The 54,829-nt window shown below is 49.4% G+C and carries 30 protein-coding genes (2 of these 30 only partly in view); 29 read left to right on the plus strand and 1 reads right to left on the minus strand.

Annotated features, from left to right (window positions below):
• The 29 genes from NST83_RS00275 to NST83_RS00415 form a co-directional block, all read left to right on the plus strand.
• On the plus strand, positions 1-664 hold the 3' portion of the coding sequence (locus tag NST83_RS00275; RefSeq protein WP_342417842.1) for a serine/threonine protein kinase. The gene continues 278 nt to the left of window position 1, outside the view; the window shows 664 of its 942 coding nt (coding positions 279-942); the start codon falls outside the window, past its left edge; the stop codon is at positions 662-664.
• A gap of 65 nt (positions 665-729) precedes the next feature.
• Positions 730-2,178, plus strand: a complete 1,449-nt coding sequence (gene tilS / locus NST83_RS00280; RefSeq protein ID WP_342416156.1) for a tRNA lysidine(34) synthetase TilS — start codon at positions 730-732, stop codon at positions 2,176-2,178.
• A gap of 47 nt (positions 2,179-2,225) precedes the next feature.
• Complete coding sequence (gene hpt, locus NST83_RS00285) at positions 2,226-2,765, plus strand: hypoxanthine phosphoribosyltransferase (protein ID WP_137061106.1); 540 nt, start codon at positions 2,226-2,228, stop codon at positions 2,763-2,765.
• A 97-nt stretch (positions 2,766-2,862) separates the two neighbouring features.
• Complete coding sequence (ftsH, locus tag NST83_RS00290) at positions 2,863-4,902, plus strand: ATP-dependent zinc metalloprotease FtsH (RefSeq protein WP_137061107.1); 2,040 nt, start codon at positions 2,863-2,865, stop codon at positions 4,900-4,902.
• Between the two features lie 279 nt (positions 4,903-5,181).
• Complete coding sequence (gene nadB / locus NST83_RS00295; protein ID WP_342416157.1) at positions 5,182-6,795, plus strand: L-aspartate oxidase; 1,614 nt, start codon at positions 5,182-5,184, stop codon at positions 6,793-6,795.
• Positions 6,785-7,675, plus strand: coding sequence for a carboxylating nicotinate-nucleotide diphosphorylase (nadC, locus tag NST83_RS00300; RefSeq protein ID WP_342416158.1), 891 nt, complete (start codon positions 6,785-6,787; stop codon positions 7,673-7,675). Before nadB ends, nadC begins: the two co-directional genes overlap by 11 nt.
• A 6-nt stretch (positions 7,676-7,681) precedes the next feature.
• Positions 7,682-8,449, plus strand: a complete 768-nt coding sequence (locus NST83_RS00305) for a type III pantothenate kinase (protein ID WP_137061110.1) — start codon at positions 7,682-7,684, stop codon at positions 8,447-8,449.
• Positions 8,450-8,674: 225 nt separating this feature from the next.
• The gene (hslO, locus tag NST83_RS00310; RefSeq protein ID WP_342416159.1) at positions 8,675-9,559 is read left to right on the plus strand and encodes an Hsp33 family molecular chaperone HslO; all 885 of its coding nucleotides are present in this window, start codon (positions 8,675-8,677) and stop codon (positions 9,557-9,559) included.
• A 20-nt stretch (positions 9,560-9,579) separates the two neighbouring features.
• Complete coding sequence (locus NST83_RS00315; protein WP_342416160.1) at positions 9,580-10,524, plus strand: peptidyl-prolyl cis-trans isomerase; 945 nt, start codon at positions 9,580-9,582, stop codon at positions 10,522-10,524.
• A gap of 216 nt (positions 10,525-10,740) precedes the next feature.
• Positions 10,741-11,679 (plus strand): cysteine synthase A, encoded by a 939-nt coding sequence (gene cysK / locus NST83_RS00320; protein ID WP_342416161.1) that lies wholly within the window; start codon positions 10,741-10,743, stop codon positions 11,677-11,679.
• A gap of 133 nt (positions 11,680-11,812) precedes the next feature.
• A complete protein-coding gene (locus NST83_RS00325; RefSeq protein WP_342416162.1) occupies positions 11,813-13,435 on the plus strand; it encodes an anthranilate synthase component I family protein in 1,623 nt (540 codons plus the stop codon).
• 5 nt (positions 13,436-13,440) lie between these two features.
• Positions 13,441-14,016, plus strand: a complete 576-nt coding sequence (gene pabA / locus NST83_RS00330; RefSeq protein ID WP_342416163.1) for an aminodeoxychorismate/anthranilate synthase component II — start codon at positions 13,441-13,443, stop codon at positions 14,014-14,016.
• A 3-nt stretch (positions 14,017-14,019) separates the two neighbouring features.
• A complete protein-coding gene (locus tag NST83_RS00335; protein ID WP_342416164.1) occupies positions 14,020-14,916 on the plus strand; it encodes an aminotransferase class IV in 897 nt (298 codons plus the stop codon).
• Positions 14,913-15,779: a dihydropteroate synthase gene (folP, locus tag NST83_RS00340; RefSeq protein ID WP_342416165.1), complete on the plus strand. Its 867-nt coding sequence runs from the start codon at positions 14,913-14,915 to the stop codon at positions 15,777-15,779. The genes NST83_RS00335 and folP overlap by 4 nt, the downstream gene beginning before the upstream one ends.
• Before the next feature lie 150 nt (positions 15,780-15,929).
• Positions 15,930-16,292 carry a dihydroneopterin aldolase gene (gene folB / locus NST83_RS00345; RefSeq protein WP_137061117.1) on the plus strand — a complete coding sequence of 121 codons (363 nt, stop codon included), beginning with the start codon at positions 15,930-15,932 and terminating at the stop codon, positions 16,290-16,292.
• 9 nt (positions 16,293-16,301) lie between these two features.
• Positions 16,302-16,850: a 2-amino-4-hydroxy-6-hydroxymethyldihydropteridine diphosphokinase gene (folK, locus tag NST83_RS00350; RefSeq protein ID WP_137061118.1), complete on the plus strand. Its 549-nt coding sequence runs from the start codon at positions 16,302-16,304 to the stop codon at positions 16,848-16,850.
• Entirely contained in the window at positions 16,802-17,002 is a 201-nt protein-coding gene (locus NST83_RS00355; RefSeq protein WP_137061119.1) for a helix-turn-helix transcriptional regulator, read from the plus strand. The genes folK and NST83_RS00355 overlap by 49 nt, the downstream gene beginning before the upstream one ends.
• Positions 17,003-17,048: 46 nt before the next feature.
• On the plus strand, positions 17,049-18,077 hold the full coding sequence (gene dusB, locus NST83_RS00360; protein WP_342416167.1) for a tRNA dihydrouridine synthase DusB: 1,029 nt from the start codon (positions 17,049-17,051) through the stop codon (positions 18,075-18,077).
• A 214-nt stretch (positions 18,078-18,291) separates the two neighbouring features.
• Positions 18,292-18,768 (plus strand): transcription elongation factor GreA, encoded by a 477-nt coding sequence (greA, locus tag NST83_RS00365; protein ID WP_137061121.1) that lies wholly within the window; start codon positions 18,292-18,294, stop codon positions 18,766-18,768.
• A 110-nt stretch (positions 18,769-18,878) separates the two neighbouring features.
• Positions 18,879-20,405 carry a lysine--tRNA ligase gene (lysS, locus tag NST83_RS00370; RefSeq protein WP_342416168.1) on the plus strand — a complete coding sequence of 509 codons (1,527 nt, stop codon included), beginning with the start codon at positions 18,879-18,881 and terminating at the stop codon, positions 20,403-20,405.
• Positions 20,406-20,491: 86 nt separating this feature from the next.
• Positions 20,492-21,832 carry a TrkH family potassium uptake protein gene (locus tag NST83_RS00375; protein ID WP_342416169.1) on the plus strand — a complete coding sequence of 447 codons (1,341 nt, stop codon included), beginning with the start codon at positions 20,492-20,494 and terminating at the stop codon, positions 21,830-21,832.
• 296 nt (positions 21,833-22,128) lie between these two features.
• Positions 22,129-22,656 (plus strand): hypothetical protein, encoded by a 528-nt coding sequence (locus NST83_RS00380; protein ID WP_342416170.1) that lies wholly within the window; start codon positions 22,129-22,131, stop codon positions 22,654-22,656.
• Positions 22,657-23,212: 556 nt separating this feature from the next.
• Positions 23,213-23,983, plus strand: coding sequence for an enoyl-ACP reductase FabI (fabI, locus tag NST83_RS00385; RefSeq protein WP_342416171.1), 771 nt, complete (start codon positions 23,213-23,215; stop codon positions 23,981-23,983).
• A 12-nt stretch (positions 23,984-23,995) separates the two neighbouring features.
• Entirely contained in the window at positions 23,996-25,456 is a 1,461-nt protein-coding gene (locus NST83_RS00390; RefSeq protein WP_342416172.1) for a long-chain fatty acid--CoA ligase, read from the plus strand.
• Positions 25,457-25,554: 98 nt separating this feature from the next.
• The gene (locus NST83_RS00395) at positions 25,555-26,778 is read left to right on the plus strand and encodes an aldehyde dehydrogenase family protein (RefSeq protein WP_342416173.1); all 1,224 of its coding nucleotides are present in this window, start codon (positions 25,555-25,557) and stop codon (positions 26,776-26,778) included.
• Positions 26,775-28,475: a thiamine pyrophosphate-binding protein gene (locus NST83_RS00400; RefSeq protein WP_342416174.1), complete on the plus strand. Its 1,701-nt coding sequence runs from the start codon at positions 26,775-26,777 to the stop codon at positions 28,473-28,475. Before NST83_RS00395 ends, NST83_RS00400 begins: the two co-directional genes overlap by 4 nt.
• A gap of 23 nt (positions 28,476-28,498) precedes the next feature.
• Positions 28,499-29,740 carry a beta-ketoacyl-ACP synthase II gene (fabF, locus tag NST83_RS00405; RefSeq protein ID WP_342416175.1) on the plus strand — a complete coding sequence of 414 codons (1,242 nt, stop codon included), beginning with the start codon at positions 28,499-28,501 and terminating at the stop codon, positions 29,738-29,740.
• Positions 29,741-29,744: 4 nt separating this feature from the next.
• Positions 29,745-30,152, plus strand: coding sequence for a 3-hydroxyacyl-ACP dehydratase FabZ family protein (locus tag NST83_RS00410; protein WP_342416176.1), 408 nt, complete (start codon positions 29,745-29,747; stop codon positions 30,150-30,152).
• 93 nt (positions 30,153-30,245) lie between these two features.
• The gene (locus NST83_RS00415) at positions 30,246-53,969 is read left to right on the plus strand and encodes a non-ribosomal peptide synthase/polyketide synthase (RefSeq protein WP_342416177.1); all 23,724 of its coding nucleotides are present in this window, start codon (positions 30,246-30,248) and stop codon (positions 53,967-53,969) included.
• Positions 53,970-54,078: 109 nt separating this feature from the next.
• Here the strand turns inward: NST83_RS00415 and NST83_RS00420 are convergent, their stop codons facing one another.
• Positions 54,079-54,829, minus strand: partial view of an alpha/beta hydrolase gene (locus NST83_RS00420; RefSeq protein ID WP_342416178.1) — the 3' portion only. Its footprint extends 284 nt past the window's final position; only the last 751 of its 1,035 coding nucleotides appear in the window; its start codon lies beyond the right edge, outside the window; its stop codon occupies positions 54,079-54,081.

Below are 54,829 nucleotides of genomic sequence, written 5' to 3' on the forward strand. Positions count from 1 at the left end.
CGATGTATCCTTGCGTAGCGGTGGGGAAATACCCTTTTATGTCATGCGATACGTCAAGGGAGATCCGCTTCATCGTTTTGTGGCGCTCAAGGGAGCGGAATGGTATGGTGTGGCTGGAACGGGCATACTTAATCGTTTGGCTGATCTACATCAGGCAGGATGGGTATTTGGCGATTTGAAGCCTCAAAATATTTTGGTCAATGCCTATGGAGAAGCCGAGTTGATTGATTATGGCGGGGTGTCCCTTGCGGGACGGAGCGTCAAGCAATTTACAGAATGGTATGACAGGGGATTCTGGAATGCGGGCAGTCGAAATGCCGATTCCCAGTATGATCTGTTTGCCTTCGCCCTTCTAACTATACATATATTGGAGGGCGAATCGTTAAAAGTAGCGGCGGGCAGGTTGCCACAGCTGCGTAATACGGCGGAATTAACCATCATCATACGTCGTAGTCGTGTACTACGACCCTATGCCGGATGGCTGATGGGGGCAGTGCGTGGAGAATATCCCGATACCCGTGTGGCGGCTCGCTCCTGGTCGCGTCTGGCTGCTGCGCATGTCAGGCAATCGTCCGTGAAAAGAGGAACTCCGCGCTGGCTGGGATATGCTTTCACTCTCTCACTTTTGCTGCTTGCCGGAGCGCTCTGGATTGCGCTAAGGTAGCGGCAGGACTTACATAAGATAACAGATGATCATCATTTTTCGGTCGGCAGAAAAGAGGGTCGTGAATGGGAACAACAAAACCGACCGGTGTTGTACAGGAAGTGCTCGCCCTCGCGCGGGAACATTCGCTGTGGAGCCCCGGAGACCGCATTGTGGTTGCTGTATCCGGCGGGCCGGATTCGGTGGCCCTTTTGCACATTTTACATGAAATATCCGTTGTACATATGCCTTTGCAGTTGATCTGTGCTCACGTCCATCATGGCTTCAGGCCGGAGGAATCGGATGCGGAGGCGGAAGAGGTACGCCACATGGCCTGGAAACTTGAGGTTCCGTTTGAAATGATTCGCGTTGATGTGCCAGCTTATATGAGGGAGAACGGCAAGGGTCCGCAGGAAGCGGCTCGCGAGCTGCGCTACACCTTTTTGCATGATACGGCTGCAAAGTGGGCGGCACAGCAAATTGCGATGGCTCATCATGGGGATGATCAGGCTGAAACTGTTCTTCTGCACTTGCTGCGTGGTAGTGGCCCGACGGGTTTGGCAGGTATGCGGCTGACACGCAAGGAAAAAAATGTGCAACTCATTCGCCCGTTGCTTCGTATGTACAAGGCTGACCTGATCGAGTTCTGCAAGTATCATGACCTTTCCTATGTAACGGATAGCAGTAATTTATCATCGAAATACCGCCGCAACTCCATTCGTATGGATGTGCTTCCTCTTTTGGGGCAATATAATGAGCAACTGACACCTTCTCTAAATCGGCTGGCTGAAACCATGGCTGACGAAAATGATTTTATGGAGGCATCCACGCTGGCGGTATATGAGGAATTGGTGCACATAGATAACAGCAGGTATATGTTTTCCATCGCTTCCTATCGTAAGCTATCCGTTGCTTTACAACGGAGGTTGATTAAACTAATATTAAATTATCTGCCTTCGGACAGTGATAATTTAGATTTTCGTAAAATTGAGACCGTTCGACTGAGGCTTCTCCAGGAACGACCATCCACGTGGAGTCTGGACTTGGGTGGCGGTGCAACTGGAGTCCGCGAATATGACCAAGCGGTTTTGTTTGACCGTACGCAAGGCGTTATGGGCGAATGGTGCTATGGACTGGACGTATTGCCTATTTCCGGTGAGCTTGAATTGCCTGAGGCGGGGGGGATACTTCGGTGGCGAAGAGCTTCCTATTCGGCTGGACAAAATCCGGCGAATGAGGAGGAAGCGTGCTTCGACGCAGATGAATTGGTCCTGCCGTTGACAGTACGCTCGCGATTACCTGGAGATACCATGTATGTAATGGGATTAAACGGAAGAAAAAAGGTTAAAGATATTTTCATTGATGAAAAAATACCTCCTTCGCTGCGTCCCGTTATTCCCGTCGTCTGCGACCGTTCCGGGGCTATTCTCTGGATTCCGGGCGTGCGGCGTTCTGTACATGCCGCGGTGCGAAAGCACACCTCTTCGGTTATATACATGTCATGGCAAAAACAGGAGAGTCCAGAGCATCGGTAATTACGCAGGAACGGCTTTCATAGTATAAACTTAGGAGGTTTACACCGTTGCAAAATGATATTCAGGAAGTATTGATCAGCGAAGAAGAGCTTCAAAGTAAAATCAAGGAATTAGCAGCACAGCTCAGCGCAAAGTATGAAGGTAAGAATCCGTTAGTAATTTGTGTGCTGAAAGGTGCGTTTATCTTTATGGCGGATTTGGTTAAATCCATTACAGTACCGTTGGAGATTGATTTTATGGCTGTATCCAGTTATGGAGTATCCACCAAATCATCAGGCGTTGTGAAAATTATTAAGGATTTGGATGCTTCGGTTGAAGGGCGTGACGTTCTGATTGTCGAAGATATTATCGACAGCGGTCTGACACTGACTCATTTGATTGAATTGCTTAAGAATCGTAATGCCAATTCGGTATGTGTCGTAACCCTGTTTGACAAACCTGCCCGCCGGACGGTTAATCTTGAAGCTGATTATACCGGTTTTACTCTTCCGGATGCGTTTGTTGTGGGTTATGGTCTGGATTATGCCGAGCACTACCGGAACCTCCCATACATAGGGATTTTGAAGCCGGAAATCTACACCAGCTAATCTCAGCCTCCAGTCCTAGGACTAAATAGCGTCCTTTGTTGAGAAGGGCTTACAGGCTATGGTAAAATAACTTAAGTGTTTCGAGAGGAGGTAGGGGATGAATCGGTTCATCCGGAATTCTGGTTTTTATTTGATTCTTTTTTTAGTTGTGGTGGGTATCGTTCAATTTGTCAGCAACAGTAACGAAGCCTCCGATCTCCCTAGATATGACCAATTACGGCAAGAGGTTAAAGCTAATAATATCTCTAAAGTAACGGTCCAATTTGACGGTTACGCCTATCTTGTAACCGGTGCATATAAGAAGCAGCCGGCTAATGCCAAATCCACCAATTTTTCTGTATATGTTCCGCCAACGGACTCTGCATTAACCGAACTGGTTAATGCTAGTGAAACGAACGGATTTGAATACGTACAGAAGAAAATGGAAGGCGAGAGCATTTGGCTGACGTTCTTGACTTCTATTGTTCCTTTGGTGATCATGTTCCTGCTGTTCTTCTTCCTGTTTAATCAGGCACAGGGCGGTGGCGGCAAAGTTATGAACTTCGGCAAGAGCAAAGCCCGTCTTTATAACGAAGAGAAGAAGAAAGTTACCTTCGAAGACGTGGCAGGAGCCGACGAAGAGAAGCAAGAGCTTGTTGAAGTCGTAGAATTCTTGAAGGATCCGCGTAAGTTCGCAGCTGTGGGCGCCCGTATTCCAAAAGGTGTCCTGTTAGTGGGCCCTCCGGGTACTGGTAAAACACTCTTGGCGAGAGCTGTTGCAGGCGAAGCCGGAGTACCGTTTTTCAGCATTTCGGGTTCTGATTTCGTAGAAATGTTCGTCGGTGTCGGCGCTTCCCGTGTACGGGATTTGTTCGAAAACGCGAAAAAGAACGCACCATGTATCATTTTCATTGATGAAATTGATGCTGTCGGACGTCAACGTGGCGCCGGATTGGGTGGCGGACATGATGAACGTGAGCAGACGCTCAACCAATTGCTCGTTGAGATGGATGGATTCGGAGCGAACGAAGGTATTATCATCGTAGCCGCAACGAACCGTCCAGATATTCTGGATCCGGCATTGCTTCGTCCAGGACGTTTTGACCGTCAAATTACAGTTGATCGCCCAGACGTTAAAGGCCGCGAAGCGGTATTGTTTGTACATGCACGCAACAAGCCATTAACTAAAGATGTTAAAATGGATGTTATTGCGAAGCGTACAACAGGCTTTACAGGCGCTGATCTGGAAAACCTGTTGAACGAAGCTGCCTTGCTCGCAGCTCGTCGTAACCGCAAAGATATTTCGATGCGAGAAGTGGATGAAGCGATCGACCGTGTTATTGTAGGTACAGAAAAACGCAGCCGCGTAATCAGTGACCGCGAGAAACGGATTGTAGCTTATCACGAAGCAGGCCATACGATTATTGGCTTCTTCCTGGAAAATGCCGACATGGTTCACAAGGTAACGATTATTCCACGTGGACGCGCAGGCGGATATGTCATCATGCTTCCGAAGGAAGATCGCATGCTGACAACCAAGCAGGAATTACTGGACAAAATCACTGGTTTGCTGGGTGGACGCGTATCCGAGGAACTGTTTATTGGTGAAATCGGAACAGGTGCCTATAGTGACTTCCAACAAGCAACAAGCATCGCACGCAGCATGATCGTGGAATACGGTATGAGTGAGAAGCTCGGTCCAATGCAGTTCGGTACTTCGCAAGGCCAGGTATTCCTTGGACGGGATATCGGTCATGAGCAGAACTACAGTGATCAGATCGCTTATCAGATTGACCAGGAGATGAACCGTTTCATCACCGAGTCTTATGAGCGTGCCAGAGAACTCCTGACCAAATATTCCAAAGAGGTTCATTTGATCGCCCAAACCTTGCTGGTTGAAGAAACTCTGGAACTTGAGCAAATTAAACGTTTGATCGAGACAGGTTCTTTGGACGGCAGCACGAATGAGGGAGAAGGTACACCGGAAAATGGTGAGCCTGTGATCGACAACATCGGAGACGTTCGTGTACGTATTCAAGGCAAGGATGATGAGCCAAAGAATACAACGGATCAACCGAATGATATTCCTAATCTGCAAAAGCCAGAGGACGGTAATAATTCGGGCAACTCTGGTGGCACTCCACCGACAACAACCTAGCCATCGGGTTGATAGTTGAATAAGCGTATATGAAAGCTCCGGGGAACCAGTAACGATTGGTTTTCCGGAGCTTTTTAAATACTGGAGAAATAGCTGAGGCGATTTGACAGACGAAGGAACGTTGTGTACATTTATTGTTAAATAAACGGCTGTTCGTGTTCTTAGCTTATACAAGCTGTCAGCCGCTGTAATGGGCTTTCAATCTTTTTGAACATATACCATGAGCGCATACTGTACATTCTATGGTGTGCGCTATTCTTCTGTGAAACAGGTGAAGCCATGATTCCAAGATATCTGATTGATTTTGATGTAGCGGAATTACCCAAATTCGAAGCCGACGTGATGATTATCGGCTCCGGCATTGCGGGCTTATATACGGCCATTAAGGCTGCGGAGAATCGGCGGGTGTTGCTAATTACCAAGAAGGCATTGTTGGAAAGCAACACCAAGTATGCGCAAGGCGGTATCGCCGCTGTCACTTCGGATGAGGATGCACCAGCATATCATATTCAAGATACCCTGGTTGCAGGTGCAGGTCTGTGTGAGCCGGAAGCGGTCAGGGCACTTGTTCATGAGGGGCCAAGCGGTGTACAGGAATTAATACGTTTGGGGACGGCCTTTGACCAGGAAAATGGTGAGCTTGCGCTCACACAGGAAGGTGCACATAGCCATCGGCGCATCTTGCATGCAAATGGGGATGCCACTGGCGATGAAATTGTTCGTGCATTGTCAGAGAAGGTCACTGATCATCCCGCTATTGAGGTGTGGGACGAGCACATGGTCATCGATCTGCTGACTGAGCATGGCGAGTGCATCGGCGCACTGGTGCAAAAGCCGAATGACGAACGATTATATGTCACTGCGAATGCAACCGTTTTATGCTCCGGGGGCGGAGGACAATTATTTCGGTATACGACCAACCCGGATATCGCAACCGGGGACGGGGTTGCTATGGCATATCGCGCCGGGGCAGCTGTGCGGGATATGGAATTTATACAGTTTCACCCGACAGCGTTATGTCATCCGGGTGCTCCAAGATTTCTGATTTCCGAAGCCGTACGGGGTGAAGGGGCTGTGCTGCGCAATATTCAGGGAGAGCGATTTATGGAGCAGTATGATTCCCGACAGGAACTGGCACCAAGGGATATTGTAGCTCGTGCCATCGTTCATGAGATGGAACGTACGCAGGCTGCGTTTGTATATCTGGATATTACACATGAGCCTTCTGAACGGATCAAGCAACGGTTTCCAACCATTTATCGGACATGCCTTTCCTATGGACTGGATATAACGGCGGACTGGATTCCTATAGCGCCCGCTGCACATTATATGATGGGCGGCGTTCAGACCAATTTGCATGGAGAAAGCACCCTTGCACGCCTGTTCGCTTGTGGTGAGGTGTCTTCCACAGGTGTACACGGGGCTAATCGTTTGGCGAGTAATTCGTTATCTGAGGCGGTCGTATTTGGCAGCAGGATTGTCGAACGGTTACATTCTTTACCGCCGCTGGCCGGTCATACACTGATATCCTATAATGACAACCGCGTGGACTCTCTGGCTTCGTCTATCATAGAGCAGCAGCTCAAGCTGCAAGAAACAATGGTTCATTATGCTGGAGTGCGTCGGAATGGGGAGGGGCTGCAAGCAGCACTGGATCAGCTACGGAGGCAGATGTCCGTTTTCAGCGTTGTCCTGACCAGCCGGGAAGAGATTGAGTTTGCCAATTTGCTCACCTGTGGCTTGCTGGTCACGGATGGGGCGCTGATGCGCGAGGAAAGCAGGGGAGCACATTATCGTGACGATTTCCCTACAGCATACGATAGCGTATGGCGCAAGCATGTCCAGCAGCGACGTGAGCAAGGGATAACGGAGGAGTGCATTCATGACATCTAACAGCGAGCATTACGGTGAGTTTAGCGGGTATCAGGAAGAACTGACAGCACAAATTCGCAGCTGGCTGCGAGAAGATACAGGATCGGGTGATGTGACCACGCGCTGGACCATCGAGCCGAATCATCAATCCAAAGCGGTAATCCATGCCAAGGAATCCGGTGTTGCTGCGGGCTTGCCCGTGGCAGAACTCGTATTTCGGGTCGTAGACCCCACACTGTCCTTTACTCCACTCGTGACCGATGGGCAATGGATCGAGCAGGGGGCCGTTCTGGCAGAAGTGACAGGGAGTACCCATGCGATTCTGACTGGAGAACGTTTGGCTCTAAACCTGATTCAGCGGATGTCCGGCATTGCAACGCGAACCAAATCCTTTGTGGACCAGCTTCATGGACTTTCGACGCGCTTGGTGGATACACGAAAAACAACACCGGGGCATCGGCTGCTTGAAAAATACGCTGTTCGTGTGGGTGGCGGTTCCAATCATCGGTTTGGCTTGTACGATGCCGTTATGATAAAGGATAATCATATCAAGGGTGCCGGTGGGATCATGCAGGCAGTGACCCGGGCACGTACTCATATTCCGCATACGATGACGATTGAAGTAGAGACGGAAAACATGGAACAGGTTCAGGAAGCGCTGAATGCCGGAGCGGATATTATTATGCTGGATAACATGTCCGTTCAGGATATGAAGGAAGCAGTTTGTTTTATTCGGGAACAGGCTCCACATGTCAAAACGGAAGCTTCAGGCAATGTATCACTGGATACGGTGCGAGCGATGGCTGAGAGCGGCGTAGATGTGATTTCTGTAGGCAGGCTGACGTACTCTTTTCATAATCTGGATATCAGCCTTGACCTTAACGCAAAGAAAGATAGGTGACACCGATTGATTCTTGTAGTGGATGTGGGCAATACCAATATTGTGCTGGGGATGTATCAGGGGCGTGAGCTGCTGCATCATTACCGGATTAGCACCTCCAGACAGGCAACCGCAGATGAATACGGCGTGCTCATACATAATCTTTTTAGTATGGGCGGTGTATTTAAGGATGATATTGAAGGGGTCATTATCTCCTCAGTTGTTCCACCGCTGGTTCATGTGTTGGAGGAAATGTGCGACAAATACATAGGCAGAACGCCCCTAATCGTCGGACCGGGAATCAAGACCGGTCTTAATCTGCGTTATGAAAATCCGCGTGAAGTAGGGGCTGACCGGATCGTGAACGCGGTTGCTGCTGTCGAGCGGTATGGCGGTCCTCTGGTTGTGGTCGATTTTGGAACAGCGACGACGTTTGATTGTATTGATGACAAGGGAGACTACTTGGGTGGGGTCATTGTGCCGGGTATCGGGATATCGACGGAGGCGTTGTATCAACGGGCTTCCAAGCTACCTCGCATTGAGCTGGAGAAACCCAAGAAGGTCATCGGCCGCAATACGGTTCATGCTATGCAGGCGGGGATCATTTTCGGTTATGCAGGGCAAGTGGACGGTATTGTGGAGCGCATCAAGGAGGAAATGCAGGCAGAGCCTACGGTTATTGCTACCGGAGGTCTTGCCGAGTTAATTGCATCGGAGACACGGAGCATTCAGAAAGTGTCGCCAATGTTGACGCTGGAAGGCTTGCGTATCATTTACCAACGTAACGCTGAATAAAAAATGGATATAAGCTGCCGCCGAGGCCAGCCGGAGATGAAACCGGTTTGGATTGGCGGCGTTTTTCGTCTATACTGAAATATGTTACGTTTTTGAACGATTCGCGTGATCTGTCGATGCAGGTTGTTTATATAGCAGGAATCATGCTTTAGTTATGCGGAAAAAAACATACACTAACGAAAATAACAGCATATAGCTGCTCTGAGAATAGGGGAGGAAATCAATATGGAAAAGAAACAGGATCAACTTATTCGTGGTACAGCTATGGATGGAAGGGTCAGAGCCTTTGCGGTTCGGACAACAGAACTGGTGGAGGAGCTGCGGAGAAGACATGATACGTATCCTACTGCCACCGCTGCTTTGGGACGAACGCTTACAGCGGGTGCCATTATGGGCTCTATGTTAAAAGGTAAAGAGCGGCTGACCATTCAAGTTAAAGGTGACGGTCCAATCGGACAAATCGTCGTTGATGCCAACGCTGTAGGTGAGGTGCGGGGCTATGTATCCGAGCCACATGTACATTTGCCGAGCAACAGTATGGGCAAACTGGACGTAGCAGGTGCTGTCGGGACAGAGGGCTTTATTCATATCATCAAGGATCTGGGATTAAAGGAACCGTATCGTGGCAGTACCCCGATTATTTCCGGCGAGCTGGGGGAAGATTTTACTTACTATTTTGCCAAATCGGAGCAGACACCCTCGGCGGTGGGCTTGGGCGTGCTGGTGGATACCGATAACTCGGTAATCGTGGCGGGCGGATTTATTATTCAGTTGCTTCCGGGCTTGAATGATGATGAGATTACGGCCATCGAAAATGCAGTCGGCTCTATTCCGCCAGTTACAGCTCTGTTGGATCAGGGCTTGGAGCTTGATGAAATGCTGCGCTGGATGCTGCCTGACGTTCGGATTCTCGACGAAATGGATATTCATTTTCAATGTGAATGCTCGCGAGAGCGTGTGGAAAAAACTTTAATCAGCTTGGGAGAAAGCGAATTGGAGCAGCTGATTGAGGAAGAGGGACAGGCGGAGGTCGTGTGCCACTTCTGTAATGAGGCTTATCAATTTAATAAAGACGAATTGCAAAATCTGTTAGATCAAGCCAAAGCCTAACCGGATGGGCGGTGCGAGCGATGAGTACACGGGAGAAAGGATTATGGACGGCAGTCATTATCCTGACCGTCAGTGTCGCCGCCTTGGGTGGTTTTATCATGCTTCGCGGGCTGTTAAAGCCGGGTGATGTAACCAAGGACGACGGCGACCATGCTGTGGCGGAGATGGGTCAGGAAGGCATATCGGAGGAACAGTGGATTGCAGAGCTGAAAAAACGCTATGGAGCCACTACACTATTGCAAATGTTAAACCGCAAAGTTGTGGAGGCTGAGGCTGGGCGTCTCGGTATCAAGGTTACTCAAGAGGATTTGCAGCAGGTGCTGGAGCAGGATAGTAAAGGGTATGCCTCGGATCGCGCCTATTTTGATGAAATGCAGCAACAGTTCGGATTAAATCCGGATGATTTGCGGAATGAGGCGGAATACCGGATTGGGTTGGAGAAAATAGCCACACAGGGTATTCAAGTTCAGGAAGCTGAGATTGACGAGTACTGGAAGCAACATCCCGAGGAATTTGCAGTCGGCAAGCAGATCAAGCTGGCAGCCTTATACGTGACACAGGCGGAGCAAGCTGAAGCGTTACTGGAACGGGTCAAGCAGGGAGAGAGCTTCGATACACTGCTTCAAGAGCATTCCAGTCATCTTTCCGGCAAAGACAAAAGCGGACAGGTGGGATGGGTGGATGAGTATGATCCTTTTCAGCCGCAAGAGATTATGGAGGCAGCGAGAGAGCTAAGTTCCGGTGATGTTGCTGGTCCCATCGCTGTTAACGAGGGTTATGCCGTTATTTTTGTACAGGATATCCGCCTGGAAGCTCCCACGAACGAACAACAGATTCGACAGCAAATTCGCCGCTCGCTCGCACTCGCTCAAGTTGCCCCTCTGGAAGAGGTAGAGAAAAGCCTGCGTGATAAATACGGTGTACGTATTTTGCCTGGAAAAGATATGCCCTCCATTTCTCTATAAACAGAGTGAGCGGTTTTGGGTTTGAAGGAAGCGCGATGCTGGAAATCAGAGCTGGAGGCATCGTGTTTTTTATGGCTCGTATTGACAATGGATTTGAAGGTTGTTATGATTATCATGGAAAACCTACCTTTTTTATCGGAAATTAAAATCAGGATTGATTAACAATGTGATTCTGCAAAAAATAATATAACATTCAATGTCAGGGAGGAACTTATCATGGCTAAAGTCGTCAATAACGTTACCGAACTTATCGGGGAGACCCCTCTCGTCCGTCTTAACCGGATCGTACCGGAAGATAGCGCAGAAATTTATTTGAAACTGGAATACCAGAACCCGGGGTCCAGTGTAAAAGACCGCATCGCGATTAGTATGGTGGAAGAGGCTGAGCGTGAGGGACTGCTCAAACCAGGTGGTACGATTATTGAAGCTACCAGCGGTAATACAGGAATCGGCTTGGCTATGGTTGCAGCTGCAAAGGGCTACAAGGCAGTAATTGTTATGCCAGAAACAATGAGCTTGGAGCGTCGCAACCTGCTACGCGCTTACGGAGCAGAGCTTGTGCTGACACCTGGATCGGAGGGTATGAACGGCTCTATTAAGAAAATGGAAGAGCTGCTGAGTGAGAATCCGGAGTATTTTGCTGCGGAGCAGTTCAAGAACAAAGCCAACATCAAGATCCACCGTGAAACGACAGGCCCTGAGATCGTTGAAGCGATCCGCTCCATCGGTGGTAGCCTGGACGGTTTTGTAGCCGGGATTGGTACAGGTGGTACTATTTCTGGTGCAGGGGAAGTCCTTAAGAAAGAATTCCCTGAAATCAAAATCGTAGCTGTAGAGCCCGCTGCTTCTCCAATCTTGGCTGGTGGCAAGCCAGGACCCCACAAAATTCAGGGAATTGGTGCCAACTTCATTCCTGAAATTTTGAACCGTGACATCTATGATGAAATTATTCATGTAGAAAACGATGAAGCTTTTGAAGTGGCGCGTACAGTAGCCAAGGAAGAGGGCATCTTGTCGGGGATTTCCTCCGGTGCGGCAGTTCATGCGGCTTTGAAGCTGGCTAAAGAATTAGGCAAAGGCAAGCGTATTGTTGTCATCATTCCAAGTAACGGTGAACGTTACCTGAGTACGCCACTGTATAATTTCGAGCTGTAATTACGTCGTAATTGTGTATACTATATTATATGTAAGGAGTCCCTCATTTCCCTGTTCTCAGGGGGGTGGGGGATTCTTTTTAAAAATAGCTTATAGACTTTGCGCAAAGTAGGGGAAGGGGAAGCACACACGCATGAAATCAACAGCTAGAGTAACGGAGGCACAGTGGCAGGCCTGGCTGAAGGAAGGATGGAGTATACTCCCATATATTGCTGAGTGTCAATTACCTGCTGACGGTTTACCGTTATCATGGCAGAGGGCATGGGAGGATTCGTCACCCTATGCCTTTGTACTGGAGAGCGCTAAAGGCGGGAGATACACCTATTTGGGCTTAAATCCGGTTGCTATATTGGAAGGTAAAGGGGAACAGGCAGTCTGGACCGATCTAAAAAGCGGCAAGCGTGATCTCATACACGGTCAGCCCCTGACCGTCATGAAGGACTGGATCGCTCCCTACCGTGCGCCGCGCGTACCGGGCATCCCTTTTTTCACTGGGGGCTTTGCCGGTTATCTCGGCTACGATGTAGCTCGCTCACTGGAACGTCTACCGATACAGGCAGCAGACGATACAGGCATACCGGACTATGTATGGATGCAAGTGAACGAGCTATGGATCTATGACCATGAGGAAGGCCGTATTTATTGCACTGTTCATACGCCCGCACCTGTTCACCTGGATGCCGACAGTAGTGATACCGGCATTATCTATGATGTCGCTTTGGATCAGCAGAAAGCCGTGCTTTCCCAAAATTACACAGAAGCTGTCCAGCGTACAGAACGTATGCTGACCCAGTGGGAAAGCATCATACAAGCCGGAGCATCTGACCCTGCTTATATTCGCCGTTGCGCAAGGCTTGCCGAAGAAGAGCTGCTCGCTGCTCATCATGAAGCAGAAGGCTGGAAAGCAGCTTTCAACCAAAAGGATTTTGAACACGCCGTAAAGCGCGTGCAGGAATACATTGCACAAGGTGACGTGTTTCAGGTAAACCTGTCGATTCGTCAGCAACGTACGCTGGTAGCCCAACCTGAGGATATTTATGAGTGGCTTCGCCTGCTGAACCCTTCCCCTTACATGGGCCTGCTGCGGATGCCGGATTTACGAATCGTCAGCGGTTCGCCCGAATTACTGGTAAAGCTGGAGGATGGACGTGTCAGCGCACGCCCCATTGCAGGTACAAGAAGGCGAGGACTCACGCCGGAAGAGGATACTGCCATGGCTGCGGAGCTGCTATCGAGCGAAAAAGAGCGCGCCGAGCATATCATGCTCGTTGATCTGGAACGCAATGATATCGGCCGGATTGCTGAATACGGAACGGTGCATGTGCCGGAGTTGCTGACTGTCGAGTACTATTCGCACGTGATGCATCTCGTTTCTCAAGTAGAGGGCAAGCTGGCCGCGGGTCGTACCGCTTTAGATGTGATCGCCGCCACGTTTCCTGGGGGAACCATTACCGGAGCACCCAAGGTGCGCACCATGGAAATCATTGAAGAATTAGAGCCTGTCCGGCGTGGTCCTTATACAGGGTCCATGGGGTGGATTGACTATAACGGCAATATGGAATTAAATATTATAATAAGAACACTAGCTGTCAAAGGCAGCACGGCCTATTTACAGGCAGGTGCAGGCATTGTCATTGACTCAGACCCGTACAGGGAATATCGCGAGTGCCGAAATAAGGCAAGAGCCGTCATGAAAGCAGTACAATGTGGTGAAGAAGAAGCCGCTTTGAGCAAAAGCGGTATCACAGGAGGGTGAGTCGTATGATTTTGGTGATTGATAACTATGATTCGTTTACGTACAATCTTGTTCAGTATTTGGGTGAGCTAGGCGAGGAAGTAACCGTAAGACGGAACGATGAGATTGATCTGAAAGGCATAGAAGAGTTGGCGCCGGAGCATATTCTGATTTCACCGGGTCCATGCACGCCGAATGAGGCGGGAATATCGCTGGATGTGATTAGTAACTTTAAAGGGCTGATTCCGATCTTCGGCGTTTGTCTGGGTCACCAGGCCATCGGACAGGCGTTTGGGGGGAATGTCATCCGGGCTGAACGACTCATGCACGGCAAAACCTCACCAATTCTCCACCATAATACATCGGTATTTGAAGGCTTGCCTTCCCCGTTCACAGCGACCCGGTATCATTCTTTGCTGGTGGAGCGCGAGAGCCTGCCTGAATGTCTGGAAATTACCGCTGAAACTGCGGAAGGTGAAATTATGGGCTTACGGCATAAAGAGTTTGCCGTGGAAGGAGTTCAGTTCCATCCTGAGTCCATCATTACGGACCACGGGCATCAGCTGTTACGCAATTTCCTGAAACGCAAGGTAGGCGTCTGATTCATGAAATACATCGGAGTCAATGGCGTCCTCACGGAAGCCGCAGATGCCGTGATTCACGTAAGTGATCACGGCTTTTTGTACGGAATGGGCCTCTTTGAAACCTTCCGTACCTACAAGGGAGTTCCGTTTCTGCTCGATCGTCATTTGAACAGACTGGCAGAGGGCTGCCAGATGCTGGGCATTCCTTTTCAACCGGACAAGGGCCAGCTTACCGCGCATGTCCAAAGTCTGATGGCCGCGAATAGTCTGAACGAAGCATATATCCGTTACACCGTGTCGGCGGGCGAAGAGGTACTTGGCTTGCCGTCTGGTGACTATACACGGCCTAACCATATATTGTTCGCCAAGCCGTTACCCGCTACCCATACAGAAACCGTGGGAACAACTGTCGCGTCGGCGCTTCAGTTGTTGCGAACGCCAAGAAACACGCCCGAGGGTGAGATTCGTTTAAAGTCGCTCCATTATATGAATAACATTCTCGCCAAGCGGGAGCTTCAGCAGTACGCCGCTGCCGTCCAGCATAGGGCTGAAGGGATGATGCTTACGGCAGACGGTTTCTTGGCAGAAGGCATGGTCAGCAACCTGTTTTTTGTACGAAATGATACGCTGTACACCCCGGAGCTGTCTACAGGTATCCTGCCAGGTATTACACGTGGACTTATTGTGGAGCTGGCGCAAGCGAGAGGCATCCACTGTGAGCAGGGTCTATACCGTTGGGACGAGCTGCGGCTGGCTGATGAAATATTTATGACGAATTCCATACAGGAAATCCGGCCTGTGAACCTACTGCTGGAGCTGGATGGAACGACGCACCGGTTATCCGATGCCTGGAAACAGGCTGGTTCCATAACCGCTCTGCTGATACACGATTACAGAGAGAAAGCAGGGATGAATTGAATATACCGACCTTTTACCGACGAAGCTATCAGATGGGCGAGGCCGAGCTTACGCTCGGAGATTCCACACAGGTGATGGGTATACTGAACGTGACCCCGGATTCATTTTCCGATGGCGGATTGCACAATAGTCTGGAGATTGCCGTTTTACATGCCTTGAAGCTGGTGGAGGATGGAGCCGATATTATTGATATTGGCGGCGAGTCCACCCGGCCGGGGCATGATCCGGTAGGTGTGGAAGAAGAGCTGGCCCGTGTTATTCCGGTAGTACAGGCTATCCACCGTATTGCTCCACACATTCCATTATCCGTGGATACTTACAAAGCTGAAGTAGCCCGGAAGGCGCTTGAAGCAGGTGCGCATATCATCAATGATGTGTGGGGGTTTAAGGCAGACCCTGACATGGCACGTGTAGCTTCACAATTCGATTGTCCAGTCATTTTAATGCATAATCGTCATGACCGTAACTATAGCGATTTTATACCGGATATGATTAATGATTTAAAAGAAAGTATCGGATTGGCGCTGGATGCAGGTGTACGTGCGGAACAGATTATTTTAGATCCGGGCATCGGGTTTGCCAAAGATTACGACGAAAATATTCATGCCATGACTTCTCTGGATACGCTAAGTCAGTTGGGCTATCCGCTGTTGTTGGCGACGTCACGCAAAAGATTTATCCGTACAGCGCTGGATTTGCCTGTGGATGATGTGGTTGAGGGCACAGCGGCTACGGTTGCCTTTGGCATTGCCCAAGGCTGTCAGATTGTGCGCGTACATGATGTTGCGCAAATCAAGCGCACAGTGCGTATGTGTGATGCGATGGTGTACGGGTCTAAAAACGCACTGAGTTATGGGGGGTAGGAACGGCTTCGCGAATCATTTGATCCTGCGAGCGCTACGCTTCTTCGGATTCAAATAATTCGCTACGCTACTGCCCGCATAAAGTCACTGCATTTTCAGAAAAAAAATTATTATAAAAAAATTGAATAAAAAAACAGGGGGACTACCACGATGGATAAAATGGTTTTGCATCGTATGGAGTATTACGGATATCACGGCGTTTTTCCCGAAGAACGTAAGCTGGGACAGCGTTTCTACATTGATTTGGAACTGGAGCTTGATCTGCGTGAGGCGGGCGAGCAAGACGCATTGGACAAAACGGTTAATTACGCTGAGGTGCATTACACTGTTAAAGATATTGTAGAAAAGGAATCTTACCAATTGATAGAAGCTTTAGGTGAACGTATTGCAACTTCCTTACTGGACACTTATACTAGTGTCAATGCACTGACTGTCAAAGTCACGAAGCCGCATCCGCCGTTTGATATTCATTTTGAGGGCGTGACGGTTGAGCTTTATCGCGCAAGAAAGTAGGAACGGTACATGAACGCACATTCGACCTCTGAGGCATCAGAGGCTTATATTGCTTTAGGGGCTAATTTGGGGGATCGTGAGCATACCCTGTATGAAGCTATCACGGCGCTGGACGAACATCCGGGTATACGGGTACTGCGTTGCTCCAGCCTGTACGAAACAGAGCCTGTCGGGTATCTGGATCAGCCTTCTTTTTTGAATATGACAGTAGCCATATCCACAACACTTGCTCCAGATGAGCTTCTGACCTTCATGCTGGAGGTAGAGAGCCATTTGGGTAGAGTAAGACATATTCCTAACGGTCCGCGCACCATTGATCTGGATTTGTTATGGATGGAAGCGGTGCAGCTCGCTACGCCGGATTTGGAGCTTCCTCATCCCCGTATGCTGGAGCGTGCTTTTGTGCTTGTCCCATTGGCTGATATCGTTCCGAACCAAGATCCATCCGGGCTGTACAGTATCGTGCATACCGCATTGAAATCATTGGATGGAAAGGACGGCATACAGTTTTGGAAAACAAGCAGCTGGCGCAACGGCTTCGCGCCTTTCGGAAGCTAAAAGGATTCACGCAGCAGGAGTTGGCTGAGCGAACCGGCATATCCTTGGCCATACTGGGGGCTGTGGAACGGGGCAACCGAACGGTAGAGCCTGACATGTTGGATATTATTGCCCAAACGCTAGAAATTGAAGTCCGGGAACTGACGGAATGACGATAAGTACACCATATACAAGTATGAATAAAGGAGTGAACAGAGAATGTTGAAAATCGGCGGTATTGAAATGAAAAACCAGGTCGTGCTGGCTCCGATGGCGGGCGTGTGTAACCCTGCTTTCCGTCTGATTGCCAAGGAATTTGGCACAGGCCTGGTATGCGCAGAAATGGTTAGTGACAAGGCAATCATTCACGGTAACAAGCGCACGCGTGAGATGCTGTTTGTGGATGAGCGTGAGAAGCCGCTTAGTCTGCAAATTTTTGGGGGTGACCGTGAATCGTTGGTGGAAGCGGCCAAGGTCGTGGATCAGGAGACGAACGCAGATATTATTGACATCAATATGGGTTGCCCGGTTCCCAAGGTAACCAAATGTGATGCGGGTGCCCGTTGGCTGCTCGATCCCAATAAAATTTATGAAATGGTATCCGCTGTAGTGGAATCCGTTAGTAAGCCAGTTACCGTGAAAATGCGTATTGGTTGGGATAGCGAGCATATTTATGCCGTAGAGAACGCTCGTGCCGTAGAACGCGCCGGAGGTCAGGCTGTCAGCGTACATGGTCGTACACGGGAGCAATTGTATACGGGACATGCGAACTGGGATATTATAAAAGAAGTTAAAGAAGCAGTTTCCATTCCTGTAATCGGAAATGGGGACGTGGCTACACCGGAAGATGCCCGTCGGATGCTGGATTTGACCAACTGTGACGGTGTTATGATCGGACGCGGCGCTCTGGGTAATCCTTGGATGCTGTACCGTACGATTGAGTATTTGCAGACAGGTGAGCTTTTGCCTGATCCTTCACCGGAAGAAAAAATCCGCATTGCCGTTCTGCATATGGATCGCCTGGTGGCATTGAAGGGTGAAGCTGTGGCTGTCCGCGAAATGCGTAAGCATCTGGCTTGGTACCTCAAAGGACTTAGAGGCTCTGCACGCATTAAGGACGTTGTTATGGAAGAAACGAGACGTGATGATATGGTGCGTATTTTGGAAGGTTTTGTATCCGCACTACACACGGTAGAAAATGATGAGCATTCCACAGAGGCTGCTTCTCCTGCCGCCGTTGCGCAATAAGGAAGCTGCTTCTGCCTTTGTATGCGATTGACTTTTCCAATTGCTTGCCCTATAATCGTTCAGTATAAAATCTTGATGTATTCTACAATTTGTATGTAGCTCTCAAGACAACAGCAGGAAATGTTCTCATTCCCTCAGAGTGGCATATTATGTTTTGAAAGCGTGCATTCCGATGCACTTTTAAACTTTTCCCATGACAGGAGAATCGGTTAAGATGAGCGATAAAGAAGTCATTCTGACACAGGAAGGTCTTAGAAAGCTCGAAGATGAGCTTGAGAACTTAAAGTCTGTCAAACGCCGTGAAGTGGCGGAACGGATTAAGGTAGCTATCGGATACGGGGATATCAGTGAAAACTCCGAGTATGAGGATGCGAAGAATGAGCAGGCTTTCATTGAAGGCCGTGTCATTACACTGGAAAAAATGCTACGCAATGCCCGTATTATCAATAGTGATGAAATTGAAACCGATGTTGTGGGAGTAGGCGCAACCGTGACTGTTGAGGATATGGAATTCGGAGATGTTACAGAGTATGCGATCGTAGGTTCAGCTGAATCGGACCCGCTCCAGAATAAAATCTCCAATGAAAGTCCGCTTGGCAAGGCAATGCTCGGTAAGAAAAAAGGAACTGTTGTGGATGTCACTGTTCCAGCAGGTGTTATACAATATAAAATCGTGGATATCAAAAAATAAGACACGGACTTTGGAATTGAATGTAAAAGCTTCCTTGGGGAAGCTTTTTTTCTCTACACCCGGACGGACCCCGGCCCGTCTATTCATATTGAAGGAGCTGATTTAGCACCATGTCAGATGAAACTACTAACCAGGAACCTCAAGAAAATCGCGAGGAACTAAGCGAACTGCTGCAAATTCGCCGCGCCAAATTGGACGAGCTTCGCTCGTTAGGTATTGATCCTTTTGGTCGTAAATACATACGCACAGCTGAGGCAGGTGTACTGCTAAGCAAGTATGACAGTCTGACCAAGGAAGAACTGGAAGAAAAGAATGTTGAACTTAGCATTGCAGGCCGTATTATGGCTAAGCGTGTTATGGGGAAAGCCAGCTTTGCCCATGTACAGGATCTCAGTGGACGTATTCAAATCTATGTTCGTCAAGATACTGTGCCGGAAGCTAAATACAAAGCGTTCGGTATTCTGGATTTGGGCGACATTGTAGGAATTAAAGGCGTACTGTTCAAGACCAAAACAGGGGAAACCACCATTAAGGTGCTGGATCTTGAGGTATTGTCCAAATCGTTGTACCCGTTGCCGGAGAAATATCATGGTCTGAAGGATGTTGAGCTGCGTTACCGTCAGCGTTACGTCGATCTGGTTATGAACCCGGAAGTACAAAAAACGTTCATTACACGTTCCCGTATTATTCAATCCATGCGTCGTTATCTGGACTCGCTCGGTTATTTAGAGGTTGAAACGCCAACACTTCATTCCATTGCTGGCGGGGCGGCGGCCAAGCCGTTTATTACACATCATAATGCATTGGACATGCAGCTATATATGCGTATTGCCATTGAGCTTCATCTGAAACGACTGATTGTCGGCGGATTGGAGAAAGTATATGAGATCGGTCGCGTTTACCGTAATGAAGGTATTTCCACTCGCCATAACCCTGAGTTCACGATGATTGAGCTGTATGAAGCGTATGCTGACTACCAGGATATCATGCAATTGACGGAAAACATGGTGGCTCACATTGCGCAAGAAGTGCTTGGTACGCAGCGCATTTATTATCAGGGTCAAGAAGTGGACCTGACGCCGAAATGGCGCAGAGTATCTATGGTTGATGCTGTTAAAGAAGTAACAGGCGTGGATTTTGGCGCACAATTGAGCAATGAAGAAGCTCATCGCCTTGCGAAAGAGCATAAAGTGCCGGTAGAGCCGCATATGACCTTTGGACATATCCTGAATGCCTTCTTTGAACAATTCGTAGAGGAAACACTCATTCAACCGACCTTTATTACCGGGCATCCGGTTGAAATCTCGCCACTGGCGAAGAGAAACGAGCAAGATCCACGCTTTACGGATCGTTTTGAGCTGTTCGTGGTAGCTCGTGAGCATGCGAATGCATTCACTGAGCTAAATGATCCGATTGACCAACGCCAGCGTTTTGAAGCACAATTGCTGGAACGTGAGCATGGCAATGACGAGGCTCATGAAATGGATGACGATTTCATCCGTGCCTTGGAATACGGTATGCCGCCAACAGGCGGACTGGGTATCGGTATCGACCGTTTGGTTATGCTGCTGACAGATGCACCGTCGATTCGCGACGTGCTGCTTTTCCCGCATATGCGTAACCGTACGGTAGAATAACATAACATTATGAATATAGAGGATCAGCCGGGCTTCCCGTGTCTTGTTCCTCTTTTTCATAAGAACGGATGGAGAGAAGACTTCTAATGAAACGCAGCGTCAAGCTTGCCCGGTTTGCGTCGTCGCCTCCTTTTATATTGGTCATCGGATACTTGCTGATTATTGCATTGGGTACTTTGCTGTTGATGCTTCCTATTTCCAATCATAGTGGATATACTCCACATTGGATTGATTCGCTGTTTACGTCCGTGTCCGCTGCTTGTGTCACCGGATTAGTCGTAGTAGACGTTAATTCAACTTATACGATGTTTGGAGAAACGGTTATCATGGTACTGATGCAGTTGGGCGGTCTGGGTTTTATGACCCTGGCGACCTTGTTTGCATTGCTGCTGGGGCGACGGCTATCGTTGAAGGATCGGCTGCTGCTAAAGGAAGCGATTAATGCCGATAGCATGGAAGGAATTGTGCGCATTATTCGCAAGGTGTTGATTTTCTCTTTTACCATTGAGGCGATAGCTGCCGTAGTCATGGCTTTGCGGTGGATGAGGGAGATGCCCGTCGGACAAGCGATATACTACGGAATATTTCATTCGATATCTCTTTTTAATAACGGGGGATTTGACTTGTTCGGAAGTAGCTTCCAACGGTATGCCGGAGATTTTGTGTTCAATATAATTGCATCTGTGCTTGTCATTTCAGGGGGATTGGGCTTTCTTGTACTAAGTGATCTGTTCGATTTTCGCCGCACCCGGAGACTGAGTCTTCACTCTAAAATGGTGTTAAGTGTATCGGGTACGCTTATTGTGCTTGGGGCGCTGGTTATATTCATTTTTGAGTTTACCAATGCTCGTACCCTGGGTTCACTGAATTGGGGGGGCAAAATATACGCTTCTGTCTTTCAATCCGTATCTACACGATCCTCAGGAACAAGCACAATAGATATCAGCGGCTTGAGGCAGGCCAGTCAATTCTTTATCATGCTGTTGATGATTATCGGAGCTTCGCCAGGCTCTACCGGGGGAGGAATCAAAACGACTACGTTCCTGCTGATGGTTGGCGCTCTAATTGCCGTCATGCGAGGACAGAAGGAAATTGTGTTCTTCCGCCATAGGGTTCCCAACGACATCATGATGCGAGCGCTGACCATTATTATACTTGCGCTATTTATATTCTCGATTGTGGTTATGCTGCTCTTAATGACAGAGGATGCACCCTTCCTTTCCCTTGCATTTGAGGCGGCTTCCGCCATCGGAACGGTAGGGTTGTCTGTAGGAGTGACGCCAGGGTTGTCTGACGCAGGCAAGCTGATCATTTGTGTGACCATGTTTATTGGTCGAATTGGTCCTCTTACGATTGCTTATGCTCTTCGTCCGCGTTCGACCAAGACGTTGTACCGACGTCCCGAAGGGCATATCGTAATTGGATAGCTCAATAGTATAAAAAGCTGCACCCGTGCTTGATTGACACGGGTGCAGCTTTTTTTTCATTTTGCATCATCATCGTATAATGTGCAGCATATCATGAAAAGTATCCAATTTGAGAAAATGAGACAAAATGGACTTGACACAGACTATTTTTTTGTATAAAAAAAGGCTATTTGTTTCCTTTTATGTAATTATAGACAAAATACTAGGAATATAATGTATAATATTGTATGATAGTGGGCATGAAAGGGGGATAGCTGAGGGGAATACCAATTTCATTTTGAAAGGAATTATCTATTATGTATTTATTTATTATTAGTGCTGAAGTTTTATTCTGGGTTTTTGTTGTTGCAGGGTTGATCGCTAGATATATGTTTGGCTTAAAGAAATTAGGCGGTCTTCTTTTACTGTGTACTCCTATTATTGATGTCCTGTTACTGATTGCGGTGTTTATCACGGTGAGCAGCGGCATGGAGATTACGACCGCTACTGGCCTGGCGGCTTGCTATCTTGGCATTACGGTGGCATTTGGTCATAGGTTAATTAAATGGGCAGATGTGCGGTTCTCTCATTGGTTTGGCAAGGGGCCGAAGCCCGAACGCAAATATGGCGCTGCTCATGCAAAAGAGGAACGGACGGGGTGGTTGCTTCATCTGTTGGGCTGGGTCATCGGTAACGCGCTGCTTCTCGCCATCATTGTGTATGTAGATGATCCACAGCGTACGGTTTCCTTGGAAGGCATTATGAGTACATGGGCAATTGTTCTGGTAATCGATTTTATTGTTTCCTTTAGCTATACTTTGGCTCCAAAGAAAAATAAGGCGTAGCCCTCAGCACACTAGGATGAAATAAGAACGAGCAATCAGGATGTTCAAATCGGAAGGGACATTGATGGTAAAAAATGAAGTTGTCACTTCCGGTAGTTTGCTGAGTTTTTATACTACACTCGCTTTGACAGTCACCTCATTGTTGCCTCTCTACCTTTTCACTCGTATGGATTCCTTCCGATTTGAACACATGCATGATGTGTTCTCCTGACCTTTTTAAGAAGGAGAGTAATACGACAATTTTTTTACGTTAATGATAGGGTCCAGCGTATGTTGGTTAGTGCTGGGTAATGGCAGGACAAGATATCGTATGGAGCGCGCTTGCATTCTCGAAGGAATTGGGCCTGTGATTACAGCCGAATTCATCCGCGGTATCATGTCCTGTAAATGTTTATGAATTTTAGATGGATTCCTGTATTTGCCTAAAACGTGGCTTGTTTAACTTTGGCAACTAACATGATAATATTCCAGAAAAGATTACATATGTCTATATATGTAGGCATACGAAATTAAGTTGTTTTTTTGTCGAAAAATGTAAATGAGAAAGGTGGTTTCTGTGGCAGCACTGCTGAGTGGTAAGAACGTTTTGATTATGGGCGTGGCTAATAACAGGAGTATTGCCTGGGGGACAGCCCAATCTTTAGCTGCTGAAGGAGCAAGGCTCATTTTTACTTACGAAAATGAGAGGGTCGCAGATCGGGTGCTAAAGCTCGTTGAAACGATTCCGGGGTCCATTGTCTGTCCCTGTAATGTACAAAGCGATGAAGAACTAGATGCACTGGCGGATTTTCTAAAGGAGAAAGTAGGCGTCCTGCATGGTTATTTTCACAGTGTTGCCTATGCTAAGGCTGAGGATTTGGACGGCCTGTTCGTCGACACTTCTCGCGAGGGATTCGCCATTGCTCAAGAAATTAGTGCCTATTCTTTGGCTGCTGTTTCCCGACGAGTTTACCCGCTGATGACGGAGGGTGGAAGTATCGTCACCATGACGTATATTGGCGCAGAACGAGCGATCAAGAATTACAACGTTATGGGTGTGGCGAAGGCTTCACTGGAAGCAAGCATGCGCTATCTGTCGAACGATCTGGGTACTTATGGTATTCGTGTCAATGCGATTTCGGCTGGTCCCATACGGACTTTGGCCGCATATGGAATTAAGGATTTTAGCACGATGCTAAAGCATATTGAAGAGACGACGCCCCTACGCAAGACGGTCGACACGTCCGAAGTTGGAGATACTGCGTTATTCCTATTTTCCCATTTATCGAGAGGCATTACGGGAGAAGTTATCCATGTTGATGCAGGGTACCATATTACGGGGATGTAAGGAGGGAACGCTGTGCTTGTTACGCATACCGATTGCCGTATTATCTCACCTGAAGGGATTATGACAAGGGAGCGTCTGGTGCGGGATGTTACGATCTTCTCCCGTATGTTGGCTCTCCGGGGAATTCCTGAAGAAGGCAGAGTGATTCTGAAAGCGGCCAATTCTTATTATTTTGTTGTGTCTCTGTTCTCCCTGTGCAACATTGCTGTTTCGGTGACTGTAGTGGACGAGCAGACCGTGCTTGATGAAATAGCTCAAATTTACGACGAAGCGGGTGCCTGCTGTATCCTGACCGATTGCGATCCAGGACTTTCTCATGCTTCTGTTATTCTGATTCAAGATCTAATCCAAGAAGAAGCAGTACACCCACATTGGGTTGGAGAGCCGGAAATCCATGGCATCGACTTTAACAAGTGGTGCGAGAGATCGGATGCTCTCATTCTGTATTCTTCAGGTACGACGGGAAAACCCAAGGGAATCGTGAAAGCTGGATCAGCCTTCATGGACAATATCAGGCATTCTATACACGCCATGAACTACCTGCCGTCTGACCATATGCTCCCCGTTGTACCGTTTTCTCACTTCTATGGTATTTCACTCATCTTCTCCTGGTGGTTAACCTCATGTTCTCTCATCATTTGCAATCCCAAAAACCTCTGGAGCGTCATTGCAAGTATTACGAAGGACCGGGCGACGGTCGTAGACGCTAACCCCTCGGCTTTTTACACCTTGTTGCGCATGCTAAACCGAAAACCCGAACAACTGGAAATGGTCAAGGAATCTCACGTGCGCATGTGGTGCGTAGGCGGTTCTCCACTTACCCAAGACCTCGAAGAGAAATTTAACAACATATTTGGACAGCCCTTGCTGAATGGTTACGGCCTTTCTGAATTAGGCAACGTTACGCTGGGAACGCTGGAGTGCCCACGAGGTTGTGGCAAGCCGTTGCCGGGTGTGGATCTAAAAATACTAGACGCTGCTGGCGAGCAGCAGGCGGACGGCAGCGTAGGCGAAGTGTGGATACGCAGCGCCGGATGCATGGAAGGCTACCTGAATCGTCCAGACCTGACGCAGTCGGTCCTACAGGACGGCTGGTTCAAGACGGGCGATCTGGGCTACCTGGATGACGAAATGCTGTATGTCATTGGTCGCAGCGGTAAGACGGTCAATCGGATGGGTTATATGGTATCTCCGGTCTATATCGAGGATCGGATTGGTTCGCTAGGTTACCGATCCTGTGTGATTACCTTGGAGGACGAGGCGAAGGGAACATTGCTTGTTGCATTCATCGAAGGCGAATCCTCACAGGCCTTGTCTGTACTCCGCAAAGAGATGAATCGGGTACTTCCTTCATACATGTTTCCCGATCTTTTGCTTCCGCTCGCCCATTTTCCTTTAAATCGCAATGGAAAAGTAGATCGACTGGAGATGGAGCACATTGCCCTGGAGAAAGCTGCTTCTCGCAAAGTGTAAGTATTGAGTAAACGGAGGCCCTATCTGGTTTATAAAGTATCCTAGCAGAAAGAAAAGTTGTTTACCAAAAACTGCATTTAGGAAAGGGAGAGTGCAACATGAGTATGAATCCGGAACTGGCAAAAAACACGCTTTTTTTGGAAAGGCATGAAGCAATTCTAAAGTGCCTTAATTATTTGATTGAGCATCGGCAGGAAGTGATGGATATTCTCACCCAATTTTCATCCTATCGGGCCGCCAATGCAGAAATTGATTCCACCATCCTCACACTTCAAGGTGCTTTACAAGAAGTGCAGACCTATCAGCCAAGCTTGCAACGATCTATGGCTGTATTTATGCCCTCCAACGTCGTTTTATACTCCTATGCATTATACCTCTTGATTCCGTCCCTTTACGTTGAGAATATAGACTTTCGTCCTTCTTCTCACGTAAACGAGTACGTCAACATGCTGCATGAAAAGCTCCAGGCTGTACATGGATTACCCATCTATATTCGTAAGGTTAGCCAGAGAGTTTTCATGGAAAATTCCGTTTTGCCAGCTGATATTGTGGTGTTCACGGGGAGCTATACCAATGCGGAGAAAATCAAAAAACAGATTCGAAAAGAACAGCTCTACATCTTTTACGGACAAGGGATAAATCCTTTCATCATTGGACCTGATGCCGATTTGGAGCTGGCGGTTGCCGATGTGATCCGAATGAGATTGTTCAATTCTGGACAGGACTGCCTGGGACCAGACATCATTCTGGTGCATCAAGATGTGACGGAGAATTTTAAAAACTTGCTAATTGAGCGGCTTGACCAACTGGTGTTTGGAGCCAACAATGATCCGAACGCGAGCTATTCCCCTATTTTCTATAAAGACACGCTGTATTCGGTTTCGGAATATTTTAATACGAACGATAAGTTTATTATTTACGGCGGTGGCATTGATTTTCGTACGAAAAAGATGGAGCCGACGATTGTATATAGCGAGCTAGATCAGGATTTGGAGATTATTGAGTATTTTTCACCGGTCTTCAACGTGGTTAGCTACCGAGACGACGAGCAGCTAATCAAGCGTATTTCGTCCAGTTATTTCAGTGAACGTGCGATGGGCTGCAGCTTGTACGGTTCTGAGCATCTGAGTGATGTTCTTCGAAAGAAGCACACGTTGACCATTAATCAGACGCTTGAGGATGTGGATCAGGGCAATAAGCCCTTTGGTGGCTATGGCACAATGTCGAACTATATTTTTTACGATTTTAAGCTCGTTTCGAAGCCCATTTTGATTTCAGAAATTGTCGCAGAATATTTGTCGGAAAAGAGGAGTTTGGTATGACTGCGAGCTTACTGCCATGGGATGCCATCATTGGCTACTTAACATCGGCTGGGGTTCGGCATCTCTTTGGATTACCCAGTGACGATCTCAAAATCGTATCGTCACTCCCCTCGTCCGGTATGGATTTTATTCTGTGCAAAGATCAACGTAATGCTGTGTTTATGGCAGCAGGCTATGCGCTCACAACCAACCAGATGTCCGTATGTGTTGTGGGTAAAGGGCCTGCGCTCAGTAATACACTTACGGGGCTGCTGGAAGCGAAGAACCTTGGTGCCCCACTTTTACTTTTGGCGCTCGGCACCGGAGGGGACAAGCTGGGTACCCGATCCTTCCAGGAGGCAGATCAAATCTCACTCGTGAAGCCGCTCGTCAAATGGGCTTACCGTGTCGAGCATGTGGATCGACTTGTATGGGCGCTGGAGCGAGCGGCTTTTTTGGCGATCAATGGGGCTCCAGGCCCGGTCTATATTGAACTACCCGAAAACCTGATGGACCAGCCTGTGCCGACAGGGCTTCCGTTTATTCCGCCAGAAAAGCTTTCGTGCTCTCCATCTCTTCGGGAGCTGGATGCGGCATGGGAGATTATCAAGACTGCTCGCAGGCCTGTCATTTTGGTCGGAGGCGGGATGAAGTCCGTTACCAATGATGTAATCGGGATATTCGCTGATCTGTGCGGAGCAGCCTTGTTCGCAACCGCCTCGGGACGGAGTGCAGTTGATGAAGAGGACGAGCTTTTCTGTGGGGTGGCCGGGCTCTATACGGATCTCAGTCTGAGGAAAATCTGGAAGGAATCTGATGTAGTGATTGCGCTGGGCAGCCGATTGGAAGAAACGGCTACGTTTGAGTGGGATATTTTGCTAGAGGATACACCTTTAATTCAGGTCAATGTCGAGCTGGAGGATTTTGCACACGAATACCGGGGCGTCAAAGTGCTTGGAGATGGATATGCAGCATTAGAGCAGTGGGTTCAACGGTACAGACATAAACCTGATGGAGCGTGGCTTGAAACGATCAGAAGGTGTAAGCAGAAGGCATTTTCTAATAGAGCCATTTATCTGGAGGAGCTGAAAAAGGCCCCTGGAATTCAAGTTCCAGAGCTGCTGGAGATTATTCAGACAGATTTTCCAGAAAAAATGGTGCTTGTTCAGGAAAATGGATTGCAGGATATGTGGTCTTACTTTTACCCATATTTTTGCTTCATGCAAGGTTCTCTTTCAATTGTTCCCAGTGACCAAACGAGCCTTGGATTCGGTGCGGCCGCTGCTTTGGGAGCAAGCCTAGCAACAGAACGTCCAGTAGTGGCACTGGTAGGGGATGGTGCGTTCAATCTCTTCTGTTCGGATTTTATGACGGCTGTGCAGTATCAAATACCGCTAATCTATCTCGTACTCAATAATGGCGGGTATGGTTGGTTGCAAAATCAGATGAATTATAAGCCCCTTTCAGGGCAGTCCCTCCCATTTGTTTCCGAGGCGGCCAAGACAGGAATCCAAATTCCACAGTATGAGTTTGTGGAAAGTCTTGCGATCCGGAGTAAGGGGGAGGCCCGGGAACAGCTTCAGCTTGCCTGGCAAAAGTATCAGGAGAAGAAGCTTGTGGTCGTCGAGGTATATGCTGATCTTGCGGATGTGCATGAGAAAATCAGTCATGTGTATGGCGACTTTCCTCTCTACGAGCAACAGGCTTCCCAGAATTAATTTCAGCGAAGGACGTGGATACAGTGAGAAGACGTGTTGTGGTGACAGGACAGGGAGTCGTAACGCCGGTTGGGCTTAATCTTACAGATTTCTGGAATTCACTGTTGGAAGGAAAGAGCGGTATCGGACCTGTTACTGTTTTTGATACAGCGGACATTCCGACAAAGATTGGCGCACAGGTTACGGGCTTTGATCCGTTGCAATATATGAGCAAGAAGGAAGCTAATAAAGTAGCACAGTTCACTCAATTTGCCTTGGCGGCTGCCCGTCAGGCAGTCGAGCAATCGAAATTAGTGATTGACGAGCGGAATGCAGGCCGCGTGGGGGTTATTGTCGGATCTGGAGCAGGCGGCCTCGACGTTATAGAGGAGAACTATGGGAAATTAACAAAGCTTGGCCCCAAAAGGGTTTCTCCTTATTTTGTTTCCTCGATGATGATTAATTCAGCACCTGGTGAAATCTCCATTGCTATCGGAGCCAAGGGACCTTCGTTTGCCGTGGTTACGGCTTGTGCTACTGGAAGTAATGCCATCGGTGAGGCATTGCGTACGATCCAGTACGGCACGGCTGATGTCGTGGTGGCTGGAGGAGCAGAAGCCAATTTTAGTCAGCTTGATTTGGCATCTTTTGCGAATATACATGCTCTTTCCAGACGTAATGAAGAGCCGCAGAGGGCCAGTCGCCCGTTTGATGTGGACCGCGATGGATTTGTCATCGGTGGAGGAGCAGGGGTCTTGGTGCTGGAAGAGCTGGAGCATGCCTTGAACCGCGGGGCCACCATATTGGCCGAGGTTGCGGGTTACGGATGCACGACCGATGCGTATCACATCACGGCTCCAGATCCCACGGGCTCCGGTCCGGCAGAGGCGATCAGCATCGCATTGCAGGATGGTGGCTTGACACCGCAAGAAATCGACTATGTCAATGCCCATGGTACAAGTACACCGTTTAACGACCGTATGGAGATCAATGCTATTCAGAAGGTATTCGGGGAGCATGCCCCCCATTTGGCGATATCGTCTATTAAATCCATGACAGGCCATTTAATGGGTGGCGCAGGGGCAGTCGAATTAATTGCAACTGTACAGAGCATGATCCACAGCAAAGTACCACCGACACTCAATTGCGACAACCCTGAAGCCCCTGAACTGAATTTTGTCCCGCATATATATCAGGAACGTGAGGTCCGTGCGGCGATTAGCAATTCCTTTGGTTTCGGGGGGCATAACGTCTGTCTTGCTGTTCGCAAGTGGGAAGGGGTATAAGCCTGTGAGCGAAGAGCTAATCCATATCCCGGATGTGCTTCCGCACAGGTACCCGTTTCTTCTGCTGGATGGCGTGACTGGGTACGAAACATCGCAATGGGCGAAGGGGTACAAGCTTGTCACCTGGAGTGAGTGGTTTATTACAGAGGCTAATCCATACATGCCTTCTATGTTGATCGTGGAGTCGCTTGCACAATTGGCGGCATTCGCTGCGATTGACAAAAAAGGTATTTCATATCTGACCAACCTTAATGGAGTTCGATTCCATAGCTTGGCGAAGCCAGGGGACCGAATTGATCTCCATTTTCAAGTCAACAAGCGTCGGCGGGGTTATATACTCGGAAGCGGTCGGGCTTCTGTAGGCGATCGTTTGGTGGCTGAGGCGGAGGAAATTGTTTCACTTGATCAATGACAGGGAGGAAGCGCACGTTAAACGGTCCTTTTGTCCTCCTGACTGCCAGCAGCAGCGGGAGGATACTCACATCACGGAATAGGAGTGAACGAGATGAATGACATACAGTTATATGATTTAACAAATGCGCAGAAACGTATATGGTATACCGAATTACTCTATCCAGATACGTCAGTGTCACAGCTTTCCGGTACAGCCAAGATGAAGGGCCGTATCCATATCGCTGCCTTCATGCAGTCCATTAATTTGATTATCAAACAGTATGATGCGTTCCGCATTCGTATCACCTCAGTGGATGGAGTGCCTCAGCAGTATGTCGTTCCTTATGAAGAGAGACAGTTGGAGTATCTGGACCTTACCCACTATGAAAGTGTATCAGAGGTAGAAGCTTTACTTGAGCAGCACAAAAGCAAACCCCTGCCACTGCTGGATTCTGAGCTATTCCAGTTTTTAATTGTAAAAATTAGCGAGGATGAATATTGGATTAACACCAAAATGCACCATATTATTTCTGACGGGATTTCAATGGTGATCTATGGCAATCAATTGACGGAATTTTACATGCAGATCATTCAAGGAAATGAACCAGCGCTGAATGACGATTGCTCCTATATTCAATATATTGCAGAAGAGAACGCATACGAGCTTTCTGACAGATACCAAAAGGACAAGACATACTGGCTGGATAAATTTTCTGATTTACCTGAACTTACGGGTTGGAAGTCATATAATCCGTTATCTCTAAGCACCCGCGCCGTTCGGGAGCATTTTACCGTGCCAGAGGTGCTGTATCACGAGGTGCAGGCATTTTGCCAACAGAACAGAATTTCTCTGTTCCAGTTCTTCATGGGTGCGATGTATATTTACATACACAGAGTGACGAATCAGCCAGATGTGGTGATTGGTACTTCGTTCGCTAACCGGGGGAATAAAAAAGAGAAGCAAAAGATCGGTATGTTCGTGAGTACAGCTGCAGCCAGAACATACGTCGAAAAGGACATGAATGTGTTGGGCTTCCTGCAGGATGTAGCCAGGGATCAGATGTCAGTCCTGCGGCATCAGAAATATCCATATAATCAGTTAATTCAGGATCTAAGAGAAATGCATGGCAACAAGGATATTCAACGGCTTTTTGGCGTCTCCATGGAATACCGTCTGATCAATTGGGTTGATTTGGATGACGTGCGTATTTTGACGGATTATGATTTCTGCGGTGACGAAGTGAATGATTTCGTGCTTCATATCGTGGAGATTCTGGATGAAGGCGAGCTGGTACTGGATGTCGATTACCGGACGACGCTGTTTGAACGTAGTGAAGTAACGGACATGGTTTCCCAGTTGCTTACGATCGCCGAGCAGATCATTCATGCACCGCAGCTTTCCATCGCAGAGGTAACCCTGCTGGGAGAAGCGGATGAGCAATCCATTTTGGCTCTCTCGGAGGGGATTGTAGCTGATTATCCGCGTGAAAAGACAATTCATGGCTTATTCGAAGAACAAGCCGAGCGCACGCCAGATCATGTTGCCGTTCAGATGGGCGAGCAGAGCATTACATATCTAGCTCTAAACGAACAGGCTAACCAGCTTGCGAGATATTTGCGCTCCGAGGGAGTAGGAGCAGATACGCTCGTAGGGATCATGGCTGACCGTTCCTTGGAGATGATCGTCGGTATGATGGGCATTTTGAAAGCAGGAGGTGCCTATGTACCGATTGATCCCGATTATCCCGAAGAACGTATCCATTATATGCTGGAGGATTCGGGAGTCCATCTGTTGCTCACCCAAAGCCATCTATGGGAGTGCACTACTTTTGACGGAAAGCTTGTGAATCTGGACGAAGTTGCATCGTATACAGGGGACACTTCAAATCTGGAGAGCATTTCGGGGGCGAGCAATCTTGCCTATGTTATCTATACGTCGGGTACAACCGGCAAGCCGAAGGGAACGCTGATCGAGCATAAAAATGTAGTTCGACTGCTCTTTAACGATAAAAATGTATTTGATTTCAGTGCTCAGGATACGTGGACGCTATTCCATTCGTTCTGCTTCGATTTTTCGGTTTGGGAGATGTATGGAGCCCTTCTCTACGGAGGAAAATTGGTGATTGTTCCTTCTCTCACTGCCAAGAGTCCAGCAGCTTTCCTGGAGCTGTTGAAAGACAACAAAGTCACCATTTTGAATCAGACGCCAACGTATTTTTATCAGGTGCTACAGGAGGAATTGGCGCACTCTTCGACAGAGCTTAGTCTTAGAAAAATCATTTTTGGTGGAGAGGCCTTAAGCCCATCTCTTCTGAGAAACTGGCGGGTCAAGTATCCTGATGTGCAGCTGATTAATATGTACGGAATTACGGAAACAACGGTCCATGTCACCTACAAGGAAATCACGGAACGTGAGATTGAAGCGGGGAAAAGCAATATTGGCAGAACCATTCCGACACTTAGCGCTTACATTTTCGATGAGCAAAGACGTCTGCAGCCTGTCGGGGTTCCGGGGGAGCTATACATCGCGGGCGACGGTCTTGCCCGAGGGTATTTGAACCGTGCAGAGTTAACAGCCGAAAAATTCGTAGAGCATCCGTTTCGGGCGGGAGAGCGAATGTACCGTACTGGCGATCTGGCTCGCTGGTTGCCTGATGGTAATATCGAATATTTGGGCCGGATCGACCATCAAGTCAAAATTCGTGGCTACCGAATTGAGCTTGGCGAGGTGGAAGCCCAAATTCTCAAGGTTCCGAATGTACGGGAAACGATTGTCCTTGCAAGGGACGACGAACAGGGACAAAAATTGCTGTGCGCCTACTACGTTGCCTCCACCGACCTTTCGCCGAGCGAATTGAGGTCTCAGCTGGCCGTAGAACTACCGGCTTATATGATCCCCTCTTATTTTGTCCGGCTGGAGCAAATGCCGCTTACGCCAAATGGCAAGCTGGATCGCCGCGCGCTGCCAGCTCCTGAGGGCAGTGTACAATCCAGCGAGGTTTATTTGGCTCCGAGAACTGCTGCGGAGGCGCAGCTAGTGCTCATCTGGCAGGATATTCTGGGAGTTGCCCGTGTCGGCGTCAGAGATAATTTCTTTGAAATTGGTGGTCACTCCTTGCGGGCGACGTTACTCGTTTCACGGATTCAAAAAGAGTTGGGGTGCAGCCTTTCGTTACGGGAAGTGTTTCAGTGGCCTACGGTTGAGTCCATGGCACGACTGGTGAAAGAACGCATTCCGACCGTGTATGAATCCATCCCACGAGCGGAGGAAAGTGAAGCTTACCCTGTGTCCTCAGCACAGAAGCGGTTATATGTGTTGAGACAAATGGACGGGGGAGAGCTCAGCTACAATATGCCTGGAGCATTCACAGTGGACGGGCCGTTGGATCGCGTTCGGCTGGAATCTGCGTTCCAGGCACTGATCCAGCGTCACGAATCCCTGAGAACCGGCTTCTATATGAAGGATGGAGAGCTTGTTCAGCGTGTGCATAGGGATGTGCGGTTCGCGTTGGACTACACAGAGGCTTCAGGGGAGGATACGGATACGCTCGTACGCAGCTTTATCCGTGCTTTTGATCTCAGCCAGGCCCCATTACTGCGTGTCGGCTTGGTGAAGCTGGAAGAGGAACGTCATCTGTTGCTGTTTGATATGCATCATATCATTTCGGATGGGGTTTCCATTCAAATACTGGTGGAAGAACTCACCTCATTGTATCAGGGAGAACAGCTGCCAGAACTGCACATACAGTACAAGGATTATGCTGTATGGCAACAGGAACAGTCAGAGGACCAGTGGAAAGAGCTTGAGGCATACTGGCTGCAGGCTTTTGAAGGGGAACTGCCTGTACTTGATTTGCCTACAGATTATCAAAGACCTTCTGTTCGCAGCTTCGAGGGTAGCCGAATTGATTTTACATTGGATGCGTCCGGCAATAAGGCAATACAGGAACTCGCATCCCGTACAGGTACTACGCTGTATATGGTATTGCTGGCTGCTTATTCGGTCCTGCTGCACAAATATACGGGGCAGGAGGACATCATCGTAGGTTCTCCGGTGGCCGGAAGACCGCAAGCGGAGCTTGAGAGCATCATCGGGATGTTTGTCAATACACTGGCTATGCGCAGCTATCCGACGGGAGACAAGACATTTCAGGATTATCTTCTCGAAATCAAGGAAACGGCGCTCAAGGCGTTCGAGCATCAGGACTATCCTTTGGAAAAACTGATTGAGAAGCTGGGTGTAGGACGTGATGTCAGCCGCAATCCACTCTTTGATACTCTGTTGGTATTGCAAAATACAGAGCAGGCAGAGCAGGACATGGGCGGGCTGCGCTTTACTCCTTACCCGCTGGAGACCGTTACAGCCAAATTTGACCTGTCACTCAATGTAGAGGAGCAGGGGGCAGAGCTAGCCTTTGGTTTGGAGTATAGCACGGCTTTATATCAGCGAGAGAGTGTAGAGCGACTGGCTATGCACTTGCTTCGGGTTCTGCATGCGGTCGCTATCAATCCCCAGTTAAAGCTGGCGGAGATCGAGATGATCACACCGGAGGAGAAGGTGCAGATCATTGAAGAATTCAACGCGACATCGGCTCCTTATCCAAGTGAGAAGACTATTCATGAGCTGTTCGCAGAGCAAGTAAAGCGTACACCGGAGCAGACGGCGCTTGTATTCGGCAACGTCCAGCTAACCTATCTCGAATTGGAAGAGAAGGCGGGGCGACTGGCCCAAACACTGCGTCGCTTGGGAACGTTGAGGGAGCAGCCTGTGGCCGTGATGGGCGGACGAAGCATCGAGATGGTCATTGGTATGCTCGCGATACTACAGGCGGGTGGAGCCTATGTGCCTATCGATCCCGAATACCCGGAAGACCGGGTTCGTTATATGCTCAATGATTCCGGCGCCAAGCTACTACTGGTGCAAAAGAGTGAGTTTGTAAGTGTTGACTACGGTTTACCGATTGTCGACCTCAGCAGTGAAGAGGCTTATGCAGCCGAACCTGCCCAGCCGGAGACTGCCCAGGGATCACAGGGGCTTGCTTATGTCATCTATACATCGGGTACTACCGGTAGGCCGAAGGGCGTTATGGTTGAACACCGGAACGTGGTCCGTCTGGTCAAAGAGACTAACTATGTGGAGCTGAATGAATCCACACGAATTTTGCAGACAGGAGCCGTGGCCTTCGATGCTTCTACTTTCGAGATATGGGGAGCGCTGCTTAATGGCGGACAGCTCTATTTCGTAGAGAACGACGACATTCTGATTGCTGACAGGCTCAAAGCTGCCATCGCCGCGTACGGAATTACGACGTTGTGGCTCACTTCACCGCTTTTCAATCAGCTTTCACTGCAGGATGAGTACCTGTTCAGAGGGCTGAAAACATTGTTGGTCGGCGGTGACGTACTGTCCATATCTCATATGAACCGTGTGACTGAGGCCAATCCTGATCTTGTCCCTGTCAATTGCTATGGTCCGACAGAGAATACTACCTTCTCCACCACCTACAAGATTCCGGGTCGTTTTGAAGGGGGAGTGCCGATTGGTCGCCCGATTAGTAACTCGACCGCTTATGTGGTCAATGGATCGCTTCAATTACAACCCATTGGGGCTTGGGGCGAACTGATTGTCGGCGGGGAAGGTGTAGCGCGCGGATATCTCAATCGTCCCGATCTCACGGCAGAAAAATTTGTCCCTAGTCCCGTGAAGGACGGAGAATCCTGCTACCGAACTGGTGATCTGGTACGCTGGCTTCCAGATGGTAATCTGGAATTTAAAGGAAGAATCGATGAACAGGTCAAAATACGTGGCTACCGCATCGAGCTCCCCGAAATCGAGGCTCAGTTGGCCAAGGTGGAGACGGTCATCGACGCCGTAGTGGTCGTTCGCGCGGATGAGCTTGGAGAGAAGCAGCTTTGCGCTTATTATGTGGCGGATCGCATGCTCACCGCAGGAGAAGTGCGTCTGGCTCTATCGCAGGTACTTCCGAGTTATATGATCCCGTCTTATTTTGTGCAGCTGGATCGTATGCCGCTAACATCGAACGGAAAAGTGGACCGCAGGTCTCTGCCGGCCCCTCAAGTGGGTGCGCATACGGGACGGAAGTATACGGCTCCCCGTACACCGGCGGAAGAAGCCTTGGCGTCTGTTTGGCAAGGGGTGCTGGGTGCCGAACAAGTGGGCATCCATGACAATTTCTTTGAATTGGGAGGAGACTCCATTAAGGCCATTCAGGTTTCGTCACGGTTACTACAGGCTGGTTATCGGTTAGAGATGAAGGAACTGTTCAAATCTCCAACCATTGCGGAGCTAAGCACGCAAATACAAACGGCTGTGCACATGGCTGAACAAGGAACTGTGCGTGGAGCGGTCTCCTTGACTCCAGTCCAGCAGTGGTTCTTTGGACGGAAGCTGGCAGAGCCGCATCACTTCAATCAAGCGGTCATGCTGTACCGTGAACAGGGATTTGAGGAAAAGGCCTTGCACCATGTGCTGAGAAAACTCGCCCAGCATCATGACGCCCTCCGCATGGTTTTTCGTCAGACAGAACAAGGCTACGAGGCTTGGAATCGTGGTCTTGAAGAAGGAGAGCTTTATAGCCTGCAAACCGCTGATTTACGGAATGAATCGAATCCGGCCGCAGTCATCACAGCACTATCGGACGACATTCAGCGCAGCATCAATCTGGCAGAGGGTCCGCTGCTGAAGCTAGGACTTTTCCATTGTCAGGATGGAGACCATCTCCTGATCGTGATCCACCATTTGGTGGTGGACGGAGTATCCTGGCGGATTTTGTTTGAGGATATCGCAGCGGGCTATGAACAGGTAACTCAAGGACAAGAGCTGACATTCCCGCAGAAGACGGACGCCTTCCGTGACTGGGGTGATGCTCTTTCCCGTTATTCGGAAAGCCCGGCAATCGAAATTCATCAGGCGTATTGGAGAGAGCTGGAAGGACAGCAACTTGAACAGTTACCGAAGGATGAGGCTGTAGAAAGCTTTCTTTTACGGGATAGCGAAGTGGTAACAGCACAATGGACTGTAGAAGAAACTGACCAACTGCTGAGAAAAGCACACCGTGCTTACCAAACGGAGACGAACGATTTGCTATTGACCGCTCTGGGCATGGCGGTATCCAAGTGGTCCGGCATTGGAAAGATTGCTGTAAATCTCGAAGGCCACGGTCGTGAACCGATTATACCGAATATCGACATTACCCGTACCGTCGGCTGGTTTACAAGCCAATATCCGGTGATTTTAGACTTGGGCGATGACCCGGAAGTGGCAGTTTTGATCAAGTCTGTGAAAGAAGGGCTGCGCCGAATTCCGAACAAAGGTATCGGATATGGGTTACTCCAAAGCATGGAAAATCAGGTGGACGCAGACAGCTTCAGCTTGCAGCCTGAGATTTCTTTTAACTATCTGGGGCAATTTGATCAGGATTTGCAGGGAAGCTCGTTGCAGATTTCTCCTTATCCGACCGGAAGCGCCCAAAGCTTGTTGGAGGAACCAGCCTATACGCTAGATATCAATGGCATGGTGACGGACGGAGCCCTGACTCTGACGATTACTTATAACGGAAAACAGTATAAGTCATCTACGATGGAACAACTCGCTGGATATATTGAAGACAGCTTGCGCGAGCTTCTCCATCATTGCGTAACCCAAGAGAGAGCGGTATTGACACCAAGCGATGTGCTTGCGAAAGGGCTGAGCATTGCTGATTTGGAAGAGCTTTCTAAGCAAACCAGCCACATAGGTGATATTGAGAATGTATACAGTCTGACGCCGATGCAAAAGGGCATGCTGTTTCATGATATGTTAGAGCCGCATACAGGTGCTTATTTCGAGCAGGCTGCCTTTGACTTTAAGGGTAGCTTTGATCCGGCCGCCTTTGGACACAGTCTGGATGCAGTGGTGGAGCGTCATGCTATCCTGCGTACAAACTTTTATAGCGGATGGGGCAGCGAGCCTTTACAGGTTGTATTTCGGCACCGAGGCGCCAAACTGGTGTACGAGGATCTGCGGGAGATGAAGCCGGCGCAGCGGGAAGCTTATTTGAAGACGTTTGCTGCAAAGGACAAAGCACAGGGCTTCAACCTGTCTGAAGATGAGCTTCTCCGTGTTTCGATTTTGTGCACAGGTGAAGCTAGCTTCCGTCTCTTGTGGAGCTTTCACCACATCGTTATGGATGGATGGTGTGTTCCGTTAATTACGCAGGAGGTATTTGAGCATTATTTTGCCCTCCTGGAAGGAAGAGAGCCGCAGCTGGCAGAGGTTCAGCCGTATAGTCGATACATCGAATGGCTGGAACAGCAGGATGAAGCTGCTGCGGCCAACTATTGGAGCCGTTATCTGGCCGGTTATGACCAGCAGACGCTTTTACCTCAAGTCGTTGGAGCAAGTAAGGGAGAAGGCTATGTAGCAGAAAAGCTGAATTACTCTCTCAGCAGGGAACTGACTGAGCGCCTCGAAAAGGTGGCCAGAAATGCTCATGTCACGGTGAATATACTGCTGCAGTCCATCTGGGGCATTGCGCTTCAACGCTATAACGGTAGCCGGGATGTCGTATATGGAAGCGTAGTATCAGGAAGACCAGCAGAAATCCCGGGCATTGATCGGATGATCGGTTTGTTCATCAATACGATTCCCGTTCGTGTGAAGACGGAAGAAAATCTCCCCTTCTCTGTCCTGATGAAGCAGCAGCAGGAGCAATATATGGCTTCTCATATGTACGACACCTACCCGCTGTTTGAGATTCAGGCTCAGACCGATCAGAAGCAGGATTTAATCTCACATATTATGGTATTTGAGAACTATCCTGTGGAGGAGGAGGTAGAGCGTCTGGGTGGTGGCGAGGCTGACTTTGAGATTGAGGACGCTGAGCTTCTGGAGCAGACGAATTACGATTTTAATTTAATTGTCCTCCCTAGCGAAGAGATGAGATTGCTTTTCCAATACAATGCACTTGTTTATGATCAAGAGACGATTGAGCAAATCAAGGGACATCTGGTTCACCTCATGGAACAAATTGTAGAGAACCCTGCCATTTCCGTGGATGCTCTGGAATTGGTGACGCCGCAGGAGAGAGAGCACATTTTGAACGTATGGGGAAACACGAAAATCAGTTACGAGCACTGTAGCACGTTCCACGGGCTGTTGGAGGAACAGACGGGACGAACGCCAGACGCGACTGCCATTTGGTTCGAGGACGAGATGCTGACCTACGCCGAGCTCAATGCAAAAGCCAATGGACTGGCGAGAAGGCTCCGTACTCAGGGAATCAAGACGGGAGACCTGGTGGGACTGATTGCTGAACGGTCGCCCGAAATGATCGTTGGAATCTACGGCATTATGAAAGCCGGAGGTGCCTATGTTCCCATTGATCCAGAGTATCCGAAAGAACGGATCAGTTACATGCTTGAAGATTCCGGGGCAAAGCTGGTCCTTACACAGGCCCGCCTCTTGGAGCATCTTGGCTGGACGGAAAATGTTTTGCTGCTGGATGAACCATTAACCTATGATGCCGACACCTCGAATTTGAAGGATACTGCTGGCCCGGATGATCTGGCTTACGTGATCTACACTTCAGGTACGACGGGTCAGCCTAAGGGCGTATTAGTTGAACATCGGGGACTGCAAAATCTTTCGGACGTATACGGGGCACTCTTCGAAGTTACACCGCAGGACCGAATCGTTCAGTTTGCAAGTCTGTCATTTGATGCATCGGTTTCGGAAGTTTTAACGGCACTAAGCCATGGGGCTGCTCTATGCATCCCTTCTACACAACACATTTTAGATTATGCCTTGTTCGAACAGTTCATAAACGACAAGGGAATTACGATAGCGACTTTGCCACCCGCTTACGCTATCCACCTTGATCCGGAGCGTCTGCCAACACTGCGGTGCCTACTAACCGCCGGATCGGCCGCATCGGTCGAGTTGATCGAAAAGTGGAGGAAACATGTACGATACTCCAATGGGTATGGCCCAACGGAGGATTCCGTATGCACCACAATCTGGTCTGTCCCGGACAGTGAGGAAGCAACGGATATTGTATCTATTGGACGACCTATTGCTAACCATAGTGTGTACATCTTGGATGACCATTTTAGATTGCAGCCTGTTGGCGTAGCTGGAGAGCTATGCATTTCGGGTATCGGGTTAGCACGGGGGTATCATAACCGGCCTGAGTTAATGGATGAGAAGTTCGTGGACAATCCGTTTGCTCCAGGAGAGCGTATGTATCGGACGGGTGACCTGGTTCGCTGGTTACCGAATGGAACCATCGAGTACTTAGGTCGAATAGATCACCAAGTCAAAATTCGCGGCTATCGAATCGAGCTGGGTGAGGTCGAAGCACAAATGCTCAGAGTGCCGTCCGTTCAGGAAGTCGTGGCCATGGCTGTAGAGGGCGATGACGGCTACAAAGATCTAGTCGCTTATTTCGTAGCCGCTCAGAAACTTGAGGTATCCGAGCTTCGGGCTGTTCTGTCGGAGATGTTACCTGGATATATGATCCCTTCCCGCTTCATACAACTGGAGGGCATGCCTCTGACGTCGAACGGAAAAATAGATCGAAAAGCGTTGCAGGGAGAGCGTGGATGGGCAGTTGCTTCATCTGAGGCTCCAAATACACCTGTTGAAATCCAATTAGCCGAAATCTGGCAAGAGGTGCTGGGTGTAGAGAACGCGGGAGTGAAGGATAATTTCTTCCATTTTGGAGGTCACTCACTGCGTGCAGCCCTGCTGGTCTCACGAATTCGCAAGGAAATGAACCGTGAGATTAGTCTGAGAGAGGTGTTCCAGTCACCTACAATTGAAGGATTGGCTTATGCCATTGAGGGCTATACACCACTCGATTTTGAGGAAATCCCTACGGCAGGACTACGTGAGCACTACCCATTGTCCTCAAGTCAAAAACGGCTGTTTATTCTAAGTCAGCTGGAAGGCGGAGAGCTGAGCTACAATATGCCGGGTATCCTTACGGTTGAGGGAGACTTGGATCGGGAACGGCTGGAGCAGGCATTCCGTCGTCTGATTCATCGCCATGGATCGCTGCGTACCCGTTTTGTGACTGTTAACGGTGAACCCGTACAGCAGATCTTGACGGATGTGCCATTTACTGTGGAATATGCGGAGTTGAGCGAGGAAGAGGCAGAAGCTTCCGTTCAGCAATTTGTCCGTCCTTTCGATCTTGGCGAAGCTCCATTGCTGCGGATCGGCCTTATCCGAATTGCGCATGAGCGCCATTTACTGTTGTTTGACATGCATCATATTGTCTCAGATGGTGTTTCTATGAATATTCTCATAGAGGAGTTCCTCCGCTTCTACCAAGAGGAGGACTTATTACCTGCACTACAGATCCAGTACACAGACTATGCGGTATGGCAGCAGGAGCAACTCGGAAGCGAACGTCTCAAAGCCCAGGAAGCTTACTGGCTGGATGCATTCCGCGGAAGCTTGCCCGTGCTGGATTTGCCGGGAGATGAAGTCCGTCCTGCGGTGCGAAGCTTTGCAGGGGATCGGATCGACTTCCATATTGATTCCTCTCTGAGCGGTTCACTCCAGGAGCTGGCAGCACGGACGGGTTCCACTCTGTTCATGGTACTGCTGGCAGGCTATACAGCGCTGTTGCACAAGTACACGGGTCAGGAGGATGTCATTGTCGGTTCACCTGTGGCAGGGAGATCCCATGCGACGCTCCAAGGCCTCATCGGTATGTTCGTCGGCACACTGGCACTGCGTACTTATCCAGAAGGGGAGAAGTCTTTCGAGACTTATTTGCAGGAAGTAAAGGAAACAGCGCTGCGGGCCTATGAAAACCAGGATTATCCGTTCGAGGAGCTGGTAGAAAAGCTGGAGCTTCAGCGTGACCTGAGCCGTAACCCGCTATTTGATACCATGTTTGTCCTGCAAAATATCGAGCAGGGAGAGCAAGAAATAGAGGGATTGCGTTTCACTCCTTACGATAATGCACATCCTGCTGCCAAGTTTGACCTCACGCTGACCGTAAGTGAAGCGGATGGGGCATTGGATTGCACGCTTGAGTACTCGACTGCGATCTACAAGCGAGAGACTGCTGAACGAATGGCAGGCCACTTCGTACAGCTTATTCGGGAAGCAACCGCCAATCCGGCGATGCCGTTGTCATCCCTTGATATCGTGACACCTCAGGAAAAATCAAAGCTGATGCAGGAGTCGGCCGAAGCCAGAGCAGATTATCCTCGTGACAAGACGATTCATGCGTTGTTCGAGGAACAGGCTGCTCGTACTCCGAATGCAGTGGCAGTCGTATGTGAAGAGGCAGCCCTGTCCTACAGCGAGCTGAACGAACGGGCAAACAGACTTGCCAGAACGCTCCGCGAGCGTGGCCTCCAACCAGACGGTTTGGCTGGAATCATGGCCGATCGTTCCCTTGAAATGGTGGTGGGGATTTTGGCCATTTTGAAGGCGGGCGGTGCTTACGTCCCTGTGGACCCTGAATATCCGGAGGACCGCATTCGCTTTATGCTGGAGGATTCAGGAGCCAAGCTACTGCTGACACAAGTGCATCTGGAGAAACGCGTTTCCTTCGCCGGGGACACCATCAATCTGGACGAGACGGCTTCCTACAAGGAAGATATCTCAAACCTGAAGCCTGCAGCTGGACCGGAGCATCTTGCCTACGTCATCTACACATCGGGTACGACAGGCAAGCCAAAGGGAACGCTGATTGAGCACAAAAATGTAGTTCGCTTGCTCTTTAATGATAAAAATATGTTTGATTTCGGTCCTCAGGATACGTGGACGCTGTTCCATTCATTCTGCTTTGACTTCTCCGTATGGGAAATGTATGGGGCATTGCTGAACGGAGGACGGCTGGTCATCGTTCCATCGCTTACGGCGAAGAGTCCGGATCGATTCTTGCAATTACTAAAGGACCAGAAGGTCACCGTCTTGAACCAGACGCCGACATACTTCTACCAGTTACTACAGGAAGAGCTTGCTCATCACGCAGCAGAGTTGAGCCTCCGTATGATTATCTTCGGTGGAGAGGCATTAAGCCCGGCCTTGCTCAAGGACTGGAGAACGAAGTACCCGCAAGTGCAGCTCATCAACATGTACGGCATTACCGAAACGACGGTACATGTAACCTACAAGGAAATTACAGAGTTGGAAATTGAACAGGGGCGCAGCAATATCGGCATCACGATTCCGACGCTGCGTGCGTACATTCTGGATGAACAGCGCCGTCCACAGCCGATTGGTATTCCGGGTGAACTCTACGTGGCGGGCGAGGGCCTGGCGCGCGGCTACCTGAACCGACCGGAATTGACGGAAGAGAAGTTTGTCACTCATCCGTTTGCAGCGGGCGAGCGTATGTACCGCTCAGGTGACCTGGCGCGTTGGCTGCCTGATGGCAGCATGGAGTATTTGGGACGGATTGACCATCAGGTTAAAATCCGTGGTTACCGCATCGAGCTGGGCGAAGTGGAAGCGAAGCTGCTCCATGCCCCGTCTGTAAGGGAGGCCGTTGTGCTCGCCCGGGAGGATGGAAGTGGACAAAAGGTGCTTGTCGCCTATTTCACTGCCGATCAGATGCTGACGGTAGGCGAATTGAGAAAAGCCTTGGCTGCTGAACTGCCAGCTTATATGATTCCGTCTTACTTCATGCAATTGGAACAGATGCCATTGACGCCAAATGGCAAGCTGGATCGCAAGGCGCTTCCTGCTCCAGAGGCCAATGTGCAGACGGGAGCGGTTTATGAACCGCCAAGGACGAAGGCTGAGGAAGCTCTGGCGTCCGTATGGCAAGGTGTATTGGGAGCGCAGCAGGTTGGCATCCATGATCATTTCTTCGATCTGGGTGGTGACTCCATCAAGGCGATCCAAGTTTCCTCCAGATTATTCCAAGCTGGATATAAGCTGGAGATGAAGGATCTCTTCAAATATCCGACAATTGCCGAGCTAAGCCCGTATCTTCAGGCAGCTGGACGCACAGCAGAACAGGGCGAGATCCAAGGTGCAGCGGAATTAATGCCAATTCAGCGTTGGTTCTTTGAACGCCATACAGCGGAGCCGCATCACTACAATCATGCCGTTATGCTCTATCGGAAAGACGGCTTTGATGAAGCTGCACTCCGTTCGACGGTGACCCAAATTGCTACCCACCATGACGCGCTGCGTATGGTCTTCCGTTCTACAGAAGCTGGATATGCAGCCTGGAATCGGGGAACGGACGAAGGCGAGCTCTACACATTGGACATCGCTGATGTGCGGCAGGCAGAAGACCAGGCGGCTGCCGTTCAAGCCCAAGCCGATGACATCCAGGCAAGCTTCCACCTAGAAGACGGCCCACTGTTCAAGCTAGGCTTGTTCCATTGTGACGATGGCGATCATTTGTTGATTGTCATCCATCACCTCTTGGTTGACGGCGTATCCTGGCGCATCCTGTTTGAGGATATCGCAGCGGGATACGAGCAGGCGTTGAATGGACAAGCCATCGTTCTTCCTCAAAAGACCGATTCGTATCTTGTATGGTCTGAGCAAGCGGCGAAGTATGCAGCAGGGCCTGCTCTGGACAAGGAGCGTGCATACTGGCAGCAGATCGAGGACGCGATTTTGGCTCCACTGCCAAAGGATAAGGATCAGGAGCCTGGTACCATTCGGGATACCGAGTCGGTAACGGTAACTTGGTCTGCGGAAGAAACGGACCTGCTGCTGCGACAAGCGAACCGGGCGTATCATACGGAGACGAATGATTTGCTCTTGACTGCGCTGGGGGCATCCATACAGCGCTGGACAGGCATGGAGCAGATTTTGGTCAATCTTGAAGGGCATGGACGGGAAATGATTATACCGGAACTGGATATCACCCGTACCGTGGGCTGGTTCACAACCCAGTATCCGGTTCTGCTGAACCTTCAAGACGGACAGGAAGTATCAGCACGAATCAAGCGTATCAAGGAGAATTTGCGCCAGATTCCACACAAAGGAATCGGCTACGGCCTTCTGAAATATATGGCACTGGAGAAAAGTGGCGGGTTCGGCGTAGAGCCGGAGATTTCCTTCAACTATCTTGGACAGTTTGATCAGGATTTGGAGGGGAATGCCCTCAGCCTGTCCACACATTCAGTCGGTAAGGCGCTCAGCGACCACACACCACAGCAGTACGCTCTGGATGTGAATGGCATGATTGCCGAAGGCCAGCTATCACTGACGGTTACGTACAGCAGCAGGCAGTATCGCAAGGAGACGGTGAATCATTTTGCCGAATTATTACAGTCCAGCCTTAGCGAGGTCATTCGGCATTGTGTGGCGCAGGAGTGTTCACAGCTTACGCCAAGTGATGTTTTGTTCCAGGGATTAACGCTGGAGCAGCTTGACCGACTTACGGCGCAGACGGCCCACATTGGTGAGATTGAAGATGTGTACAAGCTGACGCCAATGCAGAAGGGGATGCTGTTTCACAGCCTGCTGGAGCCAGACTCCTCTTCATACTTCGAGCAGGCTACGTTCGAGCTGCGAGGCAGCTTCGATGTAGAGACCTTCTTCGAGAGCTTCCAGGCTTTGGTGCAAAGACATGCCATACTACGTACCAGCTTTTACAACAACATTGGTGATTTACCGCTGCAAGTTGTCTTTAAGCAACGGCCGATCCCTCTGCACTATGTAGATTTGCGTGCCGCAACTTTGCAAGAGCAAGAAGCCCAGATCAAGGCTCACACTGCTGAGGACATGGCTAAGGGGTTCAGTTTGTCGGAAGATCCGCTGATGCGAGTGACCGTCTTGCAGAAGGAGCAAAGCTGTCTTGTATTGTGGAGCTTCCACCATATTGTCATGGATGGCTGGTGTATCCCGATCATTACACAGGAGCTATTCGATTATTATTCTGCCAAGAAACAGCAATTACAGCCTGTTCTGCCGCCAGCTCAGCCTTATAGCCGTTATATTGAGTGGCTTGATGCACAGGATGAAGAGGAAGCTTCCACGTATTGGAGCCAATACCTCAAGGACTATGACGGGAATACTGTATTGCCGGAAGGCAAGACGAAATCTCAAGCTAAAGAAGCGGGCTATGTTCTAAATGAGCATGTTCTCCATCTGGGTGCATCCTTGACCGATAAAATGGATGTTGTGGCGAAGCGAAACCACGTGACCGTCAACACACTCATGCAGACAGCTTGGGGACTGATTCTTCAACGTTACAATGCCAGCTCGGATGTGGTTTTTGGCGGTGTTGTGTCAGGTAGACCGGCTGAGATTGCAGGTATCGAAAATATGGTGGGTCTGTTCATTAATACAGTACCTATCCGTGTACAGTCCTCCAAAGACGAAGCCTTTGTCGAGGTCATGAAACGTACACAGGCACAATCGCTGGCAGGCCGTGCTTACGACACCTACCCACTATATGAGATTCAGGGGAAAACAACCCAAAAGCAGGACCTGATTTCTCATATTATGATCTTTGAAAATTATCCACTCGACGAACAGGTAGAACAGTCGGGTAATCCAAATGAGGACAATCTCGAAGTCGCCAACTTCACCATGTTTGAACAAACGAATTATGACTTTAACCTGGTTGTGATTCCAGGCGAGGATATCAAGGTCTGCATTCGTTACAATGCTTTGGTCTACGAACAAGAAAGCATTGCACGAATCGGAGGACATTTGTTGCAAATGCTTGATCAGGTAGCTACTCGTCCGCAGGCGACCATAGAGGAGCTGGAGATTGTAACATCTGAGGAACGGGTGAAACTGCTAGACTGGGGCGGCAAGGCCCATACCTATCCAAGTGATCAGGGTCTGCATACCTTGTTTGAAGAGCAGGTTGTCCGTACGCCTGATAAGATTGCGGCTGTAAACGGCGACATCCAGATTACGTATCGGGAGCTGAACGAGCAGGCGAACAGGCTGGCCTCCACCTTGATCGCCCAGGGACTACGGAGTGAGCAAGTGGTTGGTCTGTTGGCGGATCGGTCTGTAGAACTGCTTGTCGCCATCATGGGTGTGCTCAAAGCGGGCGGGGCCTATGTACCTATTGATCCTGAATATCCGCAGGAACGGATTCAGTATATTCTGAAGGATTCTGGCGCTGAAATTCTGCTCACACAGAGCCACCTGACGGAGTTGGCCTCCTTTGAGGGAACGGTTATGGAATTGGATTCCCCGCACATCTACGGGAACGTAACGGATAACCCTAATTTGCCCGTAAGAGGAAATGATCTGGTGTATTTAATCTATACCTCGGGTACAACAGGGAATCCGAAGGGAACCATGATTAATCATAAAGGAATCGTGAATTACATCTGGTGGGCCAATAAAGTCTACTGTGCAGGGAAACCAACAGATTTTCCGCTGTACTCGTCCATTTCGTTTGACCTGACGCTGACGTCGATTTTCACTCCATTAATTAACGGAGGATTAGTACGGATTTACGATGGCATAGATAAAGCGGAGGTTGTTCAGCATATTTTGCGCGAAAATGCGGTGGACATTCTCAAGCTGACGCCGACTCATCTCAGCCTTATTAAAGATATGACCATCCCGGCGGAAAGTCGCATTCAGCAGCTCATTGTGGGTGGAGAGAATTTGACCACACATTTGTCGCAAACCATCACAGATCTCTTTGGCGGCAACATCAAAATCTACAATGAATACGGTCCAACCGAAACGGTCGTCGGCTGCATGATTCACCTGTACGATTCTGTGAAGGATACACGTGAATCCGTACCTATTGGATTGTCGGCAGACAATATATACATCCATATCCTGGATGAACAGCTTCGTCTCGTACCATTAGGCGTGGAGGGCGAAATGTACATCGCAGGGGACGGGGTAGCCCGCGGATACCTGAACCGTCCTGAGCTTACCGCAGAAAAATTCATTAGAAATCCGTTTGCTTCGGAAGGAAATATGTATCGAACCGGGGATTTGGCTCGTCGCCTTCCTAACGGAGACATTGAGTACATTGGACGTATTGACCATCAAGTTAAAATCCGGGGCTATCGCATAGAGCTTGGTGAGATTGAGGCCAAGCTACAGGATATCCCACTTGTAGAGGAAGCTCTCGTTGTTGCGTGGGCAGATGCCCATGGACAGAAGTCTCTGTGTGCCTACTTCGTAGCTGATCGGGAAATGTCTGTCAGCGAGCTGCGGAACGAACTTTCTGGACTGCCTGCGTATATGATCCCGTCCTACTTCGTCCAACTGGACGTGATGCCTTTGACACCGAATGGCAAGCTGGACCGTAAGGCACTGCCTGAACCGAACTCGGGGGTAAAGGCGGGCGCGGACTATACTGCTCCGCGGACGGATGTGGAGAACATTTTGGCTTCGATCTGGCAGGGTGTGCTAGGTGTTCCGCTTGTCGGCATACATGACAATTTCTTTGAGCTTGGAGGCGACTCGATCAAATCGATTCAAGTATCATCAAGGCTTCTCCATGCAGGCTATAAACTTGAGATGAAGGATTTGTTCGGCTATCCAACCATTGCAGAGCTGGCCCAGCGCGTTAACGCAGTCAGCCGAATTGCAGATCAGAGCGAGGTACACGGAGCGGTAACACTGGGACCTGCCCAGCGCAGATTTTTCGACGAGCAGTCGACGGACCAGCACCACTTTAATCAGTCGGTCATGTTGTACAGACGGGAAGGCTTCAATACCGATGCGCTCGCCAAGGTTGTTCGGAAAATCGCAGAACATCATGATGCGCTGCGACTGGTGTTCCGCCAGGGAGAGCGGGGATTTGAAGCATGGAACCGCAGCTTGGGTGAGGGTGAGCTTTATAGCCTCCAGATCCACGATCTGCAGGATGAAACAGACCCGGCTTCGGCCATAGAAGCTGGTGCGGAAGCCATTCAGCGCAGCATCTCTCTCGGTGATGGACCTCTCTTAAGATTGGGCCTGTTCCGTTGCGCGGAAGGCGAACATCTGTTAATCGTTATTCATCATCTGGCTGTTGATGGCGTATCCTGGCGCATCCTCTTTGAGGACCTGCAGGAGGGCTACGAGCAGGCAGCACGCGGAGAAGCTGTCAAGCTTCCGCAGAAGACCGATTCGTACCGTGCATGGGCCCAGGGAATCACACAATATGCGAACAGTCCGGCGGCTGAACAAGAACGCAGCTATTGGGCAGAGGTAGAAGGGGATGGTTTCGCCCCTCTTCCCAAAGACAAGGTAGACGGCGCTCTTCTCATCAAAGACAGCGGGACGGTTACGGTGAGATGGTCACCAGAAGAGACAGAGCAGTTCCTGAAAGAGGCGAACCGCACTTACAACACGGAAGTTAACGATCTGCTCCTGACGGCTCTCGGCCTAGCTGTTCACGAGTGGACCGGGATCGAACGTGTAGGCATCCTTCTGGAAGGACATGGACGGGAGCCTGTTGTACCTGAACTGGATATCACTCGCACTATAGGCTGGTTTACAAGTCAATACCCTGTCGCCCTTGAGATGAAAGAGGACCTGGAGATCGGCGCTAGAATCAAGCGCGTCAAGGAAGGCTTGCGTCACGTTCCTAACAAAGGTGTCGGATATGGTATTTTGAAATATTTGAGCGACGTATCCGATGTCCCTTCCTTCTCGGCTGAACCGGAGATTATCTTCAACTACCTGGGACAGTTCGACCAGGATCTTGCAGGGGGGATGATGGAGGTATCGCCTTACTCAGTAGGATCTGAGGTCAGTGAGCAGATGATACAGCATCAGGCATTGAACATTAATGGACTGATTGCCGAAGGACGACTTCAACTTTCGGTCAGCTATAACCGTCAGCAGTTCCACACGGAGTCGGTAGAGAAGTTTGTCGGCATCCTGAAGGACCGTCTCAGCGAAGTCATTGGACATTGTGTACGAAAGGAAAGAACGGAACTTACACCAAGCGATGTACTCCTCAAAGATATCAGCCTGGAAAAAATCGAGGAGCTGGAAGAGCAGACACGGCATATCGGCAGCATTGAAAATATGTATAAACTGACACCGATGCAAAAGGGAATGTTATTCCACAGCTTGCTGGAGCCTCATTCGGAAGTCTACTTTGAGCAGGCCAAATTTGAAATTCACGGAGCATTCTATCCTGAGGATTTCAAACGCAGCTTACAGCATCTGATGAAACGGCATGCCATATTGAGAACGAATTTCCATGCCGGATGGGGCGATTTCCCTATACAGATTGTGTTCAAAGAAAGAGCGTGTGACTTCGTATACGAGGACCTGCACGAGCTGGATTCCGATGAAATTGAAGGGCGTCTTGCAGCTTATACTGCTCAGGACAAAGCAAGAGGCTTTGATCTTGCTGAAGGAGCATTGCTGCGTGTTGCTATTCTACGGACAGCAGATGAGGCTTACCATCTGCTGTGGAGCTCTCATCACATCATTTTGGATGGCTGGTGTATGCCTCTTGTGCTTCAGGAAGTGTTTGAAACGTACGGGGTTCTGCGTGAGCAGAGGGAGCCTGAACTTCCTGCTGCTGTATCGTACAGCCAGTATATTCAATGGCTGGAGGAGCAAGGTGAGGAAGAGGCATCCTCTTACTGGAGAGGTTATCTGGAAGGTTACGAACAGCAGACGAAGCTACCGCAAGCGACAACACAGCCTTTGGCAAAAGCAGAAGCCTACGTATCAGAGAAGCTTGTATTCACGTTGGATGCGGAGCTGACCGAGCGGCTGGAACAAGTGGCCAAGCAGAACCAGGTAACGATGAACACGCTGATGCAAGCAGCCTGGGGAATCGTGTTGCAGCGCTACAATAGAAGTCAGGATGTCGTCTTCGGAAGTGTGGTATCGGGAAGACCTGCCGAGATTCCCGGTATCGAAAGCATGATCGGTCTCTTCATTAATACGGTTCCGGTTCGGGTACAGGCCGAGGAAAGCGATACGTTCTCCCATGTGATGAAAAGACAGCAGGAATTATATTTGGCAGGACATGCTTATGATTCCTATCCGCTTTATGAGATCCAAGCACAGAGCGAACAGAAGCAAGATTTAATTTCTCATATTATGGTATTCGAGAATTATCCGGTAGAGGAGCATCTGGAAGAGAAAATTGCCAGTGAAGAGACTGAATACACAATTACGGATGTTCAGATGTTTGAACAGACGAATTATGATTTTAACCTCATTGTGCTGCCAGGCCGTAATCTGGAGTTCTTGTACCGTTACAATGCCCGCGTCTATGATCGGGAGAGCGTGGAACGGATTCAAGGGCATTTGATAAAAATTCTGGAAAGTGTATCTGTTCAGCCTGCCATTCGTATTGATGAGCTGGAGCTGATCACGCCAGAAGAGAAATCGCAGATTATAGAGGTGTGGGGCGATACAGCAGCTCCTTATCCGCGTGAGAAGACCCTTCACGGCATATTTGAGGAAAAAGCGGCGCTCACACCGGATCGTACAGCACTTATCTATGGCGAAACGAAGCTTACCTACGGAGAACTTCATCAGCAAGCGAACCGCCTCGCACGTACGTTGCGCGCCCAAGGGGTCAGACCTGACCAGCCGGTCGGCATCATGGTTGAACGTTCGCTTGAGATGATCATCGGCATCCATGCCATTCTAAAAGCGGGTGGGGCCTATGTACCGATTGATCCAGAATTCCCGGAAGATCGTATTCGCCACATGCTGGAGGATTCGGGAGCGAAGCTTCTGCTGACGAAAAATCATCTCAAAGATCGCTTTCCATTTGCTGGCACGCTCCTAGCACTTGATGACCCGCAGGCGTATCATGCTGATGACTCGAATCTGGAGCCGCTCGCCGGGCCGGAACATCTGGCGTATATCATTTACACGTCAGGTTCAACGGGTAAGCCAAAAGGCGTAATGATTGAGCATCGTTCCGCTGTCCATACGCTGAGTCAGTTGGAAGCTGAATATCCGATGATGGCAGGTGACCGATTCCTGCTCAAAACGACATTCACCTTTGACTTCTCCGTACCGGAGCTATTCTGCTGGTTCTTTGGGCAGGGAACTCTCGTGATCTTGCCGCAGGGCGCGGACAAAGATCCGGTGGCACTGCTGGAGGCCGTGGATACGAGCCGTATCACGCATCTCAATCTGGTACCGTCGATGCTCAGTGTTCTCGTTCAATATTTGAAGGAAAGCGGCAGCCAAGGATTCCTTACTCTGAAATATCTGTTTGCCTGCGGCGAGACGCTGCCCGCCAAACTTGTGGAAGAGTACTATAAAGTATCTCCACACGCAGTACTGGAGAACATCTATGGTCCTACGGAGGCGGCCGTATATGCGACCCGATATACAACGAGCCTTGAGACTGCTGCGCTAACGCATGTACCTATCGGTAAACCGTACGCTAACGTCCAAGTATGGATGATGGACAGTGCTGCTCAGGTATCACCTGTAGGTGTACCGGGAGAACTTTGTATTGCAGGCGAAGGGGTAGCGCGAGGGTACTTCAACCAGCCGGACCTGACGGCAGAGAAGTTCATTCCTCATCCGTACAAACCGGGAGACCGGATTTACCGGACGGGCGATTTGGCCCGATGGCTGCCAGACGGGAATATTGAGTATTTGGGGCGAATCGATCACCAGGTAAAAATCCGGGGTTACCGTATTGAACTGGGAGAAGTGGAGGCACAAATTCTTAAAGTGCCGTCTGTGCAGGAAGCGGTCGTCCTTGCACTGGCTGATGCTACTGGAAGTACTCAGCTTTGCGCGTACTTTGTGGCTGAAGAGGGACTTGCAGCGGTCGTGTTACGTGAAGCACTGGCCAGCGAACTGCCAAGCTACATGATTCCAACTGCTTTCGTACAGCTGGCACAAATGCCGCTGAATCCGAACGGCAAATTGGATCGCAAAGCGCTGCCGGCACCAGAAGCACTCCTGCGGAGCACAGCGGAGTATATCCCGCCGCGTACGCCGACTGAAGTAGAACTGGCGCAGATTTGGTCCGAGGTACTCGGTGTGCAGGAAATCGGAGTCAAGGATCACTTCTTCGAACTTGGGGGCCACTCCCTGAAAGTATTAGGATTGATTCAGAAGATCTCGTCCGTCATGGGTGTCCAGCTCCCGCTCCAACTCGTGTTTAATCTTCCAACGGTGGAGCAAATGGCACATGAAATATCCAGGCTGCGGACAAAGGATGCTCCTGATGAAGAGGAAATGGAAATTATCCACTTCCCAGGGAAAGGAACGCTTAAAGTGTTTTGTTTCCCTCCTCGGGTCGGCTACTCTCTGGGTTACTATGAGATGGCTAGAGAGCTGGAAGGACATTGCGAGGTATACGGGCTGGAATTCATCGGCGATCGTTTTGAGAGTCAAGACATGCTGGATCGCTACATGGATGCCATCGTGGGTATTCAAGCAGAGGGACCTTATGTCTTCCTCGGATACTCACTCGGAGGGAATCTGGCCTTCGAGGTGGCCAAAGCCATGGATAGCCGAGGTCATCAGGTGAGCGACCTCATTATGGTGGATGCTATGAGAAAGACGTCCAAGGATGAATCGACGCCGGAGCAGCTTGAAGAGATTGTTGAGACGGTGTTGGACAGTATTGGTGATCAGTACAAAGCATTTTTGGCCGATCCATCCGACAGGGAGCGAGTCAAAGACAAAATGTTGATCTACTCCATCTATCGGAATGAGCTTATTAACGCAGGTGAAGTTCAGGCGAATATCCATGCCTTGGTTGCAGAAGACGATAGTATGGGTCCGGTAACATCATCAGATAAACTGCTATGGCAACAGGCAACGCTTGGTCAATACGAAGAATATGGAGTCATCGGTACGCACGATGTGCTGCTTGATTCTGGTTATATTGGTGAGAATGCTAAAGTGCTGAGACAGATACTTGACAAGGTCACAGAAGCATCATCTAAAAACAAGCACATTTTGTCCTAAGATCAATCAAGCATAATAAGTGTTAGGCAGCAAAGACGTCCGGATTCCTTTATATAGAAGGAACTCGGGCGTCTTTTGTGTTTTTTGCAACCATTAACATGTAGAGTATCTAACCATCTTTGTTTGTTTTAGCAACGGTTGACCGTGTGGGATTGATATTGTTGATTAGCTCACAGATGACTTGAATGACAAGCTCTGGTTGATCATGAATTATCATATGGTCGCTCTTTTTGGCAACAATAAATTTGCTGTTTGTAGAGATGCTGAGCATCTCACGCTGCCCCATTTGCCAGCTTTGTTCGATTTGCTCATTCCCGCGCTTACTAATACCGAACTGAGTCAAATTTTGCTGGATGCCCCGGGCAATCACACGCACAGGAAGGTTTCCCAAATGCTGCCCACGTATGGCATTTTCGGTCGTGTTCGCCAAATCACCTTCCTCGGTAACAGACCGAAAGTATTTGGGTGAAGCGACAATACTCACAAACGATTTTCTATCCTGATGCTCAACACGACCAGTTAGCATAAAATTAGGAAACAGACGAAAAGCCCCCGACCTTTCTAGAAGAATGGATATTAACGGTGAGGGATTGACCTTAGGTCGTTCCTTGGCATAAATCTCACTTGTCCGGCGGGCGTCATTCTCAGGCCTAGCATCCACAAGGACCAATCCTGCTACCTCATCTCTGTACGTTTGTGCATACAGCCTTGAGTACATGCCCCCGAGAGAATGGCCTACAAGGATATAAGGAGGCTGGACATCTGTATTCTTTAAGGCAAGATGAAGCTCTCGAACGATGTTTTCACCGGTGCGTGGAGTAGCAGCCTCCTCGCTCCAGGCATAGCCTGCCCGGTCATAG

The organism is Paenibacillus sp. FSL R10-2782, assembly GCF_038592985.1.
Lineage (GTDB): Bacteria > Bacillota > Bacilli > Paenibacillales > Paenibacillaceae > Paenibacillus > Paenibacillus terrae_C.

Coding starts and splice junctions, on each gene's coding strand:
- tilS (WP_342416156.1), top strand. CDS start 730: ATGGGAACAACAAAACCGACCGGTGTTGTACAGGAAGTGCTCGCCCTC.
- ftsH (WP_137061107.1), top strand. CDS start 2,863: ATGAATCGGTTCATCCGGAATTCTGGTTTTTATTTGATTCTTTTTTTA.
- nadB (WP_342416157.1), top strand. CDS start 5,182: ATGATTCCAAGATATCTGATTGATTTTGATGTAGCGGAATTACCCAAA.
- nadC (WP_342416158.1), top strand. CDS start 6,785: ATGACATCTAACAGCGAGCATTACGGTGAGTTTAGCGGGTATCAGGAA.
- hslO (WP_342416159.1), top strand. CDS start 8,675: ATGGAAAAGAAACAGGATCAACTTATTCGTGGTACAGCTATGGATGGA.
- NST83_RS00315 (WP_342416160.1), top strand. CDS start 9,580: ATGAGTACACGGGAGAAAGGATTATGGACGGCAGTCATTATCCTGACC.
- cysK (WP_342416161.1), top strand. CDS start 10,741: ATGGCTAAAGTCGTCAATAACGTTACCGAACTTATCGGGGAGACCCCT.
- NST83_RS00325 (WP_342416162.1), top strand. CDS start 11,813: ATGAAATCAACAGCTAGAGTAACGGAGGCACAGTGGCAGGCCTGGCTG.
- pabA (WP_342416163.1), top strand. CDS start 13,441: ATGATTTTGGTGATTGATAACTATGATTCGTTTACGTACAATCTTGTT.
- NST83_RS00335 (WP_342416164.1), top strand. CDS start 14,020: ATGAAATACATCGGAGTCAATGGCGTCCTCACGGAAGCCGCAGATGCC.
- folB (WP_137061117.1), top strand. CDS start 15,930: ATGGATAAAATGGTTTTGCATCGTATGGAGTATTACGGATATCACGGC.
- folK (WP_137061118.1), top strand. CDS start 16,302: ATGAACGCACATTCGACCTCTGAGGCATCAGAGGCTTATATTGCTTTA.
- dusB (WP_342416167.1), top strand. CDS start 17,049: ATGTTGAAAATCGGCGGTATTGAAATGAAAAACCAGGTCGTGCTGGCT.
- greA (WP_137061121.1), top strand. CDS start 18,292: ATGAGCGATAAAGAAGTCATTCTGACACAGGAAGGTCTTAGAAAGCTC.
- lysS (WP_342416168.1), top strand. CDS start 18,879: ATGTCAGATGAAACTACTAACCAGGAACCTCAAGAAAATCGCGAGGAA.
- NST83_RS00375 (WP_342416169.1), top strand. CDS start 20,492: ATGAAACGCAGCGTCAAGCTTGCCCGGTTTGCGTCGTCGCCTCCTTTT.
- NST83_RS00380 (WP_342416170.1), top strand. CDS start 22,129: ATGTATTTATTTATTATTAGTGCTGAAGTTTTATTCTGGGTTTTTGTT.
- NST83_RS00395 (WP_342416173.1), top strand. CDS start 25,555: ATGAGTATGAATCCGGAACTGGCAAAAAACACGCTTTTTTTGGAAAGG.
- NST83_RS00400 (WP_342416174.1), top strand. CDS start 26,775: ATGACTGCGAGCTTACTGCCATGGGATGCCATCATTGGCTACTTAACA.
- NST83_RS00415 (WP_342416177.1), top strand. CDS start 30,246: ATGAATGACATACAGTTATATGATTTAACAAATGCGCAGAAACGTATA.